The sequence below is a fragment of the Dactylosporangium aurantiacum genome, from assembly GCF_000716715.1.
GTDB lineage: Bacteria > Actinomycetota > Actinomycetes > Mycobacteriales > Micromonosporaceae > Dactylosporangium > Dactylosporangium aurantiacum.
On sequence record NZ_JNYJ01000027.1, the window covers coordinates 57,369 to 104,416 of the forward strand.

The following is a 47,048-nucleotide window of genomic DNA, read 5'->3' on the forward strand; positions in this document are numbered from 1 at the left end:
TGGCCGAGCACGGTCAGACCGGCCTCGGAGAACACCGGCATCATCGACACGATCGGCGTGCCGCGCATGTCGTCGGTGGGTGGCCAGCCCTTGTACGCCCAGCCGAGCACCGCCAGCCGCGCGCCCTGGGTCGACCCGCGCTCGTGCCGGATGAGGTCGACGACCTGCCGGGCCACGTGCACCGGCAGGAACTCGTTGAGCCTGCGCACCGGCTCCACCAGGAACGGCGGCCGTTCGCCGCTGCCACTGAGCAGGATGTACGGATCCTTCGACAGGCACCCGCCACCGACGTAACCGGGTTTGGCGAGGTCGGGCCGGGGATAGTCGAGGTTGGCCGCGCCGATGACCTCCAGCGGGTCGAGCCCGTGCTGCTCGGCGATCAACGCGATCTCGTTGCCGTAGGCGTAGATGAGGTCGGTGTGGCAGTTGTTGGACAGCTTCACCAGCTCCGCGGCCTCCAGGCTGGAGACCGGGACGAGCTGCGTGGCGAGCCCGCCGAACAGGTCCATGCCCGCCGCGAGACTCGCCCCGTCGAGCCCGCCGACGACCTGCGGCAGCTCGACGAGCTCCCGCAGCGCCTGGCCCTGGATCGTGCGCTCGGGCGCCATCACCAGCCGGGCCCGCCCCCACGTCTCCAGCAGCGGCGGCAGCACCACCCGCCGGCTGGCCCCGACCGGCACGGTGCTGCGCACCACGACCAGCGTGTCGGGTCCGCACGAGTCGGCGACCTGGCGCGCCGCGGCGGCGAGGTTCGTCAGGTTGGGGCGGCGGGTGTGCTCGTCGACCGGCGTGGACACGCAGATCACCGCGGCGTCGATCGTGTCGCGGGGCAGTGCGGTGTCGACGAACACCGTCCGTCCGGCGTGCTCGGTGAACACCTCGGCCACGCCCGGTTCGTAGATGTGCGGCCGGCCGCGGTTGAGCGAGTCGATGACGGCGGGCTGGAGGTCCACGCCGTGGACGACGAACCCCTTGCGGGCGAGGGCGGCGGTCAGGGTCAGGCCGACGTAGCCCATCCCGATCACGCCGATCGTGGGTGTCATGTTCCTGGTTCCTTTCGATGATGGTGCCCGGTCAGCCGCACGGTGCGGCGATCCGGTCGAGTTCGCGGGTGGTCACGGTGCCGAGGAAGCGTTCGGCGCGGTACCGGAGGCAGGCGGCGCGGACGTGGTCGGCCGTGCCGGCGTAGTCGACGGCGAGCACGACCTTGCCGGCGTCGCGCAGCGCCCGGACGTCGGCGAGGTTCTCGGCGCAGTAGTCCTCGGTGCAGGGCCGGTCGGTGGCGAGGAAGAACAGCTCCTCCACGCCGATGCCGTCGACCGCGTCGACGTAGCCGGGGTAGTGGCGCAGCTCCGGCGAGTTCTGCGGGACGATCCAGAACCCGGGCCGTCGCTCCCGGGCGTACCGGCTGACCCGCACGATCAGGTCGACCATCGCGCGGGCCAGCCGGTCACGGGTCCAGCCGGGGACGAGGCGCAGGTCCAGCTCCTCGTACGCCAACGGGGTGTCGAGGTAGACGCCGTCGAACCCGGCCTCGAGCGCCCGGTCGACGCGGGGCCGCACGACCCGCTCCCACCACCGCTCGTCCCAGTAGCGCACGAAGTGCTCCTCGGGCCAGTCGTCCCACCGGTTGAGCACCAGGTCGCCGGCGTCCGCGCGCAACGGGTCGTACTCCGGCCGGTACTGCTCGATGCTGCCGATCTCGAAGTACGCCAGCACGCGCTTGCCGGAGTCGCGGACCATGCTGATCTCGGCCGGGCGGAACAGGTCGGACCGCGCGTCCCGGGCCAGGTCGATCACCGCGATCCGCTGCGGCGCCCGGGCGATCGCCGCCAGGCCGTCGTCCTCGTAGCCCTGCAACTGGTACACCCAGCCGCCGGTGGCCGGCGCGGCCGAGCTGCTGGTGTCCCGCGGGCACCCGGTGAGCGCCGACGCGGCGAGCAGCAGCGCGGTGGCGAACGCGGTCGGGCGCCGGCACCGGCCCGGCGCGCTCACCGGCCGACGGTGGCATCGAGCCCGGTCCAGACGGCCTTCACCGACTCCGGGAGCTCGAACGTCGGCGCCCAACCGAGCACTGCCCGGGCCCGACCGACGTCCGCGCGGATCCAGTCCACCCCGGTCGAGCGGGCCGGGCCGGTGCCGCGCTCGAGGATCGCACCCGGGTAGCCGGCGGCCTCGGCGAGCCGGTGGACCGCCTCACGGGCCGTCACCGCCCGGCCGCTGGCGACGTTGACGACGCCGGCGCCCGGCTCCGGCGCGGTCACGGCGGCCAGCACCGCGGCCGCCACGTCCCGGACGTCGACGAAGTCCCGGTACGCGGCGAGCGGACCGAGCGTCACCTCGTCCTCCCCGTGGACCAGCGCGTCGTGGATGAGCCTGGCGGCCCGGCCGAGCAGGTTGTCGGCGTGCAGCCCAGCGCCGATCGGGTTGAAGACCCGCAGGGTCACCCCGTCGACCCGGCCGTCCCGGCTGGCCAGCTCCAGCAGGCGCGTCGCGGCGAGGTGCGTCGTGCCGTACTCGCTGACCGGCTCGCACGGGTGGTCCTCAGCGACGCTGGCGCCGGGGGCGACGATGCCGTACTCCGACGCCGAGCCGAGCCGGACCAGCCGTGCGCCCGGCGCCGCGGCGGCGACGGCCTCGATGAGCCGGGCGGTCACCAGCGTGTTGCTCTCCACGAGGTCGTGCCCCGTGCCGGTGAGCCGGCCGGTGCAGTTGACGACCACGTCGGGCCGAACCTCCCGCACCAGGCCGGTCAGGGATTCGAGGTCGCCGGCGACGAGGTCGTGCCGGCTGCGGGGCGGGCAGGTGACCGACGCGATCCGCGGGTCGGCGGCGAGCGTCGTGCGGGCCTGCCCACCGACGAACCCGTTGGCCCCGAACAACAGGACCCGGAGCCGGTTCATGCCCTCACGTCCGCTGCGCTCCGGCCCGCTCATGCCATCACCTTGCCGCGCGTCGGGAGCAGGATCGGTTCGAGCTCGCCGAACCTGCGGTTGGCCTCGTCGTAGTCGTCCGGCCGGCCGATGTCGAGCCAGACGCCGTCGAAGTCGTAGCTGCTCGGGAACTCGCCCTGCCGCAGCAGGTCCTGCACCAGGCGGTCGAAGCCGAGCGGCAGGCCGGCCGGGTACGGCTCGAGCGCCTTGCGGGACATGCCGTAGACGCCCATCGAGACCCGGTGCCGGTAGGTCGGCTTCTCGGTGAAGCCGACGACCCGCCCGGCCTCGACGTCGAGCACGCCGAACTCGGTGTGGATCGTCTGGGCGACGGTCGCGATCGTGAGCGTCGCGCCGGACACCGCGTGCGCGGCCAGCAGGTCGGCGTGGTCGATGTCGGTGAGCAGGTCGCCGTTCATGACCAGGAACTGCTCGGGCAGGTCGTCCTTGACGGTGAACAGCGGACCGACCGTCGACAACGGCGTGGTCTCCTCGACGTACTCGACCTCGAGGCCCCATCGGGAGCCGTCGCCGACGAACGCCCGGATCAGCGTGCCGAGGTGGTTGATCGCCAGCATGACGCTGGTGAAGCCGCGCGACGCCAGCTGCTCCAGGACGATGTCGAGGATGGCGTGCCGCTCGCCGATCGGCATCAACGGCTTGGGAAGTGCGGTGGTGTACGGGCGTAACCGGACGCCCTTACCACCGGCCAGGATGACCGCGTGCATGTGTTGCGTGCCTCCGTTGGGATATTCGATGTCACCGGTACTGCCGGACCCGCCCGAGTGACGGGGACAGGGCCACGGACAGCAGCCCGAGCAGCAGCACGGCGCTGCCGAGAGTGGCCAGGGTGTCGGTGAGCGCGGCCGGCGGTGCCGGCCATGCCACCGCGGTGGCGAGGAACGGGCGCGCGGCGAGGTGCGCCCCGAGCGCGACGGCCAGCACGACGCACAGCCGTCCGTAGCCGCCGTGCCCCGCCAGGACGAAGATCAGGAAACAGGCGCCGGTGAGGGCCACCTGTGCGGCGGCCATCGCGGCGGCCGCCGGGGTGAGCGAGTCGGCGTGCCGCAGCGCGGCGAGCAGCGCCACCGCGGCCACGGCCGCGACGAGGCAGCAGGCGCCGACGTCCGCGGCCAGCATCAGCCAGATCCGCCGCCGGAAGCGCCGCGGACCCCACGGGTCGTGCAGCAGGTCCCGCGTCCGCTCGCCGAACCGGCGGGCCCGCCACTCCACGAACCCCATCGACACGACCAGCGGCAGCGCCGCGACGAGCACGTCGAAGTCACCCGCCAGGTGCGGCACCTGCCCCTGCAGGATCAGTGCCGCCAGCAGCGCGGTGTGGGCGACCACCAGCGTGAAGGTGACCCAGCGGCCGCGCATCACAGCCCGCATGCCCCGCCCCGCCGGCGTCCCCGGCACCAGCAGTGCCCGCCTGACGGCGACGGCGAAGGTCACCGCGACGCAGACCACGGCGGTCCCGAGCGTGACCGCCGGCATCCGCCGCTCGCCCAGGGCGAACACGGCCCCGGCGACCACGGCCGGCGACATGAGCGCCACCAGCCAGATCTCGTCGCGCAGGTACAGCAGCAGGGTGCTGGCCAGCTGGTAGGCCGTCACGGCCGGCACCAGGAACGCCACCGCCGCACCGCCGCCGTCCGTGACGGCGATGAGCGCACCGAGCAGTGCCGCCACCCCGACGCCGGTGAGCGCCGACCGCGCCAGGAAGCGGCCCGCGGCGCGCTCGTCGCCGGCGTTGACGTGTTGGTACGCGAGCCAGGTGATGCCCCCGGCCCACACCCAGCCCAGCAGCCCGGCCGCGACGATGGCGAGCACCGGCGGGCGCGGCTGCGTGACCGCGGCGACGGCCGGGAACAGCACGACCGGCAGCAGGTACAGCGCGCCGTGGCACAGCTCCCGCAGTACCTGGCCGAACTCCCGGTGCCGGGCCGTCCGCCGGGGCGGGCGATGGAGGAGGCCGGCCAGGCGCACCCGCACCTCGTGGGCCAGCTCGAACACGTCCTGGTAACCGAACTGCACCCGTGCGGCGCGGTCGGTGACGCCCTGCGCCTCCAGCATCGCGGCCACCTGCAGGCCGTCGACGAACCGGCCGCCGCTGCGGGCACGGATCTCGGCGACGAGGCCGTCGACCGGGTCCGTGCTGGGCTCCGGCTGTACGAGCATCGGTTCCAGCCCGGTGATCGGCATCTCGATCGTGTCGTCGGTCGCCAGCCCGCGGGCCATGACCGCCATCGACGTGAGCCGGCCGCCGGCCGCCGCCGCGCCGCTCACCGGCGGATCCTGGCGGTGGTGTCATGGACGTCCCACAGCCCCCGGGTCCGCTGCGCGCCGCCGCGACGGACCGCTTCCGTCCGGGACGCCGGGTCCAGGGCGGACGCGGGGCCGCACAGGTCGGCGGCGGCGACCCGCCCGACGGCGGTCCGCCGCGCCGCACCGGTCGGGCCGCGCTCCAGGCGCGGCGCCACCAGCCGCTCGTACAGGCCACGGTAGGCGGCCAGCGACTGGGTCAGGGTGAACCGGTCCAGGACCCGCTGCCGTGCCTCGGCGGCCATCCGGTGCCGCAGCTCGGGGTCGCGCAGCAGGGTCACGCACGCGTCGGCGACGGCGTCGACGTCCCGCGGCGGGACCACGAACCCGGCGTCGCCCACCGCCTCGGACACCCCGCCGACGTTGGTGCACACCATGGTCCGGCCGCAGGCCATCGCCTCGATGACCGTGTACGGGAAGCCCTCGGAGATGCTGGTGAGCGCGACGATGCTGCCGCTGTGGTACGCCTCGACCAGGTCGGGCGCGTTGCCCTCCAGACGTGCGGCGCCGGTCAGCCCCAGCCGCTCGACGAGGGCGAGGCAGCTGTCGCGGTACCGCAGGTCGGTGGCCGAGCCGTAGATGCGCAGCCGGGCGCCGGGCACCCGGTCCCGGACCACGGCGAAGGCCCGGATCAGCGTGTGCAGGTCCTTCAGCGGGTCAACCCGTCCGACGAAGACGACCGTCGGCTCGTCCGGCTCGGTCTTCGCGCTGGGGAACAGCTCCGGCGCGACGCCGTTGTACATCGTCCACATGCGGTCCGGGTCCGCCCCGTTGCGCAACTGCCAGCGGCGGTTGTACGCCGAGTGCGGCGCGAGCGCGTCGGCGAGGTGGTACGCGGCGCCGGCGACGCTGCGGTGGAACCCCAGCAGCAGCACCGTGACCGGGTGCGGCAGGTCGCCGTGCAGCTGCTCCAGGTACCGCTCGCGCAGGTACACCCCGTGCTCGGAGATCAGCAACGGCGTGTCGTGCGTCCACTTCGCCGTCATCCCGACGAGCGCCGACAGGCCGTTCATCGCGCAGTGCACCACGTCGGCGCGGGTCGGCGGCACGGTGAGCGGGCGCAGCATGTGCCCGATCAGCCTGGCCGCCTGCGCCGCGTCGGCCAGCGTGAGCCGCATCGGCCGGCCGGCCAGCGCCGGGTGGTCGGCGCCCAGCGCGACCCCGACGTCGCGCCACCGGTCCTGCATCGCGCCGAGCGCGGCGTTCGAGCCGATCGCCGCGGCCAGGTCGCCGCCGTCCGCCGCGAACTCGTACAGGCCGCGCAGCGCGAGCAGGAACCGGCTGCGCTGGACCGTCGCCCGGTCCGGGCTCGGGTCCGGCGGCGTGATCAGCGCGGTGAGGAACGCGTCGTACGCGGCGTGGAACACCGTGGTGGGGCGCCCCCGGGCGGGCCGGCGGCGAGCGCCGCCGGCACACCACAGCGGGATCGAGACCACCCGGTCGAGATTGGCCGGGCGTTCCCAGCGGGAGCGCTCACTGCCGTCGACGGTGAGCGCCACCACCTCCCACCGGTACTCGGGCATGCCGCGCAGCAGCTGGTCGCACCACACGCTGACCCCGCCGTGCGCGAACGGATAGGTGCCCTCGGACACCAGGGCCACCTTCACGACCGCGGACTCGCCGGGACGGTCACCGCGGTGCCGGCGGACAGCGTGAGCTTCGAGGAGACCTCGGTGCCGTACGTGCTCGCCCCCGCCGCCGTCACGCCGCTCACGGTGAGCGCGCCCGCCAGCGGTGACGTCACGGTGACCGTGCGGGCCGCCGGGTCGTACACCGCGTCGACGTTGCCGCGGACCTGTGCGAAGTGCGCGATGCGGTGCGTCGCGTAGGCGCTCAGCGCCGTCCAGTCCGGGTTGAGGACCGGCACCGAGTAATAGCCGCTGTACTTGGCGAGGACCTGCTCCAGCCAGTCGGTGGCCAGGGTCCTGCCGGCGCCGTAGTCACGCAGGTTCGCGATGTGGAACGTGTGCGAGTACAACGACCCGGTGGTGAGGTGGCTCAACGCGACGTCGGTCTCGTAGTCGAGCATCTGGGCGTAGGTGAGGTTCGTGGGCCAGTACGGGAAGCGTCCGCCGGGCCCGTAGTACGAGTTGTAGAACGCGATCTGCTCCGCCGGTGTCGTCGTGTGGTACGCGATGTTCGTCGGCCAGTCGGGGACGATCGTGATCCCGGGCGACAGCGGGTGGACCTTGCCGCAGTTGAAGCAGTCGGGCACGTGGCTGGCGAAGGACATGTTGCCGTGCACGTACCGCACGCCCAGATCCCGGGCCGCGTCGAGGAACTGCTGGTTGGACGCGGCGAGCCCGTAGTCCGTCGGCGGGTTCACGTCGTCGTCCGGGTTCGGGTTGTACACGCCGAGCCCCGAGTACTCGCCGGTCTTGAGGACCGCGTCGGGCTGCGCCAGCCCCAGCCGGGTGGCGACCCTGCGGTTGGCGGAGATCTCGTTCGCGCTCGTGGCGTAGTCGGTGGTGTTCAGCTCCAGGTGGGTGAACGTGTGGTTGATCCACCGGAACTTCTTGGACAGGCACCGGGTGGTCGCGGTGAGCGTGGCGACGCCGCCGTTCGGGCTGCACCGCGCGCCCGAGGTCAGGTCCGCGTCATTGCCGTTGTACGCCAGGTTGAACGTGAAGTTCGACGCGAGCGGGTAGGCGCCGCGCAGTGCGGTGAGGCGCTGGTCGGTGTTGTACGCGTCGTGGCCCGACATCTGGAAGCCCGGGTCGGACTCGACGTGCCCGTCGGGGAAGTAGTGGTCGGCGGTGTTGAACCAGTCGTCGACGTCCACGTTGATGAAGTGCCGCTGCTCGCCGAGGAACAGCCCGCGGCTCGCCCACCGCAACAGGCCGTACGTCAGCAGGCTCGCCTGCAGGAGGTACTGGTTGGAGGTGAACGTGAGCGCCATCCGCTCGCGGCCGTCCGTGGACGTGGTGCGCACGGCGAGCACGTCGCCGCCGTTGACGAGGATCGGGTCGGCGGCGCAGCCGCTGGCGATGCGGGTGCGGTACACGTACGACTGCATGATCGGCACCCGGGCCGTCGACTTGAGGTAGTCGAAGACGCCGGCGCCGGTCGCCGTCAGGGACGCCGGCAGCGCGGTGTCGCCGACGGTGCCCTCGCTGGACGGGGACAGGCAGTAGCTCTCCGGCCAGGCGCCGGAGCTGGTGTAGAGGCTCACCTGGCGGACGGCGTAGTCCCGCTCGTAGGCCCACAGCAGGTTCCACTCGTCGGCGTCGAGGCCGCTGACGTACCCGCCGTCGCTGGCGTACATCAGCATGCTGCTGGTCAGCAGGACCGCGTTGTACCGCCCGGTGCCGTCGGGCCGGACCAGGGACGCGGCGGTCAGGGACTGGTCCTTGCTGAGCAGGACGTCATACGCGGCGCCGGTCCGGTTCAGCATCGAGGTCCAGGTGTCGACGCCCCAGTCGGCGCCGTCGACGCCGACGACGAGCGCGCGGAGGCCGACCTTGCCGTTCGCCGGCGCGGCGAGCGTGGACGGGCCGGCCGACTGCCCGGTGGTGGACTTCTGCGTGTCGGTGCGCAGGGTCAGGTCGCGTTGCAGGGGCACCGCGCCCTTCGTCGTCGGCAGGGGTGCGCCGGGATCGGTGACCTTGCGCGGCGCGGGCTCGCCGAGGACGAGGGTGTGCCCGCCGTCGTGGGGCGCCTGCTGGCGCCCCGGTTGCAGGGCGGCGGCCTGGTGTGCCCCGCTCATGACGAGGGTGGCGCACAGGGCGGCAGCGGCGGACACCCGGAGCAACAACCGGGTGCCTGGCGTTCGTGCCGTGATCATGAAAACTCCGGTCGGCTCGAAATGCGATTGGTTCACAACGTCGCGGCGCGGCGAAATCGCGCACGGAAAGCACCGCGGGGCATCCGGCGAATGCGTGCCCAGCGGGAAATTGAATGGGACGAACCGATGTTACGAGGCAGTTAAAGAAGTGGGATTCGACCGCTGCATGAGATCGTGGGTGGGCGGATTCCTCACCCCGTGCCGCGGGTCCGCGGCGGCAGGCCTACGACATCCGGTCGCGGAACCGGAACACCATGGCCGACCAGCCGGTGTCCGGGGTGCCGCCGTCGAGGGCGGTGCTGATCGCCCGCTCCTCGAAGGCGAAGTGCGACTCCAGGATGGCCGCCAGCCCGTCGAGCTCGCCGCTGACCGCGGCCGTGTCGACGGCGGGGGAGGAGGCCAGCTCGGCGACGCGGGACAGGATCCAGGCGATCATGCCGTGGTCCTCGACGAGCTTGGCGACGGTGCCGGACAGGTCGGGTCGTTGCCGGAGCAGCTCGGCGAACATGCCCGCGTCCTCGCCCTGGTGGTGGGCGGTCACCGCGGCGCAGAAGGCGAGGCAGTGTGACGGCAGGTCCCGGCGCAGACCGGCCCGCAGGTCCCGGAGTTGGTGGCGCAGTGCGTCGTGTGCCTGCGCGAGCTGTGCGCTGAGCGCGACCGCGCGGTCGTGGGTGGCCAACGGATGGCGTCCTTCGGTTGCACACCTCCATGCCTGACGCTGACCGTCACCGGCACGCGATGCTGCGACCATCCGATCATGCCCCGCCGGGCGGCGCAAGCACGTCAGGTGCCCGCCAGACCGATCATGCCCCGCCGGGCGGCGCAAGCACGGTCAGGCGCCCGCCAGGTACCCCGCCAGGTGGTCGACCACCTCGCGGGCGTCGTCCTCGATGCCGTGGATGAACGTGGACCTGCGCCGCCGCAGCACCGGCAGGCCCAGCGCGTACAGGCCCGGGCTGGGCAGCACGCCGCCGTCGTGGTCCAGCCGGCCCTTGGCGTCCACGACGGGGACGTCGAGCCAGTCGTACCCGGGACGGAACCCGGTCGCCCAGACGACGCTGCGGATCTCGCCCGACCCGAGGTCCAGCTGCAGCCGGGAGGTGGGCGGCACCGCGGTCGGCGCGAACCGCTCCCCGGTGCCGCCGGCGAACGCGTCGAACGTGTCCAGCAGGCGGTGCAGCTTCAGGTCGGCGAGGGCGAACACGTTGCGCAGCCCGCCGGAGAACAGGGCCCGCCCGTCGCGGACCGCCGCCCAGCGGCCGACGAGCGAGACGCCGAGGGCGGTGAGCGCGTTGAGGTCGACGCTGGAGCGGTCCGGGGTGCCGGCCAGCTGCGGCGACGGCAGCCGGCGGGCGCGGGTCAGGTCGTCGATCTCGTCGTAGCGCTGGTCCCACACCCCGGAGGCGTCCATCCACCAGAGGATGTCGCGGCCACGGTACATGCGCGGCAGGCGGGTGTGCTCGCCGACGGACAGCGTGACCGGCCGGCCGGAGCGCTGCAGCTCCGCGGCGAGCTGCACACCGGTCGCCGAGGCCCCGACGACGAGCACGCCGCCGTCGGGGAGCTTGGCGGGGTCGCGGTAGTCGAACGGCGTGAACTGCTCGACGGAGGACGGCACCGCCTCGTGGAAGGCGGGCACCACGGGCCGGTTGCAGGCCCCGCTGGCGATGACCACGGCGCGGCACCGCAGCGGGCCGGTGCTGGTCGTGACCAGGTAGCCGTCGCCGGTCCGCCGCACCGACGTGACCTCCGTGCCGGTCCGCACGGGGGCGGCCGTGGCGGCGGCGAACCGCTCGAGGAGGTCGACGACCTCACCCATCGTCATGTACCCGTCGGGGTCGGGGCCGTCGTAGGGCAGCCCCGGCAGGCGGGACTGCCAGTTGGGGGTGAGCAGGCGCAGCGAGTCCCATCGCTCCCGGCGCCACGAGTTGGCGACCTCGCCGCGCTCCAGCACGACGTGGTCGATCGACCGCTCGCGCAGGAAATGGCTGGCGGCGAGGCCGGCGTGCCCGGCGCCGACGACGACGGCGGTGACGTCCAACGGTGAACCCTCAGGCCACTTCGACGGTGACGTCGGTCGGGTTGGTGAGGGCGTCGAAGACGGCGGAGCGCTTCTGGGACTGCGCGACGAGCGCCTCGATCTCCTCCTTGGAGGCGTCGGCGTCGATGGTGAAGGTCACCTTGATGCCGTTGAACCCGTTGCGCACGTCGGCGTCGGCGCCGAGGATGCCGCGGATGTCGTGCTTGCCCTCCACGACGGCGTCGACGGAGCGCAGCTGGATGCCCCGGTTCTGCGCGACGGACGCCACGCCCGCGGTCAGGCAGCCGGCGAGGCCGACGAGCAGGTACTCGATCGGGGTGATGCCGTTGTCCTCGGCGGCGAACACGGCCGGGTGGTCGGCGTCGAACACCGACTCGTTCTTGTGGCTCTGCTCCTGGCCGAGGCCGTAGAACTGCTGCACGCGGGTCGTGCTGTGCACGCCGTGCTCCCACTTCGACGTGGCCCGCCAGGTGAACTGCGCCGCCTCGGGCGCGCCCTGCAGCGCAGTGCGCGCCTCGAGCAGGGCCTGGACGTTGACGCCGTTCTCAACCGTGGTCATGAAGTTGACGCCCCTCTCACGTTAGCAAACAACCCTAATCCCCATCGGGATGGTTGACAGTACCTCGGCTTCCTGGCGACGGCTATGATCGCCACCATGACTTCAGCCTCGACCCGTGCGGCCGGCTCGGTCGGCGTCGTCGAGACACGGTACGCCGACCTGCCGGCGCCCGTCCCGCTCGATTGCGGCCGGGAGCTGCCGGTGCGGGTGGCATACGAGACGTACGGGACGTTGTCCCCCGAACGGGACAACGTCATCCTGGTGTGCCACGCCCTCAGCGGCGACGCGCACGCGGCCGGGCAGTCGGCGAAGCCGCGGGAGAGCGCCCGCGACGGCTTCGGCGCCGAGGACCGCGACGGCACCGCCGGCAAGGGTCTCGGATGGTGGGACGGCATGATCGGCCCGGGCAAGGCGTTCGACACGGACCGGTACTTCGTGGTGTCGACGAACCTGCTCGGTGGCTGCGGCGGCACCACCGGCCCGGCGTCGATCGACCCGGCGACGGGCCGCCCCTACGGCGCGGACTTCCCCGTGATCACCGTCGCTGACATGGTACGGACCGAGCGGGCGCTCCTCGACGTGCTCGGCATCGGGCGCCTGGCCGCGGTCGCCGGCGGCTCGCTCGGCGGGATGCAGGCGCTGCAGTGGGCGGTGACGTACCCGGACCAGGTCGACGCCGTGGTCGTGATCGCCAGCACGCACGCGCTGCACCCGCAGGGCCTGTCGTGGAACGCGATCGCCCGCGACGCGATCATGCGCGACCCGGACTGGCAGGGCGGCCGGTACTACGGCACCGGCCGCAGACCCGACGCCGGCATGGGCGTGGCCCGGATGGTCGGGCACGTCACCTACCTGTCGGCGGCGTCGATGGGCGACAGGTTCGGCCGGCGGCTGCAGTCCTCCGCCGACGTCCGGTACACGATCACCGACGCCGAGTTCCAGGTCGAGAGCTACCTGCGGCACCAGGCGGAGACGTTCGTGCGGCGCTTCGACGCCAACACCTACCTGTACACGTCCCGCGCCCTGACCTACTTCGACCTGGCCCGCCAGCACGGCGACGGGTCACTGGCCAAGGCCCTGGAGAGCGTGCGGGCCAGGGCGCTGCTGATCGCGTTCAGCTCCGACTGGCTGTACCCACCGCAGGCGTCGCGGGAGATCCACGACGCGCTGCGCGCGCTCGGCAAGCCGTCCGAGCTGCACGTGATCGACGCGCCGTACGGGCACGACTGCTTCCTGCTGGAGGAGGCCCGGCAGACACCGATCATCCGGGCGTTCCTGGGACTGGACGAGAACGACGAGGAAGAGGCACCGTGACCGACAGACCGCTGCGTGCCGAGGAGGCCCGGGAGTTCGGGTTCGAGACCCGCCAGCTGCACGCCGGGCAGCGCCCCGACCCCAACACCGGCGCCCGGGCCGTGCCGATCTTCCAGACGACCAGCTATGTCTTCGAGGACCCCGAGTCCGCCGCGGCGTACTTCAACCTGCAGGAGTACGGCAACACGTACTCGCGCATCATGAACCCGACGGTCGCCGTGTTCGAGGAGCGGGTCGCGAACCTGGAGGGCGGCAGCGGGGCGGTCGCCTTCGCCAGCGGCATCGCCGCGCAGGCCGCCGCGCTGTTCACCCTGCTGCAGCCCGGTGACCACGTGGTGTCGTCCTCCGCGCTGTACGGCGGCACCGTGAACCAGTTCAAGCACCTGCTGCGCAAGATGAGCGTGGACGTGACCTGGGTCGACCCCGACGACCCGCAGGCGTGGCGCGCGGCGGTCCGCGACACCACGAAGGCGTTCTTCGGCGAGACGATCGGCAACCCGTCGGGCAACGTGCTGGACATCGAGACCCTCGCCGGCATCGCGCACGAGCACGACCTGCCGCTGATCGTGGACAACACGTTCGCCACGCCGTACCTGTGCCGCCCGATCGAGTGGGGCGCCGACATCGTCATCCACTCGGCGACGAAGTTCATCGGCGGCCACGGCACCAGCATCGGCGGCGTGGTGGTGGAGGCGGGCACGTTCAACTGGTCCAACGGCCGGTTCCCGGTGGTCGCCGACCCGTCGCCGGCGTATCACGGCCTGCAGTTCCACGAGACGTTCGGCACGTACGGTTACCTCATGAAGCTGCGCGCCGAGACGCTGCGGGACCTCGGCGCGGCGCTGTCGCCGTTCAACGCGTTTCTGTTCCTGCAGGGGCTGGAGACGCTGTCGCTGCGCATGGACCGGCACGTCGCCAACGCGCGCAAGGTCGCGGAGTTCCTGGAGGGCCACGACCTGGCGTCGAACGTGACCTACCCCGGCCTGCCCGGCAGCCGGTACCGCCCGCTGGTGGACAAGTACCTGCCGCTCGGCGCGGGTGCGGTGTTCTCCTTCGAGTGCGCCGGCGGCCGCGACGGCGGGCAGGACCTGATCCGGGGCGTGTCGCTGTGGTCGCACCTGGCCAACGTCGGCGACGCGAAGAGCCTCATCATCCACCCGGCGAGCACCACCCACCGCCAGCTCAGCGACGCCGAGCTGCGCGCCGCCGGGGTCGCCCCGGGCACGGTGCGGCTGTCCGTCGGCACCGAGTCCGTCGACGACCTGATCTGGGACCTCGAGCAGGGCTTCGCGAACGTGAAGGCAGGCTGACATGACCGACCTCGCCAGGTACCAGGACCCGCTGACCATCCAGCGGGTCCTGCACGGCGCGAAGACCATCGCCATCGTCGGGCTGTCCGGCAACGAGCTGCGCGCCAGCCACTTCGTCGGCTACTACCTCAAGCGGCACGGGTACCGGGTGATCCCGGTGAACCCGCGCGAGCCGCGGATCCTGGGCGAGACCAGCTACCCGAGCCTGCCCGACGTCCCGGTCCCGGTCGACATCGTCAACGTGTTCCGCGCCCCGGACGCCCTGCCGGGCATCGCCCGCGACGCCGTGGCGATCGGCGCGACGACGCTGTGGACGCAGTTCGGCGTCATCAACGCCGAGGGCGCGCGGATCGCCGCCGACGGCGGGCTGACCGTCATCATGGACCGGTGCCTGAAGGTCGAGCACGCCAGGTACGTGGGCCGGATGCACTGGCTCGGCTTCAACACCCAGCGCATCACGGCCGTCCGCGGCGGCCTGCAGTAACGCGACCCACGAACCACGGACCGGCCGAGGTCAGCAGCCGCAGCCACCTCCGCCGCAGCCGCAGCCCGTCCCGGCCGCGGCGGCGCGCCGGGCGCCGCGGCGGCGGTGCAGCCACCACATGCCCAGCGCCGTGCCGGCGAGCACCGCGGAGGCGGCGAGGAGGGTCCGCTGGAGGACCGCGGCGCCGGCGGCGGTGAGCACGCCGGCGGCGATGAGCAGCGGCAGGGCGCAGCAGGCGGCGCAGGCCAGGACGGCGAGCCCGCCGGTGACCTTGCTGCGGGTCGGCGGCAGGTCGTCGACCGGCGGGCGGTGCAGGGGGACGACGGGCAGGTTCACGCGGACGCTCCGGCGGTGCCCGTGGCCGGCGACGGGACCGGGCTGCCGGTGCGGGCGTCGACGGCCTCGGCGGGGCCCTGGAGCGCCGCGGCCGCCCGGCCGGCGAGGGAGGCCAGGACGTCGGCGTACCGGTCCGGGACCCGCACGTCCAGGGTGAGCGCCTCGCCGCCGCCGGCCGGCTGGCCGGTGACGGCGACGGTGAAGGCGAAGAACGAGCAGCACGCGGTCTCCCGGGCGGCGAGGTCCCGCACCGTGGCGGCGAGGCCGGCCGGGCCGCTCAGCCGCAGCCGCGCATGGGTCGGCGTGACCGTTTCCACGGCGCGGACCGCCGTGCTGAACAGGGCGTCGAACTCGGCCAGCCGCAACGGTTGCTCGACCGTCGGCAACGTGCACGCGTCAGGGACGACGAAGGACATCACAGGCTCCTGACCTTGGCGTACGGCACCCGGGCGGGGCCGTACGCCAACGGTAAGCCTGTACCTGGGTACCGGATGCAAGTCCCGGCGGCCCGGGTCAGAGGTCGTGGCCGGCGGTGCTGTCGACGTGGGCGGGCACCGCGCCGTCGTGGCGGTCGCCGGTGCTGACGGTGCCGGACGGCTCGAACATGAGGATCGCCCCGCCGGGCGACGACGGGCGGTGCTCGACGCCGCGCGGCACGACGAACGTGTCACCCTGGCGCAGGGTCACGGTGCGCTCGCCGTGCTCGTCGCGGATCGCGACGTCGAACTGCCCGTCCAGGACGAGGAAGAACTCGTCGGTGTGCTCGTGCACGTGCCAGACGTGCTCGCCCAGGGTGTGCGCGATCCGCACGTCGTAGTCGTTGACGCGGGCCACGATCCGCGGGCTGTACACGTCGTCGAAGGAGGCCAGGGCCTCGGTGAGGTTCACCGGTCGCATGCCTGGCAGTGTGCGTCAGGGCGCCCGCGGGCGTCTTGTACGTTCCTGATCAGTGGTGCTGGGCGAGTTGGATGAGGTTGCCGCAGGTGTCGTCGAAGGTGGCGACGGTCACCGGCCCCATGTCGGTCGGCTCCTGGGTGAAGACGACGCCGAGGGCGCGCATCCGCTCGTGCTCCTTGCGCACGTCGTCGACGGCGAACGAGGTGAAGGGGATGCCGTCCTCGACCAGCGCCGCCCGGAACGGCCCGACCGCCGGGTGGGCGGCCGGCTCGAGGACCAGCTCGACGCCGTCGGGGTGCTCCGGGGACACCACGGTCAGCCAGCTGTGCTCGCCCATCGGGATGTCGTGCTTCTTCACGAAACCGAGGACCTCGGTGTAGAAGCGCAGCGCCTTGGCCTGGTCGTCGACGAACAGGCTGGCCAGGTTGATGATCATGACGGGTCCTTCGCTGGGTTCAGCCACCGCCGCACGATGTCGTGCAGTGGCGTGGTGTCGAGGTGATGGAACTTGTACCGGCCCTCCCGCCGCACCACGACCAGCCCGGCCGCCTCCAGCAGCTCCAGGTGTTGCGAGATCGCCTGGCGGGAGGAGCTGATCTGGTGCTTCACGGTCAGGCGGCCGCAGAGCTCGAACAACGTCTGACCGTCGCGATCGGTCAGCTCGTCGAGGATCGCCCGGCGGGTCGGGTCGGCGAGCGCTTTGAAGAGATCGCCCACGCCGACCATGATAGGCAAGTATCTGCTTGCATATCAAGCAACCCGGCCACCTGACCTGCCCCGCGGTGCCATGATGATCAGGTACGAGGTGAGAGGAGCCCCGATGCGTGGCACGTACATCGGCCGCGACCGGATGCTGATCGATCTGGTCTACGGCGGCATGCTCGTCGTCCCCGCCGACGACTACAGCCTCATGCCGGCGCTCACCACGCGGGGCGCGATCGAGCCGCCGCTGACGAAGTTCTTCGCCGGGCACGTGAAGGCCGGTCACACCATCGTCGACGTCGGCGCCAACGTCGGCTACTTCACCGTCCTGGCCGCGAAGCTGGTCGGCGCCGAGGGGCGCGTCATCGCGTTCGAGGCCAACCCGGTGACCTGCGACCTGCTCAAGGACAACCTGTCGCTGAACTGGCTGACCGACCACGACATCACGGTGCGCACCGAGGCGGCGTACTCGGACAACACGACCGTCAAGTTCCACGCCTCGGCGAAGTTCGTCGGCGACTCCTCCATCCAGGAGCGCCCGGCGCACGCGCACCGGCTCGACGAGATCACCATGATCGAGGTGCCGGCGGTGCGCCTCGACGACGCCCTCGCCGACCTGCCCGTCATCGACCTGCTGAAGATCGACATCGAGGGCGGGGAGTTCCACGCGTTCACCGGCATGATGAACCTGATCAAGGAGGACCGGATCCGGCGGATCGTGTTCGAGTGGAACGCGGTCATGCTCGGCGCCGACACCGAGCGCTTCGCCGCCCTGCTGCGCACCGTCCGCGACGAGTACGGTGGCGCGTTCCGCGCGCTCGACCAGGAGGGCCAGCCGACCCCGGTCGCGATCGACGACCTCGTCAAGGTGCCCTTCTACCCGTTCGCAGTCATCGAGCTGTAAAGCCGCCGCAGCTCACGTCATGACCTCCGCTGCGCTGCGGACCGCTCACAGCGCGGTCGGCGTGGTGACGGTGAACCGCGCCTCGACCTCCGCCCGCACCTGCTGCCGCTGCGGGTCCAGCTCCAGTGCCGGGCCGCCGCCGTACGCGTCGCGCGACTTGGCCGAAAAGCCCAGCGGCCGGCCGGCCCGAAAGGGCTGCGAGCCGCTGTCGAGTCCCGGGTCGGCCAGCTCCAGCAGCTCGACCACCTGCGCGCCGAGCGCGTCGGCGTACTCCTTGCCCCGGGCGATCGCGTCGGCGACCGCGTCCCGGCGCACCGCCCGGTACACCGGGCTGTCCGGCCGCAGCGACCACATCGGGCCGTGCACGTGCGTCTGGTCCTGGTTGGCGAGGGTCAGCATCAGCTCGCCCAGCGCCGCGAAGTCGTGCACCACCACGGTGGTCGCCACGCTGCCGGAGTAGGCGGTGACCTTCTCGCCCTTCTTCCCGGTCTCCGGGTGTACGTGCAGGCCACCGGTCTCCCGGCGCTCGATCGCCTCGCCGTGCCGGTCCAGCAGCGTCCGCAGCGCGTCGGACCGCTCCCGGAGCCGGGTCAGCACCGCCGGCCGGTCCTTGTCCCGCGCCACCACCACGACCGTGAACTCGGCCAGCTCCGGGTCGACCTCCCGCAGCGCCTCACCTCGTACCGCCACCACCGTCATGCGGCCAAGCCTATGTGGTGGCACGCGGCCCGGTGCGTGCCGCCGCCGGCGTCCGGCTCGGTGGCCTCGCAGGGCGCGCGCAGGGGTGCGGGCAGCGTCGCGTACAGGGGACACCGGGGGCGGAACCGGCAGCCGGTGGGGCGCACGTCGGCGGCGGGCGGGTCACCCGGCAGCAGGATCCGCTCCCGCCGCCGCTCGACCACCGGGTCGGGCACCGGCACCGCGGACAGCAGCGCCCGCGTGTACGGGTGCAACGGCCGGCCGAGCACGTCGGCGACCGGGCCCGTCTCGACGGTGCGGCCGAGGTACATGACGCTGACCACGTCCGCGATGCGGGCGACGACGGCCAGGTCGTGGGTGACGAACAGGTACGCCAGGCCCAGCTCGGCCTGCAGGCGGGCGAGCAGGTCCAGCACCGCCGCCCGCACGGTGACGTCGAGGGACGACACCGGCTCGTCGAGCACCAGCAGGTCCGGCGCGACGCTGATCGCCCGGGCGATCGCGATGCGCTGCCGCTGCCCGCCGGAGAACTCGTGCGGGAACCGCCGGGCCGCGGCCGGGTCGAGGCCGACGAGGCGCAGCACCTGCGCGACCCGCGCCCGGGCCTGCGCCGCCGGGCGGCCCTGCGCGAGCAGCGGCTCGGCGACGGCGTCGCCGACCGGCAGGCGCGGGTCGAGGCTGGCGAACGGGTCCTGGAACACCAGCTGCATCCGGGCCCGCAGCGCGGCGCGTTCGGCGCCGGTGAGCCCGGCGGTGACGGGCCGGCCGAACAGCTCGATCGTGCCGCCCTCCGGCGGTCGCAGCCCGAGGATCTCCAGCAGCGTGGTGCTCTTGCCGCTGCCGGACTCGCCGACGAGCGCGTGGGTCTGGCCGGGGTGGACGGTCAGGTCGACGCCGTCGACGGCGTGGATGCTGCCGACCCGCCGGCGCAGGACCCGGCCGTGGTGGAGGCCGAAGGTGCGCCGCAGCCCGCGCACCCGCAGCACCGGCTCCCCGGCCGCCGGCCGCCGCGGGGTGACCGCCGCGTCCAGCCTGGGCTGCGCCCGCAGCAGCTCGCGGGTGTACGGCTCCTGCGGGTGCGCGTACAGCTGCCGCACCGGTGCCCGCTCGACGACCCGCCCGGCGCGCATGACGGCGACCTCGTCCGCCATCCCGGCGACCACGCCGAGGTCGTGGCTGACCAGCACGAGCGCGGCGCCGGTGGCCTCGCGCACGTCGCGCAGCACGCGCAGGATCTGCGCCTGCACCGTGACGTCCAGGGCGGTCGTCGGCTCGTCGGCGAGGATGAGGTCGGGGTCGTTCGCGATGGCCATGGCGATCATCACGCGCTGCCGCATGCCGCCGGACAGCTCGTCCGGGAACGCGCGGGCGCGCAGCTCCGGCGACGGGATGCCGACCAGGCGCAGCAGCTCGACCGCGCGGCGGCGGGCCTCGGCCCGGGACACGTCGCGGTGCGCGGTGACGGCCTCGGCGAGCTGGTCGCCGATGCGGTACACGGGCGTCAGCGCGGACAGCGAGTCCTGGAAGACGACGGCGGCGACGTTGCCGCGCAGCCGCCGCAGGTCGCGCGGTGCCGCGCCGACGACCTGCGTGCCGCCGAGCACGGCGCTGCCGGAGACGGCCGCGCCGGCGGGCAGCAGGCCCAGCGCCGCGAGCACCGTGACGGACTTGCCGGACCCGGACTCGCCGACGACGCCGAGGACCTGTCCACGGTGGACGGTGAGGTCGACCCCGTCGACGGCGGGCGGCCCGTCGCCGAAGCTGACCCGCAGGTCGCGGATCTCCAGCACGGCGCCGCCGTCCGCGGCGGCCGGCGGGGTGACCGGCCGGGGGAGCGGCGGCCGGGCGGGCCGGGAGCGGGGGTCGACGGCGTCGCGCAGCCCGTCGCCGACGAGGTTGACCGCGAGGACGAACACGACCAGCAGCCCGGCCGGGAAGAAGAACATCCACGGGTAGGTGACGGCGGAGGGTGTACCGGCGGCGATGAGCGTGCCGAGCGAGACGTCGGGCGGCTGGACGCCGAAGCCGAAGTAGGACAGCGACGTCTCGGTCATGACGGCCGCGCCGACGGCCAGGGTCGCGTCGATGATGAGGAACGACGCGGTGCTGGGCAGGACGTGCCGCACGATGATGCGCGGCGCGGACACGCCCATGAACCGGGCCGCCCGCACGAACGGCAGCTCCTTGAGCGAGATCGTCAGCGACCGCACGACCCGGGCCGACACCATCCAGCCGAAGACCGCGAGGAGCCCGACGAACGCGACCCAGCCGCCGCCGCGCAGCCGCGGCGACACGATGGCGATGATGAGGAACGACGGGAAGACCAGCAGCAGGTCCACGACGAGGACCAGGCCGCGTTCGGCCCAGCCGCCGAGGTAGCCGGCGACGGCGCCGACCACGGCGGCGAGGGTGGTCGCGACGACGGCGACGGCGAGTCCGATGAGCAGCGACTTCTGCAGCCCGCGCACGGTCTGGGCGAACACGTCCTGCCCGATGGCGTTGGTGCCCCACCAGTGCGCCGCCGAGGGCGCGGCGCGCAGCGCGGTGTAGTCGATCTCGCTGTACGCCCAGTGGGTGAGGTGCGGCCCGGCGAACGCGAGCACGAACAGCAGCAGCACGACCAGGGCGCCGGCGCCGGCGGAGCGGTCGCGGCGGAACCGGCCGGCGACGACCCGCACCCTGGTCGGCGCGCGGCCGGCGTCGGTGTGGTCGGCAAGGTCTGCCAGCTCGGCGGCGAGCGGGTCAGCCACGGCCGCCGCCGAGGCGGACGCGGGGGTCGAGCACGGCGTGCAGCACGTCGGCGAGCAGGCCCGCGAGCAGCACCGTGACCGCGGCGAACAGGTTGACCGCGACGACCGCGTTGACGTCGTTGTTGTTGACCGAGTCGATGAACCATTCGCCCATGCCGTGCCAGCCGAAGATCTTCTCGGTGAACGTGGCGCCGGTCAGCACGCCGAGGAACCCGAACGAGAAGAACGTCGACATCGGGATGAGCGCGGTGCGCAGCCCGTGCTTGACCAGGGCGGCGCGGCGGGACAGGCCCTTGGCCTCGGCGGTGCGCAGGTAGTCGGCGCCGAGGACGTCGAGCATGGCGCTGCGCTGGTACCGGCTGTACGTGGCGACCGCGACGAGCCCGATCGACAGCGTCGGCAGCAGCAGGTGCCCGGCCCGGTCGGCGAGCACGGTCAGGGCGGAGCCGGTCAGCCCCGGCGTCGACTCGCCGGTGAACGCGACGAGCTGCCGGCCGCTGGCCTGGTTCGCGGCCAGCGCGGCGATCTTGAGCAGCAGCGCGACCAGGAACGTCGGCATCGACAGCAGCAGAAACGCGACCAGGGTGAAGGTGCGGTCGCTGAGCCGGTACTGCTTGACGGCGCTCCACGCGCCGGCGGCGACCCCGGCGCCGATGCCCAGCGCGGTGCCGAGCACCAGCAGCCGCAGGCTGACCCCGACGCGCCGGCCGAACTCGGCGTTGACGGAGGTGCCGGTGATGCTGACGCCGAGGTCGCCGCGGGCGGCGCGGGCCGCCCAGCCGGCGAACCGCGCGGTGACCGGCTGCCGGTCGTCGAGGCCGACGGCGCGCAGCTGCCGGTCGACCTGCTCGGCCGGCGGCGGGGGGACCCGCGCCTGGAAGTACGCGCGCGGCGACAGGGCGGTCGCCGCCAGCAGATAGGACAAGAAGGCGGCCGACAGCAGCAGCACGACGTAATACGCCAGACGTCGGGCAAGAAAGCCGAGCACAACACCTCCAATTCATGAGTATCGTATCGATGAACGTATCAGAAGATGTATACATAGATGATCTGCAAAGTGGGATGCATGATGGGGAGGCGGGTTCGATGAGGAGCTCCACCGCGCTGGGGGCCGCCGTGCTCCTGCTGGCCGGCACGCTCACGGCGGGCTGCGGCGGCGCCGGCACCCCGGTCAAGCAGGGCGAGCAGCCGAAGACCGGCAGCGCCGACATCAACCCGAAGCCGCGCGACACCCTGCGCAAGGGCGGCACGCTGCGGCTGTCGATCCAGCAGTGGATCACCCAGTACAACGTGGGGCAGACCGACGGCACGCAGGGCGACGGCGCCTCGATCCTGGCGCTCACCCAGCCCGCGCTGTGGTTCCTCGACGACAACGGGGTGCCGTCGGCGAACCCCGACGTCCTCGCCGGCGCCGAGGTCAGCACCGACGGCGGCACGCAGGTCGTCACGTACCGGCTGAACCCGCGGGCGACCTGGTCGGACGGCACCCCGGTCACCTGGCAGGACTTCGCCACCCAGTGGAAGACCCGCAACGGCACCGACGAGCGGTTCCAGGTCGCCTCCACCACCGGCTACGACGCCATCGCCGCCGTCGAGCGCGGCGCCGACGACCGGACGGCGAAGGTGACGTTCAAGGCGCCGTACGCGGACTGGCAGGCACTGTTCGACCCGCTGCTGCCCGGCGCCGCGCTGGACACGCCGGAGGAGTTCAACACCGGCTGGATCGAGAAGATCCCGGTGTGGGGCGGCCCGTGGAAGCTCGGCACCGCCGACAAGACCGCCCAGACGATCACCGTCGTGCCGAACGAGCGGTACTGGGGCACCAAACCGCTGCTGGACTCCGTCGTCTTCCGCGCCCTGGACGCGGCGGCGATCACCGACGCCTACCTGAACAACGAGATCGACCAGGCGCCGGGCCGGGAGGCGGACGCGTACCGCCGCCTCGCGAGCGCCGCGAACTCGGTCATCCGTACCGGCGGGCGCTGGGACGAGACGCAGCTGACGGTCGGCCACAACGGCCCCCTCGCCGACGAGCGGGTCCGCCAGGCCGTCGCCAACGCGATCGACCGCGCCGCCCTGGCCGCCGCGCAGTCCGCCGGCCTGCCGTTCAAGGTGAACACCATCGGCAACCACTTCTTCATGCCGAGCCAGCACGGGTACCGCGACAACAGCGGCGACGCGGGCCGCTTCGACCTCGCCCGGGCCCGCCAGCAGCTCGACCAGGCCGGCTGGGCGGCCGGCGCCGACGGCAGGACCCGCACCAAGGACGGCACCACGCTCAAGCTCGTCTACGTCGTCAACGCCCGCGGCAGCACCGACCTGCCGCAGCTCGTGCAGAACATGCTCGCCCAGGCCGGCATCACCGTCGAGCTGCGCAAGGTGCCGAGCAACGACTTCTTCGCCAAGTACGTCAACGTCGGCGCGTTCGACCTCACCTCGTTCCGCAACGTCGACAACATCTTCCCGTCGCTGCTGTTCCCCGTGTACCGCAGCGACGGCGAGCAGAACTACGGCAAGGTCGGCTCACCCGAGATCGACAAGCTGCTCGAGCAGGCCGGCGCCGAGACCGACCGGACGAAGGCCGTCGACCTGCTCAACCAGGCCGACGCGCTGCTGTGGCGGGCCGGGCACTCGGTGCCGCTGTTCCAGACGCCGCAGATCTCCGCGGTGCGCCCCGGCCTGGCCAACTTCGGCGCCTTCGGCCTGCGCGGCGACCGGCAGTACGTGGACGTCGGCTGGACCGCCTGATGCCGCGCCCTCGCGGCGCCGCTTCGTCCTACCGGCATGCCCTTGACCGCCGGCCGGCCGTCCGGGACGGGCCGGGCGGAGACGCCGGCGTCGGGCCGGGACGCGTCGAGCGGCACCTGCGTCCCGCCCCGCGCGGCGCGCCGCTCCCGGACGGGTGCACGCCCGGTTCGTCGCCGGCGAACGGCACCTTCGTCCAGCCGGCGCCCCGTCAGGCCGGCGCGTTGCGGACGAGTCGCTGCGGTGCCGGTCCGGTGAGCAGGTCCAGCACGACCGCCAGGGGAGGCCAGGCGCGGCGGCCCCGCCGGGTGACGGCGAACGCGCGCAGCCGCACGTCGGGGCGGCGCAGCGGGGCCAGCGCGACACCGGCGGCGGTGGGCTGGTCGGCGGGGAGCAGCCCGACCCCGAGCCCGGCCACGATCAGGTCCTGGAGCAGCTCCAGGCTGTCCGCGCGGTGCGCGATCCGCGGCGTGTAGCCGGCCATCGAGGCGACGGTGCGCACCACGTCCTCGTCCGCGGTGTTGCGCGAGTTGACCAGCCAGCTCGCGTCGCGGAACGCCCGGAACACCGCCAGGGCGTCACCGTCCACGCCTGCCCCGGCCGGCACCCCGAGGCTCCATCGGGCGCTCCACAGTGGACTGGCTTCCACCGTGTCCGGGAAGCCGGACGGTGCGAGGTTGTAGTCGTACGTGAGCGCCAGGTCGACCTCGTCGGCGGCGAGCAGCTGCAGCGCCTCGGCCGGCTCGTGCTCGTGGATCTGCACGCGCAGCCGCTCGTGGCGGGCGGGCAGCGCCGCGACGATCGGCAGCAGCGACCGGCGGATCGCGGTGGCGAACCCGGCGACCCGCACCGTGCCGGCCGGCTCCGCGGACGGGTCCAGGTCGAGCCGGGCGGCCTCGACCGCGGCCAGGATCGTCACCGCGTGACCGGCCAGCCGCCGCCCCGCCGGGGTCAGCCGCACCCGCCGCCCGTCCGGCTCGATCAGCGCGGTGCCGGCCTCCTTCGCCAGGACGGCGAGCTGCTGCGACACGGTCGACGTGGTGGTGCCGAGCTCCTCGGCGACCTCCCGCATCGAGCCCAGCCGGGCCAGCTCGGCGAGCAGCAGCAGGCGGTCATTGTTCAGCATTTTCGAACGGTACCTCAACGAATCTCACGTGGACGTGGACAGTCGGGATGCCGTGTACTTGCTGGCATGTTCGCCGCGATCGCCTCCATGATCTGCATCCAGCTCGGGCTGGCCGCGTCCGTCGGCCTGTTCGACAGCGTCGGCCCGTCCGGCGCCGTCTGCCTGCGCCTCGCCTGCGCCGCGCTGCTGCTGCTCGCGCTGGTCCGGCCGCGGCCGCGCGACTTCACCCGGGCCAGTATCCTGGCCACCGTCGCCCTCGGCGTGGTCACCGCCGCCCTGACGTTGACGTTCATGGCTGCCGTCGCGCGGCTGCCGCTCGGCACCGCCAGCGCCCTGGAGTTCCTCGGCCCGCTCGCGGTCGCGGCGGTGCGCGGCCGCGGCGCCGCCGTGCTCTGGCCGGTGCTCGCCGCCGGCGGCGTGCTGCTGCTCACCGAGCCGTGGCACGGCGGCACCGACCCGGCGGGCGTCGCGTTCGCCCTGGCCGCCGCCGCGTGCTGGGCCGGGTACATCCTGCTGACCCAGCACGTCGGCGACCACGTCAGCGGCTACGCCGGCCTGGCCGTCTCCACCGCCGTCGCCGGCCTCGTCGCGGCGGCCGTGGCGGGCCCGTCCGTCGCCGCCGGCCTCACCTGGCCCGTGCTGGCCGCGGGGTTCGGCCTGGCCGTGCTGCTCGCCGTCGTGCCGTTCAGCCTGGAGATGTACGCCCTGCGCCGGCTCACCGCCGGCGCCTTCGGCACCCTGATGAGCCTCGAGCCGGCGATCGCGCTGCTCGTCGGCGGGGTGCTGCTGCACCAGGCGCCCGGCCCGCTCGCCGTGCTCGGCGTCGGGCTGGTGGTGGCGGCCGGGATCGGGGCCGCCCGCACCGGCGCCCGCCAGCCTTCCGGCTCGCTGCCGCCTTCCGCGGGCGGTGCCGGGTCAGGGGCCGTACATCCTGAGCGTGGAGCCGTCGGTGAGGTACAGCCGCCCGCCGGTGACGACGGCGTGCCCGCTCGCATGGTCGAACCGGCCTGCGCCGGGCACGTCCCCGCCGGTGACCGGTGACAGGATCCGCAGCGGGCGCCCCTCGACCGTGACGTAGAGCAGCCCGCCCGCGCGGACCGGCCGTCCCACCGCCCCGGGCAGCGTCCGGCTCCACAGTCTCGTGCCGCGACCGGCGTGCAGGGCGGTCAGGGTGCCGCCGGCGGCCGCGTACACCCGCCGCCCGTCGATCGCGACGTCCTCCGCGGTGCCGGGCCGCCGCCACGCGATCCCGCCGTCGCCGGCCCGGATCGCCACCAGCCCGGTCAGGTCGCCCTGCCCCACCGGGTCGGGCACCGCGACGAACCGGTCCCCGCTCGCGGCCCGCGGTGTCCACCGCACCTTCGTGCGCCAGAGCTCCCGCCCGCCGCCGACGGTCACCGCGGCGGTGCCGTGCGCGTCGTGCAGCAGCACCCGCCCCGCGGCCGACACCGGCCCGGCGAGGACGGCCCCGGCGCGGCTCCACCGCCGCCCGCCGTCCCGCCCGCGGTACGCGATGACCGTGTCCTCGTTCGTCATCGTGGCCCACCCCGAGGCGACGACGGTGCCGGCGTCCACGACCAGCTCGTTGACCGGCGGCTCCTGCACCACGTGCCAGCGGCGCGCCCCGGTGGCGGCGTCCAGCGCGTACAGGTGCCCGTCGGGGTCACTGTTCGCGTAGCAGCTCGTGCCGGCCACGATGAGCAGACCGTCGCTGACCACCAGCGTGCGGAAGTCGGCGCTGTCGAGGATCTCCGGGTCCCGCCAGATCCGCCTGCCGGTGGCCGCGTCGAGGGCGGTGACCCCTTCGCCGTCCAGGATGTACACCCGCCCGCCGGCCACCAGCGGCGGCGGCAGCGCGGGGGCGCACCCTTCGGCCCCGGCCGCCGGCGTGACCGCCCACCGCTGCCGGAGCCGCCCGACACTACCGGCGTTGATGCCACGCTCCCCGGGGTTGTAACCACTGTTCCCAGCGTCGAACCCGTCGTGCGTCCAGCCCTCGCCGCGCCCCGCTGCGCTTGGTGCTGCGCCTTGTGGCGCGCCGTGTGGGGCGCCGTGTGGGGCGCTTTGTGGGGCGGCAGTGCTTTGCGGCGCGGCGCCGCCGACGATGACAGCGACGAGTGCCAGCGCGGCGACCCGCGCCAAACCCCATGGCATGGTGGTGCTCCCTCGGTCTGCACCGGGGGGCGGGCGACTGACACCGCAACCCTACCCGCCACTCTCGGACAAACCCGGCATTTCCCCACCGCCGTCAGCGCAACGTGTACGCCCACTTCGCGGTGCACCAGCTGTACCCCGGACGAACGATCGTGCCGTCCCGCCGCTCCACAACGGGCGTCGTCCGCTCGAGCCGCAGGGTGTCCCCGGCCCACAGGAACAGCGCCCGATCCAACGTGATCAGGTAGCACGTCTCGTCGACCAGGATGTCCCGGACCAGCAGATGCCTCGGGGCCACGATCCGGTCACCGGCCAGCTGCACCCGCCCATCGTGCCACGCCACCGACCAGCCGAGCACCCGGCAAGGTTCTGGACGCCGCGGGTGTACCGGCCTGCGGCCCCACCGGAAGCACGCCGATCTACCTGCCGACCAACCCGACCAGCCCGACGGCCGGTCCGCTGGCGGGTCCGACGCCAGGCTGGCAGTGCGTCGAACTCGCCGAGCGGTACCTGTACGTCAAACATCACCTGCCGGCGATCAACAACGTGACCGGCGCGACGCTCGTCGATCGGTACCACGAGCGGTATCCGCACGTTCCCGTGCACCACAACGGCGAGACGCTGATCCCGGCCGTCGGCGACGTGATGAACTTCGGTGGCAACGCGAGCAACCCGGACGGCCATGTCGCCGTCGTCACCGCCGTCGAGCTCGATCCGGCCAAACCGGGCCGAGGCAAGGTCTTCTTCGTTGGCCAGAACCAGAAGCAGCGCGCAGACGGCACCGCCACCGCCGCGACGGGCAATGTGAGGATCGTCGATGGGCGCGTCGACCCGGCCAGCTACAACCCGGCGTATCGGACAGTCAAGTGGCTGGACCTGCGCCCCGCGGCAACCGTCACCAGGCTGCGCGCCTGGGGGACCGATTTCTTCGGCGCGACCGACCTGCCCGCGGACCTCACCGGCGTGACGGCGGTCGCGGCAGGTCTGCACCACGGACTCGCGGTCCGCGCTGACGGGACCGTCGCCTCCTGGGGGTACAACCCGTACGGCCAGGCAACCGTTCCGGCTGGCCTCGCCGACGTCGTGGCAGTCGGCGCCGCCGACGTCCACAGCATCGCGCTCAAGGCCGACGGCACGGTCATCGCCTGGGGCGCCAATCCTTACGGGGAGACGGACGTCCCCGCGGACCTGAGCGACGTCACCGCTATCGCGACCGGCACCGCGAGCCGGGACAATCTCGCCCTGAAGCGCGACGGCACCGTCGTCGCCTGGGGATCACGATTCGCGGGCGAAGCCGACGTGCCGGCCGGCCTTGCCGACGTGCGGGCGATCGCCGCCGGCACGCGGCACAACCTCGCCCTCCGGCAGGACGGCACCGTCGTGGCCTGGGGCTGGAACAGCCGGGGACAGGCGACCGTCCCGGCCGGGCTCACCGACGTGGTGGCGATCAGCGCCGGCGACCAGCACAGCCTGGCCTTGAAGAGCGACGGCACCGTCGTGGCGTGGGGTGCGTTCGACTACACCCTCAACGGCGAGGACCACGCCGTGCCGGCCTACGTCCCCGAGGGGCTCTCCGAGGTGGTCGCCGTCGGTGCCGGCCTGTACCACGACATCGCGGTCAGGCGCGACGGCACGGTCGTCAGCTGGGGCGCGAACTTCCTCGGGCAGACCGACGTCCCGGGTGACGTGACCAACGTACTGACCGTCGCCGGCGGCACCGCGTACAGCCTGGCGATCGTGAGCGTCGCGGCCTAAATCGTAGGTCGAAGGCATAGTCATTCGTTGATCGCGGCGATGTGCAGGGTGGCTTCGTACCGGCCGGCGAGTCTGTCGAAGCGGGTGCGGCGCCTCGGTCGCGTTTGAGTCGGTTGATGCCGCACTCCACGGCGTGACGCTGTTTGTACAACTCGGGGAGAAGGGCGGCCGGCCGCCCTTCTCGAGTGCGCGGCCGTGATCGGCCGGCTCGTCCCGGACACCGCCGGGCGGTTCCGCTTGCAGATCCCCTTTTTCGCGCCCGCCGGCATGCTGGTGTGCTCGGGCGGTGGTGGAGTCCACGGACACACAGCAGGCCGGCACGCCACGCCAGGGTGCACCGACACGGATCCGCCACCGGATCCCATCAGGGCAGGCCGAGCATCGCGCCCGAGTTCGACACACAATCTGGCACCGGAAGAGAAAGGCCTTGACCTGAAGGCGTGTTGAGGTCGGAGGCTCCTCGCATGGACACGGATCTGGACGCCATCCGCGGCGTCGTGGCACAGGTGCAGGACGCGCAGCAGCGCGAGCGGGTGGAGGACTTCGTCGTGTTGTTCCGGCACGACGCGATCTGGACGACCGGGCACGGCCGGCGGCTGACCGGGCGGGAGGAGATCGCGGCGTTCACCCGCCAGGTGCTGCCGGGCGCGATGCGGGGCACGACGGTCACGTACGAGCTGCTCGACGTGCTCTTCATCCGGCCGGACGTGGCCGCGGCCCGGGTGCGACAGACGACGACCGGTCCGGACGGCACCGCCGAGGGCAGCCCCGTCTACGTCATGGCGAAGGAGGACGGCCGCTGGCTGCTCACCGCGTGCCAGAACACCCTGGTCGTGCCGGGGGCGCCTCACAACCCGGGGAAGTCCTCCGGGATCCGGGCGGGCTCGTCGTAGTCGGCGCTCAGGCGCAGGATCTCGGCGGTGAGGTCGGCGCGCAGCGGGTCGTGTGCCGGGCCGAGCGGCACCGCCCGCGCCGTCTCCGGCGGGTAGTGGCTGACGGGGCCGCGCAGCAGCGGTGCGGGTTCCCAGTCGTACCGCGGATGGATGTGCGCGTGCAGGATGGGGTCGAGGTTGCCCAGAACGCTGTAGTTGACCCTGCGGAACGCGGGGTCGTGCCGGGCGCACACGGCCTGCACGGCCTCGCCGATGAGGTCCATGTCGGCCAGGAACGCCAGGCGTTTCGCCCTGGGCAGGTCGGCCAGGCGGTCCGCGGTCGGGTCGTCGGACAGCAGCAGGCAGTAGCCCGGCAGGAACTGCGTGTCGCCGATGACCGCGAACCCCGACGACAGCCGCGCGAGCACGGTCGGGTTGCGGCCCCGCAGGGCCGACCGGATACGGTCGGTGCGCCAGTCGTCCATCGCCGCCACGGTACCGTCCCCGCACCAGACGCCGCTCGCGGCCGCAGCGACCGGTGTCGACGCGCCGGTCAGGACCGACGCGCGGCGGGTGCCGGCGCTACGCTCCCGGGCATGACGCAGCGAGCGCGCCCGCGGCGCGTCGACGACGCCGAAGCCGCGGCCGTGCTCGCGGGCCGGGCGCTGGTCGAGATCCGTGCCCTCGCCCGGACGGCGCCGCCGGATCAGCCGGGCCGGCACCTGGAGCGCATCGCGTTCGTCGCGCACCTGTGCCACAACCTGCCGGCGGTCGCCGGGCGCCGGCCGGGGCGGGTCCTGCGGCGGCTGGGCCGGCTGCTGCCACCCGGCCGCGACGCGCCGGACCGGCGGGAACGCGCCATGGAGGACCGGCCGATGAGCTGGACCTGGCACACCAGCGGCCCCGACGGCCGGGCGCTGATGCTGGCCTGGCTCGACGAGGCGGGCTGCCGCTGGACGCCGCCCCCGCCGCTGCCGGAGCCGCGCAAGGACCGGCCAGGGCTCGGTGTCGCGCGGTCGGTCAGGGCGCTCGCCGGCTGGCCGGTGCATCCCCCGCGCGGCCACCGGCCGTTGCCGCCGCAGGCCCGTGCCGTCAAGGCTCTCGACACCGAGGCGATCTGCGAGGTGCACGAGGAAGCCGGCCGACGCCGTCTCGGACTGGGCGTGGGCGGCCCGTGGCTGCGCGCCCACCTGGCCGCCGACGCGACCCACTACCTCGTGCCCGACCCCGCCGACCACCACTGGCCGGATCCGGTCCCGTGGTGGGAGTGCACGGCGCTGCTGACGATGCGTGACGGCGAACAGGTCAGCACCTCGGTGGCGGTCATGCCGGAGACGTTCACCGCGCTTGGTTCCGCGCCGCTTCCCCGGTACCGCCAGCGCCGGCTGCTCCAGCTCGGCCGGGCCATCGAACGCGACACGTACCTGTGGGGGCTGGACCACGAGGCCGACTGCGGCCCCGACCGCTGCGGCTACACCCCGCCACCGCGGCAGGACCCGGAGTCGTCGGATGGCGCGCCGCCCGTACAGTGACCGCATGGCGTTGCGGGGACGGCAGGTGCTCGTGCTGGTCGCGGTCGCGGTGGCGGTCCTCGCCCTCGCCGTCACCGGGATCGTGCTGGTCCTGTCGAGGGTCGGTGCCGGCCCCGCGGTCAGCCTGACCGTGACCGCCTCGACCCCCGGCGACCTCGAGGCGACCCGGTCGCTGCTGCTGGCCAGGATGAAGGCCGCCAAGCTGGACGACCCCTCGGTGACCCGGTCCGGCGAGCGCGACCTGGTCCTCACCGCCCGCGGCACCACGGCCGCGCAGCTGCGCGCCCTCACCGCGCCGGGCCGGCTGCACCTGCGCCGCGTCACGGCCGCCGCCGACGGCTCCGGCACCGCCACGACGACCCTGCCTGCGCCGACGTCCACGCCGCCGGTCGCCGCACGACTCGGCGACGCGTACGTGGCGGCCGCGGCGGTCACCACCGAGCAGGAGGCGCAGGCGCTGCCCGCGCCGGTGCGGGCCGCGTTCGCCGGCCTGTCGCCGCAGGACGTCGCCACCCTGCCGGCACGGATGCGGCTGCTGATCCCGGAGATCCGCTGCGAGCAGCTCGCCGCCCGCCCCGCCGACGTGCCCGGCGAGCCGGTCGTCGCCTGCGACGGCGCCGTCAAGCTGCTCCTGGACCCGGCCACCGTCACCGGCGCCGACCTCAGCGCCGCCTCGGCCGGCCGCTCCGACCAGGGCGGCTGGGTCGTGACGGCGGCGTTCAAGCCCGACGGCCAGACGAGGTTCACCAACCTGTCCAAGGAGGTGTATGCCGCCCAGGGCCGCATCGCCATCGTCCTGGACAACGCCGTCGTCTCGGCCCCCCAGGTCGCCGCCGTCATCCCCGGCGACATGCAGATCAGCGGCTCGTTCACGGAGCCCGCGGCCCGCACCCTGGCCGCCCAGCTCAACGGCGGCGGCGAGCTCCCGGTCACCCTGACCGTCACCTGAACCGGCCCCCGGCCGGCGGCAGTCGTGCGCCGCCGGTGTGAAGCGGAGCCTGGTCGACCGAGCCGGCCATCCGACTGCCCTCAAGGCAGCAACGCCGGCGCCTCGACCCGGCGGCGCGGGGGTCAGACCGCCGGGTCGAGGATGGCGGCGAAGCGTTCCTCCGCGAGGTCGAGCTGGCGGAAGATGTGCTGCTTCACCAGGCGCGACAGCGGGGTGTCCGGCCGGGCGACCAGCTCCCGCAGCACCGGCACCAGCGGCCGGTACTTGGCGGCCGAGCGGGCCACCTTGGGGCCGGTGGTGTGGATGACGCCGACGCCGTTGTCGGTGAAGTCGGAGACCTTCAGGACGCGGGCCCACGGCTCGCGTTCCAGGCTCTGCCGGACGTGCCGGCGGTACTGCTCGTCCTTGTCGTCGGCCGGGTCGTAGACGGGGTTGGTGACGGCGGCCACGAGGTGGGCGGTGCGGGCGCCGAAGCGGGCGGCGAGCGCGGCGACGGCGGACTCGGCGCTGGCGCCCGGGGTGCCGGCGAGCTCGTCGGGGTGGTCCTCGACCGCGTCGTGCAGCACGGCCGCGGCGATGACGTCGACGTCGTCGACCTCGTAGTGGTGCATGACGCGGATCGCGACGCGCAGCAGGTGGTTGATGTAGGGCTCGCGGACCCGGCGGTCGTCGCGGTGCAGGCGGGTGGCGACGTCGAGGGCGTCGGCGAGGCGCTCGCGCGACGGCGCGGCGAAGCGCTGGATCTCCAGGCGGAACCGCTCACGCAGCCCGTCCTCACCGTAGACCTCGGTGATCGCGTGCATCGGCATCGTCGAGAGGTACGGCGGATAGTCCATCATCAACATATAGCGGACCGCGGCAACCGGTGGTTGACCTCAACGCTGGTTGAGGTTGCAGGATCGTCCGGTGATGCGAGCGGTGTGGTGGCGTGCGGTCGGTCCCCCGTCGGTGCTGGAGCTGGGGGAGGCCGCCGAGCCGGTCCCCGGGCCGGGCGAGGTGCTGATCCGGGTGGAGGTGGCCGGGATCACGTTCATCGAGACGCAGACCCGGGCGGGCCGGGCCCCGAAGGCAGGTGCGGTCCCGCCGGCGGTACTGGGCAACGGGGTGGGCGGGACCGTCACCGCCGTCGGCCCGGCCGGCGACCGCGGCCTGGTCGGCCGGCGGGTGGTGGCGAGCCTGAACGGTACCGGTGGTTACGCCGAGCTCGCCGTCGCCGCCGCGCGCAACGTGGTGCCCGTCCCGGACGGGGTGCCGACCCTCGACGCGACCGCCCTGCTCGCCGACGGCCGCACGGCGCTCGGGCTGCACGAGCTGGCCGCGCCGCAACCGGGGGAGACCGTGCTCGTCGAGGCCGCGGCCGGCGGGGTCGGCAGCCTGCTCGTCCAGCTGGCCCTGGCCGCCGGCGCCCGCGTCGTCGGCGCCGCGTCCGGCGGGCGGAAGCTCGCGCTGATCCGTGACCTCGGCGCCGAGGCCGTCGACTACACGGTCCCCGGCTGGGCCGACGCGTTGCGGGGTCTCGACGTCGTGTACGACGGTGTCGGCGGCACCATCGGCCGTGCAGCGCTCGCCGCGACGGCCGCCGGCGGCCGGTTCGTCGTGCACGGCGCCGCCGGCGGGCCGGCCACCCAGCCCGGCGAGGGCGTGACCGCGTACGGCTTCCCGGAGCTGCTGCGCATCGGCCAGCGCGCACCGGAGCTGGCCACCCGCGCCCTGCGGGCCGCCGCCGAGGGGCGGCTGCGCCCGGTCATCGGGCAGACGTTCCCGCTCGCCGAGGCCGCCGCCGCGCACGCCGCCATCGAAGCCCGCCGGACCCTCGGCAAGACGCTGCTGATCGTCTGACGGGCGGGCGGTCAGGAGACCGGGGTGCCGGTGCGCTCGGCCCGGGCGGCGCCCCAGTCGTACAGCGCCTGCAGGACGGGGGCGAGGCTGGCGCCCTCCTCGGTGAGGCGGTACTCGACGCGCGGCGGGACGGTGGGGAAGGACTCGCGGCAGACCAGGCCGTCGGCCTCGAGTTCGCGCAGGCGCTGGATCAGCATCTTCTCGCTGATCTGGGGCATGCGGCGGCGTAGCTCGCCGTAGCGGTGCACGCCCTCCTTGAGGTGGGCAAGGATCACGGGGCGCCAGCGGCCGCCGATCACGTCGACGGCCAGCTCGACCGGGCAGTGGTAGCGCTTCTCCACGGTGCGGGCTCCCTACTTACCGGAAAGTGCGTACTGGATCACCAACCGGGCGTTGTGGTCAGGTGTTCCCATGGACAAGCAGCAACCGCCGACGCTGTACGACTGGGCCGGCGGCACCGAGGCGTTCATGGCGCTCTGCGCGGCGTTCTACCGGAAGGTGCCGCACGACGACCTGCTGGCGCCCGTGTTCGCGCACATGCACCCGCGGCACGCCGAGCACGTGGCGACCTGGCTGGCCGAGGTGTTCGGCGGGCCGGCCACGTACACCGCTGAGCACGGCGGCTACCCGTACATGCTGAGCCAACACCTGAACAAGGGCATCACCGAACCGCAGCGGCGGCGCTGGGTGAACCTGATGCTGGACGCGGCCGACGAGGTCGGGCTGCCGGGCGACCCGGAGTTCCGCGCGGCGTTCGTGAGCTACCTGGAGTGGGGCACGCGGCTGGCCCGCGACAACTCGCAGCCGGGCGCCGACCCGCCGCGCGAGGCGCCGGTGCCGCGCTGGGGATGGGGCGTCGCACCACCGTACCAACCGTGAGACAACGGGCCTAGAGGACATTTAGCCTGAAAGTGTGGGAGGCTATCAGCTGAGCGTCGACTTCGGCACGTCGAGCACCGTCGCGGTGCTCGCCGGGCCGGACGGCGAGCACCATCCGCTGCTGTTCGACGGCGAGGAGTTCCTGCCGTCCGCGACCTGCCTGGACAACGCGCCGCACCTGCTTGTCGGCCGCGACGCGCTGGCGCTCGGCCAGGCGCATCCGGACCGGCTCGCCGCGTACCCGAAGCGCGCCGTCGACAGCGGCGCCGTCGTGCTCGGCGGCGTCGAGTGTCCCGTCGGTGACCTGTACGCGGCCGTCTTCGCCCGCGTCGCCGCCGAGGCCCGGCGCGTCGCCGGCGAGCCGATGAGCACCGTCACGCTCGCGCATCCCGCGTGCTGGGACCGCCGCCGGCAGGCCACGCTGACCCGGGCCGCGGCGAAGGTCGGCCTCGGCCCCACCAGGCTCGTCGCGGAGCCGGTCGCGGCGGCCCGGCACGTCGTCGACGCCGGCACCCTCGACGTTCCGGACGGCTTTTCGCTCATCGTGTACGACCTGGGCGCCGGCACCTTCGACGCCGCCGTCGTGCGCCGCACGGGCGCGACGTTCGAGCTGCTGGCGCAGCGGGGCCTGCCGGACGCGGGCGGCCTGGACCTCGACGCGGCGATCGTCGCACACCTCGGTGGCCTGCTCGCCGACGACACGATCCGCTGGGAGCGCCTCACCCGCCCGCAGACCGCCGACGACCGCCGCGCCGCGCGCCGCCTGCTGGACGAGGTCCGTGCCGGCAAGGAGCTGCTGTCGGTCGCCGGGTCCACCACGATCCTGGTGCCGCTGTTCGAGGAGTCGGTGACCCTCACCCGGGCCGGCCTGGAGCGCATCGCCCGGCCGCTGCTGGACCGCACGGTGACCGCCACGGTGTCCGCCGTCGCCGAGGCCGCCGTGTCCCGCGAGGAGGTCGCCGGCCTGCTGCTGATCGGCGGCTCGTCACGGATTCCGCTGGTGGCGCGGCTGCTGCGGGAGGCGCTCGGGGTGGAGCCGACCGCGGTGCGGCGCCCGAAGCTGGCGGTCGCCGACGGCTGCCTGCCGGTCCGCCCGCGCGGCCAGGCCCGCCGCCCGCGGGTGGCCGAACCGGTCGAGTCTGGCGTTGGGGCTGGGGTCGCGGCTGGGCACGGGGCTGGGCACGGGGCCGGGGTCGGGGCTGGGGTCGGGGCTGAGGTCGGGGTCGGGCAGCCGGCGGCCGGACCGGTTCGGGGGTCCGGCGCCGCGGAAGGTCGCCGGGCGGAAGCCGAGGGCCGGCGGTTCGAGCCGGCGGCGTTCGAGGCGGCGGCAGCGCGGACCGGGCAGGCGGGTCCCACTGCCACCCGGGCGAACCCTACGGATGCCGGGGCCACGGGCCCGGTCAGGCCGTCGAAGTCGGAGGCGGCGGCGAAGGTCAAGGCCGCGCCGGACAAGGGGAAGCCTGTGAAGGGCGGCGCCGCGGCGGGGAAGGGCGCGAGGTCGAAGGCCGTCCGGGTGGCGAAGGTCGCGGCCGGCACGCTCGTCGGGTCGGCGGTGGCGATCGCGGCCGGGGTGTGGGTCGGGTTCGCGGTCGCGCCGTCGGAGTCGTTCACCGCGATCCAGGTCGGCCAGTGCGTACGCCAGGACGGTGCCCGGGCCCGTCCCGTCGACTGCGGGGACGAGGGTGCGTACGAGGTGACGGCGCGGGTGTACCCGGCGGGGCCCTGCCCGGATCCGGGGCAGCCGTTCGCGATGCAGGAGCAGACCCAGCTGTGCCTGGCCCCGGCGGCCGAGCGGACCTCGGGGCCGATGCGGGTGGGTCCGCGCACCGCCGGACCGCGCCCGGCGGCCCCGATGTCCGCCGTCACCCCACCGTCCGGGACGCGACCGGCGGGCTCGCCGCGGGCCGCCGGACCGTCCGCGGGCTCGCCCCAGCCAGCCGGCGGCGGGCGGCCGGCGGACGGTCAACGGGCCGGGTCGCCCGCCGCGGACGGCGCACCGCGGGCCGGCTTGCGGCCAGCGGAACCCAAGCGAGGCACCAAGCCCCGTCGGTTCGGCCCCTGAACGCCGGCCGCGCGGCGACAACGCGACGACGACAACGCGAGGATGACGGCGCGAGGATGACGGCGCGAGGATGACGGCGCGAGGATGACGGCGCGAGGATGACGGCGCGACAACGGCGGCGGCTGAACGACGGCGGCTGAACGACGGCCGCGCGACGACGGCCGCGCGACGACGGCCGCGCGACGACGGCCGCGCGGAGGCGGTCAGGACCGGGACAGCTCCGTGATCCGCCGCAGCAGCAGGCCCTCACGCAACGCCCAAGGGCACACGTCGACATCGGTGATGGCGAGGGCCTCCATGGTGGCCGCGGCGACGATGGCGCCGGCGAGGATCTGCCGGGAGCGGCTGGCGGCGACGCCGGGCAGGGCGGCGCGCTCCTCGGGGCGCATCGCGGCGAGGCGCGGGATCCAGGCGCGCAGGCCGTCGAGGGTCAGCCGCCCGTCGGCGCCGGCGACCCTGGCCAGCTGCTTGAACGTCTTCGAGGTCGCGATCCGGCACACCCCGTCCGGCTCGTCGGCGCCGTCCGCGCAGAGGGCCGCGCGCAGGCGGGCGGCGTGCGGCTGGACGCCGCGCAGCACGTGCCGGTGCACGGCGGCGACGTCGCGGTCGGTCGCCGGGTGGCAGGGCAGCATGGTGCGGGTGAGCCGGGCCGCGCCGAGCGGCAGCGACACCGCGACGTCGGGCGTCTCGCCGGAGCCGGCCGCGATCTCGGCCGTGGCGCCGCCGATGTCCAGCAGCAGGACCGGGCCACCGCTGTGGCCGAGCCAGCGGCGCACGGCCAGGAACGTGACGCGGGCCTCGTCCTCGCCGCTGAGGGAACGCAGCTCGATGCCGGCGGCCCGGCGGACCCGGTCGCGGATCTCCTCGACGTTGGTGGCGTCGCGGATCGTGGCCGTGGCGAGGGGGATGAGGTCGATGACGGCGTGGCGGCGGGACGCGTCGACGGTCTCGGCCACGGCGGACACGAGCCGGTCCACCGCGTCGGCGGACAGCGCACCGTCGTCGTCGACGGAGTCGGCGAGCAGGGTCGGCGCCTTGAGGCGGAACACCGACTGCGGCGGGCCTCCGGGGTGGGCGTCCACGACGTGCAGGTGCGCGGCGTTGGAGCCCACGTCAAGCACGGCCAGTCGCATCGGCACCTCCCTGCTGTCCGGACCGCTCAGATCCGGCGCGTTACCCCGACATTCTCCCACCGAAACATTGCGAACCTGTGGCGCGGACCGTCGGATCCGCGCCACCCGCCGAAAGACGCCGTCCGGAGGTCCACTGTGGACCGGCGGTCAGTGGTTCAGGTCGATGACGCAGAACCGGTTGCCGTCGGGGTCCGCGAGCACCACGAAGTCGGGGTCGGCGGGGTAGCTGTCCCACGCCACCCGCTCGGCGCCCAGCGCCACCAGCCGCGCCACCTCCGCCCGCTGCTCGGCGGCGGAGGTGACGTGCAGGTCCAGGTGGATGCGCGGGTGGTCCTGCGGCGGGGTGACGTTGGGCTGCAGCGCGATCGGGGTGCCGGCGCCGTCGGGCGGCACCAGGATCTTCGCGGCGCCGCCGAAACCCTCCTCGTGCGGCCGGTACCCCAGCGCCTCCTGCCAGAACCGGACGGCCCGCGGCACGTCGCCGACGCCCAGCACGATCGCTCCGACGCGCAGCACTGTGCGATCAGCCCTTCGGCGCCTCGAAGACGAGCATCGCGTCGGCGGGCGGCTCCCCGTAGATGGAGCGGACGGTGGCCTCGTCGAAGCGGGACTCGTCGGCGACGTTGACGAAGTCGCGGATCGCGGTGCCCGAGCAGTACGTGTCGGCCAGGGGCGCGCCGCGGCCGGCCAGCACGTCGGGGACGTGCACGGTGCGGAAGTCGACGCTGTACCGCGCCAGACCGGACGTGTTCGGGGTGGAACGGTGCAACTGGGCGCCCGAGAACAGCAGGACCTGGCCGGGGGCGGGCAGCACGACCAGCTCGTTGGGCGGGTGGTGGCCGGTGGCGCCGGGGCGCACCTGCGCCTCCTGCTTCACGGACGCGGCGGTGGTGAGCCGGCCGACGTTGTTGCGGTAGTAGTCGAAGTCCGCGGAGTTGTTCTCGACGGGCGCGTTGAACCGGTCCAGGTCGAAGGACATGGCGTTGTCGTCGCGGGCCGGGAAGATCGGCAGCCACCAGTTGAGCTGCATGTGCGGCGCGGAATACCACACGTCGCGGTGCCACGGGAAGGCGAACGCGACGCCGGTGGTCAGGTGCCCGACCGGGAACGAGGTGCGGGGCTTCGGCACGTCGAAGTGGGTCTCCTCGGCGGTGAAGCCGGCCTCCTCGATGATGTTGCGGACCAGCTTCTTGGACCGCTCGTCGTGGATGAACCGGGGCTTCCACGGGCCGAGCAGCGCGGCCATCGCGGCCGGCTCGAAGTGCTCGTGGGCGTGCTCGGGGTCGTACGGGGCGAACAGCTCGGTCAGCTGCTGCCGGGCGTGGTCGACGAACTTCGCGACCGACGGCAGCTTCGTCATCACCAGCAGGTGACCGTCGTAGAGGCGTTGGCGGAGCACCTCGGGCGGTGCCTGCAGGTCGACGTGAACGGCCATTGGTCTTTCCTCCCCGGAGAAACATTCGCAGGTGAGCGTAGGCATGCCGAGGATGCCGCGACACCCGGGATCGCCGTTGGTGCCGGGTAGGTCAGGTTTTCGACTGAACCGGTGAGGACGTCCCTCGGGCGATCGGCTGACCCGGATCGGGGTCGCCGGTACCGCCAAGATCGATAATGGCAAATGCATGGCAAACGATTGCCGCTGGGAGAGCCCGGTCACTACCGTCCGAGGCACATGTCCCGACTCCGCCAAGAGGGAGATGCTCCAATGCGCCACCATGCCCTCCGTCCACCCGGCCGGACCGTCCGTGCCCTGCTCAGCGCCGCACTCATGCTGGGCGGCACCGTCGCCGCCCTCGGCGCCACCACCGGGGCCGCGCACGCGGCCTGCGGCACCACCAACGTCGCGTACAACCGGCCCGCCACGTCCTCGTCCAACGAGAACAGCAGCCTGACCCCCAACAAGGCCGTCGACGGCAACCTCAGCACCCGCTGGTCCAGCGCGTTCAGCGACCCGCAATGGCTGCAGGTCGACCTCGGCGCCGCCACCGACGTCTGCCAGGTCGTCATCAGCTGGCAGAACGCCTACGCCAAGGCGTTCAGCGTGGAGGTCTCACCGACCGGCGCGGCCGGCAGCTGGACCTCGATCTACTCCACCACCACGAGCACCGGCGGCACGCAGACGCTCAACGTCAGCGGCAACGGCCGCTACCTGCGCGTCTACGGCACCCAGCGGGCGACCGGCTACGGCTACTCCATCAAGGAGCTGGCGGTCTACAGCGGTACGCCCACCGAACCGCCGGTCTGCCCGACGCCGACGCCGGCCAACCCGACGCTCCCGTCGAACTTCATCGTGTTCGACCCGTCCATGTCGGCGGCCACCATCCAGGGCCGCGTCAACGAGGTCTTCGCCCAGCAGGAGGCGAACCAGTTCGGCGCGCAGCGCTACGTGCTGGCGTTCCGGCCCGGCACGTACAGCGGCATCAACGTCAACACCGGGTTCTACACCTCGGTGATCGGCCTGGGCCGCAACCCCGACGACGTCGTCATCAACGGTGACGTCACCGTCGACGCCGGCTGGTTCGGCGGCAACGCCACGCAGAACTTCTGGCGGAGCATCGAGAACCTGTCGATCGTGCCGAGCAACGCCAACAACGGCGACCGCTGGGCCGTCGCGCAGGCCGCGCCGATGCGCCGGGTGCACGTCCGGGGCAAGCTCAACCTGGCCCCGAACGGGTACGGCTGGGCCAGCGGCGGCTACATCGCCGACAGCAAGATCGACGGCAGCGTCGGACCCTACTCGCAGCAGCAGTGGTACACCCGGGACAGCTCCATCGGCGGCTGGGTCAACGGCGTGTGGAACATGGTGTTCTCCGGCGTGCAGGGCGCCCCGGCCAACAGCTTCCCGAGCCCGCCCTACACCGTCGTGGGCAGCACCCCGGTCATCCGGGACAAGCCGTACCTGTACCAGAGCGGCAACGGCTACGAGGTGTTCGTGCCGAACCTGCGCACGAACGCGGTCGGCACCACCTGGTCCGGCGGCTCGACCCCGGGCACGTCGATCCCGCTGAGCAGCTTCTTCGTCGTGCAGCCGGGCGTCACCGCGGCGGCGATCAACGCGGCCCTCGCCTGCGGCCGGCACCTGTTCTTCACCCCGGGCGTCTACCACCTGAGCCAGACGCTCAACGTCACCAACCCCGACACCGTCATCCTCGGCGAGGGGTACCCGACGCTGATCCCGGACAACGGGGTCAACGCGATGAACGTCGCCGACGTCGACGGTGTGAAGCTCGCCGGGCTGCTCTTCGACGCCGGCACGGTCAACTCCGACACGCTGCTCACCGTCGGCCGGGCCGGCTCCGGCGCCCGACACGCCGCCAACCCGACCACCGTGCAGGACGTCTTCTTCCGCATCGGCGGTGCCGGGCCCGGCAAGGCCACCAAGAGCCTGGTGGTCAACGCGCACGACACGATCATCGACCACATCTGGGCGTGGCGGGCCGACCACGGCTCCGGCGTCGGCTGGACCGTCAACACCGCCGACCACGGCCTGATCGTGAACGGCAATTCGGTCTCGGCGTACGGGCTGTTCGTCGAGCACTACCAGAAGGACGAGGTGATCTGGAACGGTCAGAACGGCCGGACGATCTTCTTCCAGAACGAGAAGCCGTACGACCCGCCGAGCCAGTCGGCGTGGCGCACGGACGCCCGCGGCTACGCGGCGTACAAGGTCGCGGACACCGTCACGTCGCACGAGGCGTGGGGGATGGGCAGCTACTGCAACTTCACGGCCGACCCGTCGATCGTGAACGAGCACGGCTTCGAGACCCCGGTGAACCCGAACGTGAAGTTCCACGACCTGCTCACCGTGTCGCTGGGCGGCAAGGGCACCATCGCCCACGTCATCAACGGCACGGGCGGGCCGGCGCAGGGCACCAACACGGTCCCGGTGTACCTCGTGAGCTTCCCGTAAGGCCCGCGATCATACCGGTGTGTCGTCTCGGTCAACAACGTTTGACATTGTCGCTCCATCGACGTACAACTCTGTGAGAGCGCTCTCAGAAGGCTTGCCCGGGTCGGCCGCCACCGGCCCGGGCAGGTTCCGCGAACCTCGGCAGAGGGGCAGCTCGAGGACGGGGCCCGTCCGGCATGGGAGCGCCGGACGGGCCCAACTCTGCTCCAGTTCCCTGTCTGTCGTTTCAGGACGGGGTCGACGCCAGCCGCGCCTCGCGGGTCGGCGGGGCGTCCGTCGTGGGCGGCACCCGGCCCGGCCACCAGGCGGCCCGGCCGAGCAGCGTCATCGTCGCCGGCACCAGCAGCATCCGCACCACGGTCGCGTCCAGCACGATCGCGACCACCAGACCGAGCCCGATCTCCCGGATCGGCGCGAACCCACCCACCAGGAACCCCGCGAACACCACCACGAGCAGCAGCGCCGCCGACGTGACGATCCGGCCGGTCTGCTGCAGGCCCACGGCGACCGCCCGGCGCGACCCGGCGCCGGCGAGGCGGTGCTCGCGGATCCGGGCCAGCAGGAACACCTCGTAGTCGACCGACAGCCCGAACGCGATCGCCGCCACCAGCACCGGCACCGTCAGGTCGATCATGCCGAGGTCGCCGCGGTCCTGGTAGGCGAGGGTGACCACGCCCAGCGCGGCGCCGATGCTCAGCACGCTGGTCAGCACCGCCTTGACCGGCAGCAGCAGCGACCTGGTGAACACCGCCAGCAGCAGCACCGTCGCGGCCACCACCACCAGCGCCGCGAGGGGCCCGTACCGCAGCAGCATCGCCCGGTAGTCGACCAGCCGCGCCGCGTCACCGGTCACCAGCACCTCGAACGGCGCCGGCACGCCCCGCACCGCGACGACCGTGGCCCGCCCCCGCGGGGTCTCGGGACGATGGGCGGGCGTCGCGCGTACCAGCGACACCGCCGCCGACACCGGCTCGACCACCACCGCGGTGACGCCCGGGACACCACGCACCCGCTCGGCGAACTGGACCGTCGCCGGGTCCGCCGCGGGGGAGCGCACCACGGCGAGGATGTCGTCGGGCCCGACCAGCGCGGGGTAGTGCGCGGCGAGCTGGTCGTACTGCTGCCGGGTCTGCGTCGAGGCCGGCAGCGCCCGCGCGTCGCTGTTGCCGAGCCGCATGTGGGTGGCCGGCACGGCCAGCGCGAGCAGGCCCGCGCCGGTCAGCACGGTGGTGAGCACCGGCCGGCGCTGCACCGCGACGGCGAGCCGGCCGAAGACCCCGTCACCGGTCCGCGGGGCGGCCAGCCTGATCCGCCGCCCGGCGAGCTTGAGCACCGCCGGCAGCAGCGTGAGCACCGCCAGCATGTTGACCAGCACGACCCCGGCGCCGGCGAGCCCCATCGAGCGCAGGAACGCGTCGGGGAACACCGCCAGCCCGAGCAGGCTCGCCGCCACCGTGAGCCCGGTGACCGCGATCGTGCGCCCCGCCTTGTCCACGGCCGCGGCCAGCGCCACCCCGACGTCCTCGGTGGCCGCCCGCTCGGCGCGGAACCGGCTGATCAGCAGCAGCCCGTAGTCGACGGCGAGCCCGACGCTGAGCATCGTGGCAACCTGGATCGCGTAGACGGAGATGTCGGTGACGAAGCTCAGCGCGTACAGCAGCCCGAACGTCCCACCGATCCCGGCGACCGCCACGAGCAGCGGCATCGCCCCCGCCAGCAGCCCGCCGAACACCACCACGAGCAGCACCAGCACGACCGGCAGCGTGAACAGCTCGGCCCGCTGCACGTCCGACTGCGCCTGCGCGGAGAACTCGCTGTCGGTCAGCGCCCCACCGGTCACGGTCACCCGCGCGGGGTCCACCGCCCGCAACCGTTCCGCCACGCTCGTCGCGGCTTCAGCGGTACTACCGGCCGCCATCGTCACCTGCAGCAGCACCGCCTGCCCGTCGTCCGACGGCAGCGGGGCCGCGACCTCGGTGACCCCCGCCGTCCCGCGCACCTCCGCGAGTCTCGCGGTGAGGTCCACACCCCCGGTGGCGACCACGGTCAGCCGCACGGGCTGCGGCCCGGCCGCCTCGTCCCGCAGGTCCAGGGCCCGCTCGGTCTCCGCCCCGGGCACGGTCGCGACCTGCGCGGTGAGCTTCATGAACACCCCGCCACCGACCCCGAACCCGCCGGCGACGAGCGCCACCCACACCACGATGACCACCACAGGCCGACGCACCGCCGGCGCCGTCAGTATCCGCAACATGCCGTCGATGCTGGTCGTTGCAACCCTGGTCACGCCTCGCCGAGGGGAGCGGTCTTCGGCCTCCCTCTGCCGGAGCTTCTCGCCTCGCTCTCAGGAGGGAGTCCTTGGGTCGCAGGACCGACGCCGACCTGATAGGTGCGGCACCGCCCTCAACTCCAACGAGCGCCCGCCACCGCCCATCGTGCAGGCGGGTCTGGCCCGACCGCACCGGCCTGTTCCCCTGGGACCCCGACAGCGGCGCCGCCTGCCGGGCAGATCAGCCGACCGCGTGGCTCGCCCGGCGGGACCACGCCCCGGGCGTTCGGGGCGACCTGGACGACTTCTTGCCCTGGCCGTTCTCCGCCACTGACGGCTCCACGACGGCCCGCGGCAGTTCCTGGACAGCGGCCCGACCGAGCGCACCGACATCGCCACATCCGTGAGGTCGCCGACCTCCGGCCCGGCGAGCATGCCTGGCGTACCCCGGTGGAGGCCGACGGCCGCAGCACGCGCCACGACCTGTTGGTGCTCTGGCGACGTGGCGAGCTCATGGAGCACGACGCGGGCGAGGCCGCTGGCGGCAACGGGGTCGGCCGGGCCGGACTGGTCGTCAAGGATGGCGGCTTCGCGGAGACGGGTGTCGAGCTGGCGGAGATGGGCGGGGTCAGGCAGCGCGGTGGTGGTCGGCGACTCCGGCGAGCAGCCGGATGGCGTCCGGGTCGGGCAAGCTGGCGACGTCCGGCGGGGGTGTGGTCACCGGGTCTCCTGGACGGTGTCCGGCGTTTCGGTGGGTCGGAGGGCGATGCGGCCGGCGACGGCGTCCAGGGCGCGGGTGACGATCGCGGTATCGATCGGGTCGAGGCGGGCCAGCAGTGTGTCGGGGTCGCGTTCGCCGTTGAGGATACGCCGGAGGGCGGCGGTGAGGTCGGCCCAGTCCTGAGTGGCGGCCGTGCGGGTGAAGGTTTCGTTGAGCGCGGTGGCCGCGGCTTGGTCGCCGTGGACGGCGGCCACCACGGCGGCGAGGGTCCGCTCCCACAGGTCCAGGTGTGATTGCAGGTCGTAAGCCTGGTCGATGGGCAGGTGGTGGGCGCTGTGGAGCACGGTGTCGAGGGCGTGATGCGCGGTATCCGGGTCGCCGGCCAGCGCGCCGATCAGCTCGGCGAACCGGACGCCTTCCACCTGTTCAACTGTGGCGGTCAGGTCGGCGAGGGACGCGGGTATCACCGTGTCGGGTTGTTTCCGCAGCTGTGCCGCGAGTGCCCGAACGGTGCCGGTGAGTTCGTGGATTTCTCCGGTGAGTTGTCTGATGACCGCGGCGGCAAGGCGGTGGGCGAGTTGTCCGGCCGGATCGGCGCCAGCCCGACTCAAGTAGTTGGCCAGGTTGAAGTGTGAAACGGCGACCGCGGCCAGGTCGAGGCGGGTGTATTTGAGACGGAGCGCGGCATGCTCCAATCTGATCGCCTCGTCACGGTGGCCACGCTTGTCAGCCAGGTCGGCGCGTGCGCTGAGGGTCTTGGCCAAACTCAGGATGTCCTGATGCTGCTCGAACACCTCCTGGCAGGAAAGCAACAGTTGCTCGGCGTCCTCAAGGTGTCCGAGGCGGATCAGCGGGACATAGTCGTTGAACCGGGCGAAGGCGATGGCGTGCTGGCCGGCGCCTCGGGCGCGCTTGCTGGCGATGTTGTCCGCGTTGAAGTTCAGCGCCTGCTGCCAGCGTCGCAGGTCGTTTGCGGTGTGAACGCCGAGGTTGAGCAGCCCTTCCCGCACGGCGAACGGGTCAACCGCGTCGTCAGGGCCGCGCTGGGGCGAGAGTTGGCCCATCTCGGTGACGAGTCGGCTCACCTCGGCCAGGACCTGGTCCGGCCGGCCCAGCCGGTAGACGACCTGCAGGCGGCGCGTTTGGTCGGCCAGTTGGGTCCAGCGGCCGAATCCGGCTTGGCGGCTGTGCTCGGCGGCCTGGTCGGCCAACTCGAGCGCCTCACTCAGCCGACCCGAATTGCTGATCAGATTCACGATGTCCCAGGCGACACGAGCGGCGAGGCGGTGGTCGCCGACCGTGATGAACTGGTTCAGGGCGACGCGCAGCAGCCGCTCACTCTCCGCAGCGTCCACCCGCATGACGGCACGGCCCAGCCCGGCCAGATGTTCGGGTTTGCCTGTGGCGGCGGCGATGCGGTGCAGATGAGCGGCGGCGACCTGAGCGACCCCTGCCGTACGGTCGCGTACGAGGGCCTGCTCGACGACCCACGCGGCGAGGTTCCATTCGGCGAGGCGGAGTAGGTAGGGCGCGGCGGCCAGCCCGGCCCGCACCACCATCCGGGTGCGTTCGCCACCCGGCTGTCCCGGCTGCGCCCCCATGAGGCCGGTCCAAAAGGCGGCGAGCATGGTGTCGATGGCGTCACGTACGTCGGTCGGGGTGGTAGTGCGAACCGTCTCGGCCACACCGGGATGCAGCCGGAACCGCCGCAACGGCTCCGTGTCGCGATCATCGTCCGTGTCTTCGATGGTTTCCTGCTCGACCAGCGCGGCGGTCAGCAGCGGGGCCAGCGTGTCGGCGATGGCCGGCGCGGGATTGGCCAGCTCCAGTTGCCGGCACAGTTGGGGCCAGACCGTCTCGGTCACGGCGGAGAGCCGGTCGTCGTCTTCGGTGCCGGCCAGCAGTTGCAGCAGCAGCCGGGGCGCGTCGGGCAGGGTGTGCATGGCGGTGGTGGTCCAGCCGGCGAGTGCCTGCATGAACCCGGCGTCGTCCAGCGCCGACTCGCCGTCGGCGAAGAACGCTGTCAGGGTCTGGTCGCCGCTGGTGGCGTGTTCGACGGCGTCGAGG

Annotated in this window: 42 protein-coding genes and 2 pseudogenes (1 of these 44 only partly in view); 14 read left to right on the forward strand and 30 right to left on the reverse strand. The window is 73.2% G+C overall.

Annotated elements, in window-relative coordinates:
* The 10 genes from OP18_RS28370 to OP18_RS28415 all read right to left on the reverse strand — a co-directional run.
* Positions 1 to 1,043: the 5' portion of a nucleotide sugar dehydrogenase gene (locus OP18_RS28370; RefSeq protein WP_033362120.1), read on the reverse strand. Its footprint begins 262 nt before the window's first position; 1,043 of the gene's 1,305 nt are visible here — the first part of the coding sequence; the start codon lies at positions 1,041 to 1,043; its stop codon lies off the left edge, out of view.
* 31 nt (positions 1,044 to 1,074) lie between these two features.
* A complete protein-coding gene (locus tag OP18_RS28375) occupies positions 1,075 to 1,995 on the reverse strand; it encodes a glycoside hydrolase family 191 protein (RefSeq protein WP_081971209.1) in 921 nt (306 codons plus the stop codon).
* On the reverse strand, positions 1,992 to 2,936 hold the full coding sequence (locus OP18_RS60915) for an NAD-dependent epimerase/dehydratase family protein (RefSeq protein ID WP_245635548.1): 945 nt from the start codon (positions 2,934 to 2,936) through the stop codon (positions 1,992 to 1,994). Before OP18_RS60915 ends, OP18_RS28375 begins: the two co-directional genes overlap by 4 nt.
* A complete protein-coding gene (locus tag OP18_RS60920; protein WP_033362122.1) occupies positions 2,933 to 3,661 on the reverse strand; it encodes a nucleotidyltransferase family protein in 729 nt (242 codons plus the stop codon). The genes OP18_RS60915 and OP18_RS60920 overlap by 4 nt, the downstream gene beginning before the upstream one ends.
* Positions 3,662 to 3,692: 31 nt before the next feature.
* Positions 3,693 to 5,222 carry a hypothetical protein gene (locus OP18_RS28390; protein WP_033362123.1) on the reverse strand — a complete coding sequence of 510 codons (1,530 nt, stop codon included), beginning with the start codon at positions 5,220 to 5,222 and terminating at the stop codon, positions 3,693 to 3,695.
* Positions 5,219 to 6,850, reverse strand: coding sequence for a GT4 family glycosyltransferase PelF (pelF, locus tag OP18_RS28395; RefSeq protein WP_245635549.1), 1,632 nt, complete (start codon positions 6,848 to 6,850; stop codon positions 5,219 to 5,221). Before pelF ends, OP18_RS28390 begins: the two co-directional genes overlap by 4 nt.
* Positions 6,851 to 6,861: 11 nt before the next feature.
* Complete coding sequence (locus OP18_RS28400; protein WP_156089855.1) at positions 6,862 to 8,964, reverse strand: Agd3-related carbohydrate deacetylase; 2,103 nt, start codon at positions 8,962 to 8,964, stop codon at positions 6,862 to 6,864.
* A 301-nt stretch (positions 8,965 to 9,265) separates the two neighbouring features.
* Positions 9,266 to 9,721 carry a hemerythrin domain-containing protein gene (locus OP18_RS28405; protein WP_033362125.1) on the reverse strand — a complete coding sequence of 152 codons (456 nt, stop codon included), beginning with the start codon at positions 9,719 to 9,721 and terminating at the stop codon, positions 9,266 to 9,268.
* A 153-nt stretch (positions 9,722 to 9,874) separates the two neighbouring features.
* The gene (locus OP18_RS28410; RefSeq protein WP_033362126.1) at positions 9,875 to 11,083 is read right to left on the reverse strand and encodes an NAD(P)-binding domain-containing protein; all 1,209 of its coding nucleotides are present in this window, start codon (positions 11,081 to 11,083) and stop codon (positions 9,875 to 9,877) included.
* 10 nt (positions 11,084 to 11,093) lie between these two features.
* Positions 11,094 to 11,642 carry an OsmC family protein gene (locus OP18_RS28415; protein ID WP_033362127.1) on the reverse strand — a complete coding sequence of 183 codons (549 nt, stop codon included), beginning with the start codon at positions 11,640 to 11,642 and terminating at the stop codon, positions 11,094 to 11,096.
* A gap of 96 nt (positions 11,643 to 11,738) precedes the next feature.
* Between OP18_RS28415 and metX the strand changes: the two genes are divergently transcribed.
* From metX to OP18_RS28430, 3 genes are read left to right on the forward strand one after another with little or no spacing between them, the layout of a single operon-like run.
* Positions 11,739 to 12,956, forward strand: a complete 1,218-nt coding sequence (gene metX / locus OP18_RS28420) for a homoserine O-acetyltransferase MetX (protein ID WP_033362170.1) — start codon at positions 11,739 to 11,741, stop codon at positions 12,954 to 12,956.
* Positions 12,953 to 14,266 carry an O-acetylhomoserine aminocarboxypropyltransferase/cysteine synthase family protein gene (locus OP18_RS28425; RefSeq protein ID WP_033362128.1) on the forward strand — a complete coding sequence of 438 codons (1,314 nt, stop codon included), beginning with the start codon at positions 12,953 to 12,955 and terminating at the stop codon, positions 14,264 to 14,266. The genes metX and OP18_RS28425 overlap by 4 nt, the downstream gene beginning before the upstream one ends.
* Before the next feature lies 1 nt (position 14,267).
* Complete coding sequence (locus OP18_RS28430; protein ID WP_033362129.1) at positions 14,268 to 14,750, forward strand: CoA-binding protein; 483 nt, start codon at positions 14,268 to 14,270, stop codon at positions 14,748 to 14,750.
* 30 nt (positions 14,751 to 14,780) lie between these two features.
* Here the strand turns inward: OP18_RS28430 and OP18_RS28435 are convergent, their stop codons facing one another.
* From OP18_RS28435 to OP18_RS28455, 5 genes are all read right to left on the reverse strand, one after another.
* Positions 14,781 to 15,086: a hypothetical protein gene (locus OP18_RS28435; RefSeq protein ID WP_033362130.1), complete on the reverse strand. Its 306-nt coding sequence runs from the start codon at positions 15,084 to 15,086 to the stop codon at positions 14,781 to 14,783.
* On the reverse strand, positions 15,083 to 15,502 hold the full coding sequence (locus OP18_RS28440) for a hypothetical protein (RefSeq protein ID WP_052387487.1): 420 nt from the start codon (positions 15,500 to 15,502) through the stop codon (positions 15,083 to 15,085). The genes OP18_RS28435 and OP18_RS28440 overlap by 4 nt, the downstream gene beginning before the upstream one ends.
* A 97-nt stretch (positions 15,503 to 15,599) precedes the next feature.
* The gene (locus tag OP18_RS28445; protein ID WP_033362131.1) at positions 15,600 to 15,983 is read right to left on the reverse strand and encodes a cupin domain-containing protein; all 384 of its coding nucleotides are present in this window, start codon (positions 15,981 to 15,983) and stop codon (positions 15,600 to 15,602) included.
* Between the two features lie 49 nt (positions 15,984 to 16,032).
* Positions 16,033 to 16,419 carry a VOC family protein gene (locus tag OP18_RS28450; protein WP_033362132.1) on the reverse strand — a complete coding sequence of 129 codons (387 nt, stop codon included), beginning with the start codon at positions 16,417 to 16,419 and terminating at the stop codon, positions 16,033 to 16,035.
* Positions 16,416 to 16,709 (reverse strand): ArsR/SmtB family transcription factor, encoded by a 294-nt coding sequence (locus OP18_RS28455; RefSeq protein ID WP_033362133.1) that lies wholly within the window; start codon positions 16,707 to 16,709, stop codon positions 16,416 to 16,418. Before OP18_RS28455 ends, OP18_RS28450 begins: the two co-directional genes overlap by 4 nt.
* 94 nt (positions 16,710 to 16,803) lie before the next feature.
* Between OP18_RS28455 and OP18_RS28460 the strand changes: the two genes are divergently transcribed.
* Positions 16,804 to 17,589, forward strand: a complete 786-nt coding sequence (locus OP18_RS28460) for an FkbM family methyltransferase (protein WP_033362134.1) — start codon at positions 16,804 to 16,806, stop codon at positions 17,587 to 17,589.
* A 45-nt stretch (positions 17,590 to 17,634) separates the two neighbouring features.
* Here OP18_RS28460 and OP18_RS28465 read toward each other — a convergent pair whose 3' ends face one another.
* Genes OP18_RS28465 through OP18_RS28475 form a run of 3 tightly spaced genes read right to left on the reverse strand, consistent with a single transcriptional unit; the run spans position 17,635 to position 22,026 of the window.
* Positions 17,635 to 18,288: an SIMPL domain-containing protein gene (locus OP18_RS28465; protein WP_033362135.1), complete on the reverse strand. Its 654-nt coding sequence runs from the start codon at positions 18,286 to 18,288 to the stop codon at positions 17,635 to 17,637.
* The gene (locus OP18_RS28470) at positions 18,285 to 21,038 is read right to left on the reverse strand and encodes a dipeptide ABC transporter ATP-binding protein (RefSeq protein ID WP_033362136.1); all 2,754 of its coding nucleotides are present in this window, start codon (positions 21,036 to 21,038) and stop codon (positions 18,285 to 18,287) included. The genes OP18_RS28465 and OP18_RS28470 overlap by 4 nt, the downstream gene beginning before the upstream one ends.
* Complete coding sequence (locus OP18_RS28475; RefSeq protein WP_033362137.1) at positions 21,031 to 22,026, reverse strand: ABC transporter permease; 996 nt, start codon at positions 22,024 to 22,026, stop codon at positions 21,031 to 21,033. Before OP18_RS28475 ends, OP18_RS28470 begins: the two co-directional genes overlap by 8 nt.
* 98 nt (positions 22,027 to 22,124) lie before the next feature.
* Here OP18_RS28475 and OP18_RS28480 point away from each other — a divergent pair, with 98 nt between their 5' ends.
* Positions 22,125 to 23,786: an ABC transporter family substrate-binding protein gene (locus OP18_RS28480; protein WP_052387488.1), complete on the forward strand. Its 1,662-nt coding sequence runs from the start codon at positions 22,125 to 22,127 to the stop codon at positions 23,784 to 23,786.
* A gap of 208 nt (positions 23,787 to 23,994) precedes the next feature.
* On the opposite strand, the gene OP18_RS28485 is transcribed toward OP18_RS28480, so the two are convergent.
* Positions 23,995 to 24,909, reverse strand: coding sequence for a LysR family transcriptional regulator (locus OP18_RS28485; RefSeq protein WP_245635550.1), 915 nt, complete (start codon positions 24,907 to 24,909; stop codon positions 23,995 to 23,997).
* Between the two features lie 66 nt (positions 24,910 to 24,975).
* Here OP18_RS28485 and OP18_RS60925 point away from each other — a divergent pair, with 66 nt between their 5' ends.
* Positions 24,976 to 25,950 carry an EamA family transporter gene (locus OP18_RS60925; protein ID WP_245635551.1) on the forward strand — a complete coding sequence of 325 codons (975 nt, stop codon included), beginning with the start codon at positions 24,976 to 24,978 and terminating at the stop codon, positions 25,948 to 25,950.
* Positions 25,951 to 25,995: 45 nt separating this feature from the next.
* On the opposite strand, the pseudogene OP18_RS55640 reads toward OP18_RS60925, so the two are convergent.
* Both OP18_RS55640 and OP18_RS28500 read right to left on the reverse strand, forming a co-directional pair.
* A pseudogene (locus OP18_RS55640) lies at positions 25,996 to 27,063 on the reverse strand (outer membrane protein assembly factor BamB family protein); the annotation flags it as partial.
* Positions 27,064 to 27,157: 94 nt separating this feature from the next.
* Positions 27,158 to 27,385, reverse strand: coding sequence for a hypothetical protein (locus OP18_RS28500; RefSeq protein WP_033362140.1), 228 nt, complete (start codon positions 27,383 to 27,385; stop codon positions 27,158 to 27,160).
* A gap of 137 nt (positions 27,386 to 27,522) precedes the next feature.
* On the opposite strand from OP18_RS28500, the gene OP18_RS53205 reads away from it, so the two are divergent.
* Positions 27,523 to 28,818 carry a CHAP domain-containing protein gene (locus OP18_RS53205; RefSeq protein WP_279327198.1) on the forward strand — a complete coding sequence of 432 codons (1,296 nt, stop codon included), beginning with the start codon at positions 27,523 to 27,525 and terminating at the stop codon, positions 28,816 to 28,818.
* 171 nt (positions 28,819 to 28,989) lie between these two features.
* Here the strand turns inward: OP18_RS53205 and OP18_RS62630 are convergent.
* A pseudogene (locus OP18_RS62630) lies at positions 28,990 to 29,184 on the reverse strand (IS5 family transposase); the annotation flags it as partial.
* 98 nt (positions 29,185 to 29,282) lie between these two features.
* On the opposite strand from OP18_RS62630, the gene OP18_RS28510 reads away from it, so the two are divergent.
* Positions 29,283 to 29,711 carry an SgcJ/EcaC family oxidoreductase gene (locus OP18_RS28510; RefSeq protein ID WP_156089857.1) on the forward strand — a complete coding sequence of 143 codons (429 nt, stop codon included), beginning with the start codon at positions 29,283 to 29,285 and terminating at the stop codon, positions 29,709 to 29,711.
* Here OP18_RS28510 and OP18_RS28515 read toward each other — a convergent pair.
* Positions 29,666 to 30,175 (reverse strand): HIT family protein, encoded by a 510-nt coding sequence (locus OP18_RS28515; RefSeq protein WP_052387500.1) that lies wholly within the window; start codon positions 30,173 to 30,175, stop codon positions 29,666 to 29,668. The genes OP18_RS28510 and OP18_RS28515 overlap by 46 nt on opposite strands.
* Positions 30,176 to 30,286: 111 nt before the next feature.
* Here OP18_RS28515 and OP18_RS53210 point away from each other — a divergent pair, with 111 nt between their 5' ends.
* Complete coding sequence (locus OP18_RS53210; RefSeq protein WP_156089858.1) at positions 30,287 to 31,222, forward strand: hypothetical protein; 936 nt, start codon at positions 30,287 to 30,289, stop codon at positions 31,220 to 31,222.
* A 4-nt stretch (positions 31,223 to 31,226) separates the two neighbouring features.
* Positions 31,227 to 32,171 (forward strand): SecDF P1 head subdomain-containing protein, encoded by a 945-nt coding sequence (locus OP18_RS28525; protein WP_156089859.1) that lies wholly within the window; start codon positions 31,227 to 31,229, stop codon positions 32,169 to 32,171.
* A gap of 122 nt (positions 32,172 to 32,293) precedes the next feature.
* On the opposite strand, the gene OP18_RS28530 is transcribed toward OP18_RS28525, so the two are convergent.
* The gene (locus OP18_RS28530; protein WP_033362178.1) at positions 32,294 to 33,007 is read right to left on the reverse strand and encodes an HD domain-containing protein; all 714 of its coding nucleotides are present in this window, start codon (positions 33,005 to 33,007) and stop codon (positions 32,294 to 32,296) included.
* A gap of 73 nt (positions 33,008 to 33,080) precedes the next feature.
* Here OP18_RS28530 and OP18_RS28535 point away from each other — a divergent pair, with 73 nt between their 5' ends.
* The gene (locus OP18_RS28535) at positions 33,081 to 34,010 is read left to right on the forward strand and encodes a zinc-binding dehydrogenase (protein ID WP_033362179.1); all 930 of its coding nucleotides are present in this window, start codon (positions 33,081 to 33,083) and stop codon (positions 34,008 to 34,010) included.
* A gap of 11 nt (positions 34,011 to 34,021) precedes the next feature.
* Here OP18_RS28535 and OP18_RS28540 read toward each other — a convergent pair whose 3' ends face one another.
* Positions 34,022 to 34,351: a winged helix-turn-helix transcriptional regulator gene (locus OP18_RS28540; protein ID WP_033362142.1), complete on the reverse strand. Its 330-nt coding sequence runs from the start codon at positions 34,349 to 34,351 to the stop codon at positions 34,022 to 34,024.
* Positions 34,352 to 34,421: 70 nt separating this feature from the next.
* Between OP18_RS28540 and OP18_RS28545 the strand changes: the two genes are divergently transcribed.
* Both OP18_RS28545 and OP18_RS53215 read left to right on the forward strand, forming a co-directional pair.
* The gene (locus tag OP18_RS28545; protein WP_033362143.1) at positions 34,422 to 34,889 is read left to right on the forward strand and encodes a group II truncated hemoglobin; all 468 of its coding nucleotides are present in this window, start codon (positions 34,422 to 34,424) and stop codon (positions 34,887 to 34,889) included.
* Between the two features lie 34 nt (positions 34,890 to 34,923).
* A complete protein-coding gene (locus tag OP18_RS53215) occupies positions 34,924 to 36,951 on the forward strand; it encodes an Hsp70 family protein (RefSeq protein WP_052387492.1) in 2,028 nt (675 codons plus the stop codon).
* A gap of 203 nt (positions 36,952 to 37,154) precedes the next feature.
* Here the strand turns inward: OP18_RS53215 and OP18_RS28555 are convergent, their stop codons facing one another.
* From OP18_RS28555 to OP18_RS28565, 3 genes are all read right to left on the reverse strand, one after another.
* Entirely contained in the window at positions 37,155 to 38,084 is a 930-nt protein-coding gene (locus OP18_RS28555; protein ID WP_033362181.1) for a Ppx/GppA phosphatase family protein, read from the reverse strand.
* A gap of 147 nt (positions 38,085 to 38,231) precedes the next feature.
* The gene (locus OP18_RS28560) at positions 38,232 to 38,600 is read right to left on the reverse strand and encodes a VOC family protein (protein ID WP_033362144.1); all 369 of its coding nucleotides are present in this window, start codon (positions 38,598 to 38,600) and stop codon (positions 38,232 to 38,234) included.
* 7 nt (positions 38,601 to 38,607) lie between these two features.
* On the reverse strand, positions 38,608 to 39,519 hold the full coding sequence (locus OP18_RS28565) for a phytanoyl-CoA dioxygenase family protein (RefSeq protein WP_052387493.1): 912 nt from the start codon (positions 39,517 to 39,519) through the stop codon (positions 38,608 to 38,610).
* A gap of 270 nt (positions 39,520 to 39,789) precedes the next feature.
* Between OP18_RS28565 and OP18_RS28570 the strand changes: the two genes are divergently transcribed.
* Positions 39,790 to 41,994 (forward strand): discoidin domain-containing protein, encoded by a 2,205-nt coding sequence (locus OP18_RS28570; RefSeq protein WP_033362145.1) that lies wholly within the window; start codon positions 39,790 to 39,792, stop codon positions 41,992 to 41,994.
* A gap of 226 nt (positions 41,995 to 42,220) precedes the next feature.
* On the opposite strand, the gene OP18_RS28575 is transcribed toward OP18_RS28570, so the two are convergent.
* Positions 42,221 to 44,245 (reverse strand): MMPL family transporter, encoded by a 2,025-nt coding sequence (locus OP18_RS28575; protein WP_063745621.1) that lies wholly within the window; start codon positions 44,243 to 44,245, stop codon positions 42,221 to 42,223.
* A gap of 732 nt (positions 44,246 to 44,977) precedes the next feature.
* Positions 44,978 to 47,048 (reverse strand): ATP-binding protein (locus tag OP18_RS58750; RefSeq protein ID WP_033362146.1); only part of this gene is annotated, 2,071 nt, incomplete at its 5' end.

Excerpts from the sequence above, each read along its gene's own strand:
- OP18_RS28535 (WP_033362179.1), top strand. The coding sequence starts at position 33,081 with ATGCGAGCGGTGTGGTGGCGTGCGGTCGGTCCCCCGTCGGTGCTGGAG.
- OP18_RS28485 (WP_245635550.1), bottom strand. The coding sequence starts at position 24,909 with ATGCTGAACAATGACCGCCTGCTGCTGCTCGCCGAGCTGGCCCGGCTG.
- OP18_RS60920 (WP_033362122.1), bottom strand. The coding sequence starts at position 3,661 with ATGCACGCGGTCATCCTGGCCGGTGGTAAGGGCGTCCGGTTACGCCCG.
- OP18_RS28400 (WP_156089855.1), bottom strand. The coding sequence starts at position 8,964 with ATGAGCGGGGCACACCAGGCCGCCGCCCTGCAACCGGGGCGCCAGCAG.
- OP18_RS28415 (WP_033362127.1), bottom strand. The coding sequence starts at position 11,642 with ATGACCACGGTTGAGAACGGCGTCAACGTCCAGGCCCTGCTCGAGGCG.
- OP18_RS28530 (WP_033362178.1), bottom strand. The coding sequence starts at position 33,007 with ATGGACTATCCGCCGTACCTCTCGACGATGCCGATGCACGCGATCACC.
- OP18_RS28565 (WP_052387493.1), bottom strand. The coding sequence starts at position 39,519 with ATGGCCGTTCACGTCGACCTGCAGGCACCGCCCGAGGTGCTCCGCCAA.
- metX (WP_033362170.1), top strand. The coding sequence starts at position 11,739 with ATGACTTCAGCCTCGACCCGTGCGGCCGGCTCGGTCGGCGTCGTCGAG.
- OP18_RS28460 (WP_033362134.1), top strand. The coding sequence starts at position 16,804 with ATGCGTGGCACGTACATCGGCCGCGACCGGATGCTGATCGATCTGGTC.
- OP18_RS28450 (WP_033362132.1), bottom strand. The coding sequence starts at position 16,419 with ATGATCATCAACCTGGCCAGCCTGTTCGTCGACGACCAGGCCAAGGCG.
- OP18_RS28465 (WP_033362135.1), bottom strand. The coding sequence starts at position 18,288 with ATGACGGTGGTGGCGGTACGAGGTGAGGCGCTGCGGGAGGTCGACCCG.
- OP18_RS53210 (WP_156089858.1), top strand. The coding sequence starts at position 30,287 with ATGACGCAGCGAGCGCGCCCGCGGCGCGTCGACGACGCCGAAGCCGCG.
- OP18_RS28575 (WP_063745621.1), bottom strand. The coding sequence starts at position 44,245 with ATGTTGCGGATACTGACGGCGCCGGCGGTGCGTCGGCCTGTGGTGGTC.
- OP18_RS28480 (WP_052387488.1), top strand. The coding sequence starts at position 22,125 with ATGAGGAGCTCCACCGCGCTGGGGGCCGCCGTGCTCCTGCTGGCCGGC.
- OP18_RS60915 (WP_245635548.1), bottom strand. The coding sequence starts at position 2,936 with ATGAGCGGGCCGGAGCGCAGCGGACGTGAGGGCATGAACCGGCTCCGG.
- OP18_RS28545 (WP_033362143.1), top strand. The coding sequence starts at position 34,422 with ATGGACAAGCAGCAACCGCCGACGCTGTACGACTGGGCCGGCGGCACC.
- OP18_RS28455 (WP_033362133.1), bottom strand. The coding sequence starts at position 16,709 with ATGGTCGGCGTGGGCGATCTCTTCAAAGCGCTCGCCGACCCGACCCGC.
- OP18_RS28525 (WP_156089859.1), top strand. The coding sequence starts at position 31,227 with ATGGCGTTGCGGGGACGGCAGGTGCTCGTGCTGGTCGCGGTCGCGGTG.
- OP18_RS28430 (WP_033362129.1), top strand. The coding sequence starts at position 14,268 with ATGACCGACCTCGCCAGGTACCAGGACCCGCTGACCATCCAGCGGGTC.
- OP18_RS28555 (WP_033362181.1), bottom strand. The coding sequence starts at position 38,084 with ATGCGACTGGCCGTGCTTGACGTGGGCTCCAACGCCGCGCACCTGCAC.
- OP18_RS28510 (WP_156089857.1), top strand. The coding sequence starts at position 29,283 with ATGGACACGGATCTGGACGCCATCCGCGGCGTCGTGGCACAGGTGCAG.
- OP18_RS28515 (WP_052387500.1), bottom strand. The coding sequence starts at position 30,175 with ATGGACGACTGGCGCACCGACCGTATCCGGTCGGCCCTGCGGGGCCGC.
- OP18_RS28570 (WP_033362145.1), top strand. The coding sequence starts at position 39,790 with ATGCGCCACCATGCCCTCCGTCCACCCGGCCGGACCGTCCGTGCCCTG.
- OP18_RS28445 (WP_033362131.1), bottom strand. The coding sequence starts at position 15,983 with ATGCGACCGGTGAACCTCACCGAGGCCCTGGCCTCCTTCGACGACGTG.
- OP18_RS60925 (WP_245635551.1), top strand. The coding sequence starts at position 24,976 with ATGTTCGCCGCGATCGCCTCCATGATCTGCATCCAGCTCGGGCTGGCC.
- OP18_RS28440 (WP_052387487.1), bottom strand. The coding sequence starts at position 15,502 with ATGTCCTTCGTCGTCCCTGACGCGTGCACGTTGCCGACGGTCGAGCAA.